General features: G+C 67.7%; 55 protein-coding genes and 1 tRNA gene (1 of these 56 cut by a window edge). 32 read left to right on the forward strand and 24 right to left on the reverse strand.

Annotated elements, in window-relative coordinates; genetic code table 11:
- Positions 1–163: 163 nt before the first annotated feature.
- A complete protein-coding gene (locus MOQ72_RS22525) occupies positions 164–2,125 on the reverse strand; it encodes a UvrD-helicase domain-containing protein (RefSeq protein WP_242186993.1) in 1,962 nt (653 codons plus the stop codon).
- A gap of 203 nt (positions 2,126–2,328) precedes the next feature.
- A complete protein-coding gene (locus MOQ72_RS22530; RefSeq protein ID WP_242186995.1) occupies positions 2,329–3,978 on the reverse strand; it encodes a DUF885 domain-containing protein in 1,650 nt (549 codons plus the stop codon).
- Between the two features lie 90 nt (positions 3,979–4,068).
- Here MOQ72_RS22530 and MOQ72_RS22535 point away from each other — a divergent pair, with 90 nt between their 5' ends.
- From MOQ72_RS22535 to MOQ72_RS22550, 4 genes are all read left to right on the forward strand, one after another.
- Positions 4,069–4,890, forward strand: coding sequence for a GNAT family N-acetyltransferase (locus MOQ72_RS22535; RefSeq protein WP_242186998.1), 822 nt, complete (start codon positions 4,069–4,071; stop codon positions 4,888–4,890).
- 130 nt (positions 4,891–5,020) lie between these two features.
- Complete coding sequence (locus tag MOQ72_RS22540; protein WP_308197937.1) at positions 5,021–6,280, forward strand: MFS transporter; 1,260 nt, start codon at positions 5,021–5,023, stop codon at positions 6,278–6,280.
- A gap of 15 nt (positions 6,281–6,295) precedes the next feature.
- Positions 6,296–6,619 (forward strand): DUF6158 family protein, encoded by a 324-nt coding sequence (locus tag MOQ72_RS22545; protein ID WP_242187000.1) that lies wholly within the window; start codon positions 6,296–6,298, stop codon positions 6,617–6,619.
- On the forward strand, positions 6,612–7,955 hold the full coding sequence (locus tag MOQ72_RS22550) for an NAD(P)/FAD-dependent oxidoreductase (RefSeq protein WP_242187010.1): 1,344 nt from the start codon (positions 6,612–6,614) through the stop codon (positions 7,953–7,955). The genes MOQ72_RS22545 and MOQ72_RS22550 overlap by 8 nt, the downstream gene beginning before the upstream one ends.
- A gap of 6 nt (positions 7,956–7,961) precedes the next feature.
- Here the strand turns inward: MOQ72_RS22550 and MOQ72_RS22555 are convergent, their stop codons facing one another.
- The gene (locus tag MOQ72_RS22555) at positions 7,962–9,302 is read right to left on the reverse strand and encodes a phenylacetate--CoA ligase family protein (RefSeq protein ID WP_242187012.1); all 1,341 of its coding nucleotides are present in this window, start codon (positions 9,300–9,302) and stop codon (positions 7,962–7,964) included.
- Positions 9,303–9,446: 144 nt separating this feature from the next.
- Here MOQ72_RS22555 and MOQ72_RS22560 point away from each other — a divergent pair.
- A tRNA-Ala gene (locus tag MOQ72_RS22560) sits at positions 9,447–9,519 on the forward strand.
- A gap of 68 nt (positions 9,520–9,587) precedes the next feature.
- Here MOQ72_RS22560 and MOQ72_RS22565 read toward each other — a convergent pair.
- A complete protein-coding gene (locus tag MOQ72_RS22565; protein WP_242187014.1) occupies positions 9,588–10,529 on the reverse strand; it encodes a site-specific integrase in 942 nt (313 codons plus the stop codon).
- Positions 10,530–10,739: 210 nt separating this feature from the next.
- A complete protein-coding gene (locus MOQ72_RS45680; RefSeq protein WP_372495509.1) occupies positions 10,740–10,910 on the reverse strand; it encodes a helix-turn-helix domain-containing protein in 171 nt (56 codons plus the stop codon).
- Positions 10,911–11,245: 335 nt separating this feature from the next.
- Between MOQ72_RS45680 and MOQ72_RS22575 the strand changes: the two genes are divergently transcribed.
- A complete protein-coding gene (locus tag MOQ72_RS22575) occupies positions 11,246–11,398 on the forward strand; it encodes a hypothetical protein (protein ID WP_242187042.1) in 153 nt (50 codons plus the stop codon).
- A 183-nt stretch (positions 11,399–11,581) separates the two neighbouring features.
- The gene (locus MOQ72_RS22580) at positions 11,582–12,082 is read left to right on the forward strand and encodes a polyketide cyclase (protein ID WP_242187044.1); all 501 of its coding nucleotides are present in this window, start codon (positions 11,582–11,584) and stop codon (positions 12,080–12,082) included.
- Between the two features lie 216 nt (positions 12,083–12,298).
- On the opposite strand, the gene MOQ72_RS22585 is transcribed toward MOQ72_RS22580, so the two are convergent.
- The 5 genes from MOQ72_RS22585 to MOQ72_RS22605 form a co-directional block, all read right to left on the reverse strand.
- The gene (locus MOQ72_RS22585) at positions 12,299–12,745 is read right to left on the reverse strand and encodes a pentapeptide repeat-containing protein (RefSeq protein WP_242187053.1); all 447 of its coding nucleotides are present in this window, start codon (positions 12,743–12,745) and stop codon (positions 12,299–12,301) included.
- Between the two features lie 434 nt (positions 12,746–13,179).
- Positions 13,180–13,503 carry a LysM peptidoglycan-binding domain-containing protein gene (locus tag MOQ72_RS22590; RefSeq protein ID WP_242187055.1) on the reverse strand — a complete coding sequence of 108 codons (324 nt, stop codon included), beginning with the start codon at positions 13,501–13,503 and terminating at the stop codon, positions 13,180–13,182.
- A gap of 75 nt (positions 13,504–13,578) precedes the next feature.
- The gene (locus MOQ72_RS22595; protein ID WP_242187057.1) at positions 13,579–13,944 is read right to left on the reverse strand and encodes a LysM peptidoglycan-binding domain-containing protein; all 366 of its coding nucleotides are present in this window, start codon (positions 13,942–13,944) and stop codon (positions 13,579–13,581) included.
- A 101-nt stretch (positions 13,945–14,045) separates the two neighbouring features.
- Positions 14,046–14,228: a hypothetical protein gene (locus MOQ72_RS22600; protein WP_242187074.1), complete on the reverse strand. Its 183-nt coding sequence runs from the start codon at positions 14,226–14,228 to the stop codon at positions 14,046–14,048.
- Between the two features lie 458 nt (positions 14,229–14,686).
- Entirely contained in the window at positions 14,687–15,379 is a 693-nt protein-coding gene (locus MOQ72_RS22605) for a haloacid dehalogenase type II (RefSeq protein ID WP_242187076.1), read from the reverse strand.
- A gap of 82 nt (positions 15,380–15,461) precedes the next feature.
- Between MOQ72_RS22605 and MOQ72_RS22610 the strand changes: the two genes are divergently transcribed.
- On the forward strand, positions 15,462–16,031 hold the full coding sequence (locus MOQ72_RS22610; protein WP_242187079.1) for a CGNR zinc finger domain-containing protein: 570 nt from the start codon (positions 15,462–15,464) through the stop codon (positions 16,029–16,031).
- A 7-nt stretch (positions 16,032–16,038) separates the two neighbouring features.
- On the opposite strand, the gene MOQ72_RS22615 is transcribed toward MOQ72_RS22610, so the two are convergent.
- From MOQ72_RS22615 to MOQ72_RS22625, 3 genes are all read right to left on the reverse strand, one after another.
- Positions 16,039–16,833 carry a class I SAM-dependent methyltransferase gene (locus MOQ72_RS22615; protein WP_242187080.1) on the reverse strand — a complete coding sequence of 265 codons (795 nt, stop codon included), beginning with the start codon at positions 16,831–16,833 and terminating at the stop codon, positions 16,039–16,041.
- A 202-nt stretch (positions 16,834–17,035) separates the two neighbouring features.
- The gene (locus MOQ72_RS22620; RefSeq protein WP_242187083.1) at positions 17,036–17,698 is read right to left on the reverse strand and encodes a 3-keto-disaccharide hydrolase; all 663 of its coding nucleotides are present in this window, start codon (positions 17,696–17,698) and stop codon (positions 17,036–17,038) included.
- 24 nt (positions 17,699–17,722) lie between these two features.
- Complete coding sequence (locus MOQ72_RS22625; RefSeq protein ID WP_242187096.1) at positions 17,723–21,376, reverse strand: PQQ-dependent sugar dehydrogenase; 3,654 nt, start codon at positions 21,374–21,376, stop codon at positions 17,723–17,725.
- Between the two features lie 610 nt (positions 21,377–21,986).
- On the opposite strand from MOQ72_RS22625, the gene MOQ72_RS44610 reads away from it, so the two are divergent.
- The 5 genes from MOQ72_RS44610 to MOQ72_RS22645 all read left to right on the forward strand — a co-directional run bounded on the left by MOQ72_RS44610 (position 21,987) and on the right by MOQ72_RS22645 (position 24,447).
- Positions 21,987–22,328, forward strand: a complete 342-nt coding sequence (locus tag MOQ72_RS44610; RefSeq protein ID WP_277954505.1) for an FMN-binding negative transcriptional regulator — start codon at positions 21,987–21,989, stop codon at positions 22,326–22,328.
- The gene (locus tag MOQ72_RS44615; protein ID WP_277954506.1) at positions 22,288–22,599 is read left to right on the forward strand and encodes an FMN-binding negative transcriptional regulator; all 312 of its coding nucleotides are present in this window, start codon (positions 22,288–22,290) and stop codon (positions 22,597–22,599) included. The genes MOQ72_RS44610 and MOQ72_RS44615 overlap by 41 nt, the downstream gene beginning before the upstream one ends.
- 108 nt (positions 22,600–22,707) lie before the next feature.
- On the forward strand, positions 22,708–23,097 hold the full coding sequence (locus tag MOQ72_RS22635; protein WP_242187098.1) for a dihydrodipicolinate synthase family protein: 390 nt from the start codon (positions 22,708–22,710) through the stop codon (positions 23,095–23,097).
- Between the two features lie 200 nt (positions 23,098–23,297).
- Positions 23,298–24,140, forward strand: coding sequence for an alpha/beta fold hydrolase (locus MOQ72_RS22640; RefSeq protein ID WP_242187100.1), 843 nt, complete (start codon positions 23,298–23,300; stop codon positions 24,138–24,140).
- A 97-nt stretch (positions 24,141–24,237) separates the two neighbouring features.
- Positions 24,238–24,447, forward strand: a complete 210-nt coding sequence (locus MOQ72_RS22645; RefSeq protein WP_242187102.1) for a TOBE domain-containing protein — start codon at positions 24,238–24,240, stop codon at positions 24,445–24,447.
- A gap of 3 nt (positions 24,448–24,450) precedes the next feature.
- Here the strand turns inward: MOQ72_RS22645 and MOQ72_RS22650 are convergent, their stop codons facing one another.
- Entirely contained in the window at positions 24,451–24,909 is a 459-nt protein-coding gene (locus tag MOQ72_RS22650; RefSeq protein WP_242187105.1) for a hypothetical protein, read from the reverse strand.
- Complete coding sequence (locus tag MOQ72_RS22655) at positions 24,870–25,103, reverse strand: hypothetical protein (RefSeq protein WP_242187107.1); 234 nt, start codon at positions 25,101–25,103, stop codon at positions 24,870–24,872. The genes MOQ72_RS22650 and MOQ72_RS22655 overlap by 40 nt, the downstream gene beginning before the upstream one ends.
- 106 nt (positions 25,104–25,209) lie before the next feature.
- Between MOQ72_RS22655 and MOQ72_RS22660 the strand changes: the two genes are divergently transcribed.
- Both MOQ72_RS22660 and MOQ72_RS22665 read left to right on the forward strand, forming a co-directional pair.
- A complete protein-coding gene (locus MOQ72_RS22660) occupies positions 25,210–26,037 on the forward strand; it encodes a helix-turn-helix domain-containing protein (RefSeq protein ID WP_242187116.1) in 828 nt (275 codons plus the stop codon).
- Positions 26,038–26,179: 142 nt separating this feature from the next.
- Positions 26,180–26,911 carry an SDR family oxidoreductase gene (locus MOQ72_RS22665; RefSeq protein ID WP_242187118.1) on the forward strand — a complete coding sequence of 244 codons (732 nt, stop codon included), beginning with the start codon at positions 26,180–26,182 and terminating at the stop codon, positions 26,909–26,911.
- 23 nt (positions 26,912–26,934) lie between these two features.
- On the opposite strand, the gene MOQ72_RS22670 is transcribed toward MOQ72_RS22665, so the two are convergent.
- Positions 26,935–27,396 carry a winged helix-turn-helix transcriptional regulator gene (locus MOQ72_RS22670; RefSeq protein ID WP_242187120.1) on the reverse strand — a complete coding sequence of 154 codons (462 nt, stop codon included), beginning with the start codon at positions 27,394–27,396 and terminating at the stop codon, positions 26,935–26,937.
- Between the two features lie 241 nt (positions 27,397–27,637).
- On the opposite strand from MOQ72_RS22670, the gene MOQ72_RS22675 reads away from it, so the two are divergent.
- On the forward strand, positions 27,638–28,333 hold the full coding sequence (locus MOQ72_RS22675) for an SDR family oxidoreductase (RefSeq protein ID WP_242187128.1): 696 nt from the start codon (positions 27,638–27,640) through the stop codon (positions 28,331–28,333).
- Between the two features lie 267 nt (positions 28,334–28,600).
- Here MOQ72_RS22675 and MOQ72_RS22680 read toward each other — a convergent pair whose 3' ends face one another.
- The gene (locus MOQ72_RS22680) at positions 28,601–29,338 is read right to left on the reverse strand and encodes an SDR family NAD(P)-dependent oxidoreductase (RefSeq protein ID WP_242187133.1); all 738 of its coding nucleotides are present in this window, start codon (positions 29,336–29,338) and stop codon (positions 28,601–28,603) included.
- A 147-nt stretch (positions 29,339–29,485) separates the two neighbouring features.
- Here MOQ72_RS22680 and MOQ72_RS22685 point away from each other — a divergent pair, with 147 nt between their 5' ends.
- Both MOQ72_RS22685 and MOQ72_RS22690 read left to right on the forward strand, forming a co-directional pair.
- The gene (locus tag MOQ72_RS22685; RefSeq protein ID WP_242187135.1) at positions 29,486–30,109 is read left to right on the forward strand and encodes a TetR/AcrR family transcriptional regulator; all 624 of its coding nucleotides are present in this window, start codon (positions 29,486–29,488) and stop codon (positions 30,107–30,109) included.
- Positions 30,110–30,161: 52 nt separating this feature from the next.
- Positions 30,162–30,581 (forward strand): hypothetical protein, encoded by a 420-nt coding sequence (locus MOQ72_RS22690; RefSeq protein ID WP_242187136.1) that lies wholly within the window; start codon positions 30,162–30,164, stop codon positions 30,579–30,581.
- Between the two features lie 23 nt (positions 30,582–30,604).
- On the opposite strand, the gene MOQ72_RS22695 is transcribed toward MOQ72_RS22690, so the two are convergent.
- Positions 30,605–31,981: an MFS transporter gene (locus MOQ72_RS22695; protein ID WP_242187138.1), complete on the reverse strand. Its 1,377-nt coding sequence runs from the start codon at positions 31,979–31,981 to the stop codon at positions 30,605–30,607.
- Positions 31,982–32,075: 94 nt separating this feature from the next.
- Between MOQ72_RS22695 and MOQ72_RS22700 the strand changes: the two genes are divergently transcribed.
- A complete protein-coding gene (locus tag MOQ72_RS22700; RefSeq protein ID WP_242187140.1) occupies positions 32,076–32,954 on the forward strand; it encodes a LysR family transcriptional regulator in 879 nt (292 codons plus the stop codon).
- A gap of 75 nt (positions 32,955–33,029) precedes the next feature.
- Here the strand turns inward: MOQ72_RS22700 and MOQ72_RS22705 are convergent, their stop codons facing one another.
- The 4 genes from MOQ72_RS22705 to MOQ72_RS22720 all read right to left on the reverse strand — a co-directional run bounded on the left by MOQ72_RS22705 (position 33,030) and on the right by MOQ72_RS22720 (position 40,810).
- Positions 33,030–35,615, reverse strand: coding sequence for an outer membrane protein assembly factor BamB family protein (locus tag MOQ72_RS22705; RefSeq protein WP_242187149.1), 2,586 nt, complete (start codon positions 35,613–35,615; stop codon positions 33,030–33,032).
- Between the two features lie 144 nt (positions 35,616–35,759).
- Positions 35,760–38,357 carry an outer membrane protein assembly factor BamB family protein gene (locus MOQ72_RS22710; protein WP_242187152.1) on the reverse strand — a complete coding sequence of 866 codons (2,598 nt, stop codon included), beginning with the start codon at positions 38,355–38,357 and terminating at the stop codon, positions 35,760–35,762.
- A gap of 59 nt (positions 38,358–38,416) precedes the next feature.
- Positions 38,417–39,553: a HupE/UreJ family protein gene (locus MOQ72_RS45255; RefSeq protein WP_242187153.1), complete on the reverse strand. Its 1,137-nt coding sequence runs from the start codon at positions 39,551–39,553 to the stop codon at positions 38,417–38,419.
- 147 nt (positions 39,554–39,700) lie between these two features.
- Complete coding sequence (locus MOQ72_RS22720; protein WP_242187155.1) at positions 39,701–40,810, reverse strand: DNA alkylation repair protein; 1,110 nt, start codon at positions 40,808–40,810, stop codon at positions 39,701–39,703.
- A 428-nt stretch (positions 40,811–41,238) separates the two neighbouring features.
- On the opposite strand from MOQ72_RS22720, the gene MOQ72_RS22725 reads away from it, so the two are divergent.
- From MOQ72_RS22725 to MOQ72_RS22745, 5 genes are all read left to right on the forward strand, one after another.
- Entirely contained in the window at positions 41,239–42,432 is a 1,194-nt protein-coding gene (locus MOQ72_RS22725; protein ID WP_242187185.1) for a cytochrome P450, read from the forward strand.
- 95 nt (positions 42,433–42,527) lie between these two features.
- Positions 42,528–42,965: a hypothetical protein gene (locus MOQ72_RS22730; RefSeq protein WP_242187188.1), complete on the forward strand. Its 438-nt coding sequence runs from the start codon at positions 42,528–42,530 to the stop codon at positions 42,963–42,965.
- 262 nt (positions 42,966–43,227) lie between these two features.
- Positions 43,228–43,683 carry a MarR family winged helix-turn-helix transcriptional regulator gene (locus MOQ72_RS22735; protein ID WP_242187190.1) on the forward strand — a complete coding sequence of 152 codons (456 nt, stop codon included), beginning with the start codon at positions 43,228–43,230 and terminating at the stop codon, positions 43,681–43,683.
- 43 nt (positions 43,684–43,726) lie between these two features.
- Entirely contained in the window at positions 43,727–44,440 is a 714-nt protein-coding gene (locus MOQ72_RS22740) for a protein phosphatase 2C domain-containing protein (protein ID WP_242187192.1), read from the forward strand.
- Between the two features lie 115 nt (positions 44,441–44,555).
- On the forward strand, positions 44,556–45,602 hold the full coding sequence (locus MOQ72_RS22745; protein WP_242187194.1) for a hypothetical protein: 1,047 nt from the start codon (positions 44,556–44,558) through the stop codon (positions 45,600–45,602).
- A gap of 35 nt (positions 45,603–45,637) precedes the next feature.
- Here the strand turns inward: MOQ72_RS22745 and MOQ72_RS22750 are convergent, their stop codons facing one another.
- Complete coding sequence (locus tag MOQ72_RS22750) at positions 45,638–46,522, reverse strand: DUF72 domain-containing protein (RefSeq protein WP_242187196.1); 885 nt, start codon at positions 46,520–46,522, stop codon at positions 45,638–45,640.
- A gap of 54 nt (positions 46,523–46,576) precedes the next feature.
- The gene (locus MOQ72_RS22755) at positions 46,577–47,740 is read right to left on the reverse strand and encodes a cytochrome P450 family protein (RefSeq protein ID WP_242187198.1); all 1,164 of its coding nucleotides are present in this window, start codon (positions 47,738–47,740) and stop codon (positions 46,577–46,579) included.
- Between the two features lie 140 nt (positions 47,741–47,880).
- Here MOQ72_RS22755 and MOQ72_RS22760 point away from each other — a divergent pair, with 140 nt between their 5' ends.
- The 8 genes from MOQ72_RS22760 to MOQ72_RS22795 form a co-directional block, all read left to right on the forward strand.
- Positions 47,881–48,819 (forward strand): phosphate/phosphite/phosphonate ABC transporter substrate-binding protein, encoded by a 939-nt coding sequence (locus tag MOQ72_RS22760; protein ID WP_242187199.1) that lies wholly within the window; start codon positions 47,881–47,883, stop codon positions 48,817–48,819.
- A 176-nt stretch (positions 48,820–48,995) separates the two neighbouring features.
- Positions 48,996–49,727, forward strand: a complete 732-nt coding sequence (locus MOQ72_RS22765; RefSeq protein ID WP_242187201.1) for a GntR family transcriptional regulator — start codon at positions 48,996–48,998, stop codon at positions 49,725–49,727.
- Complete coding sequence (locus MOQ72_RS22770; RefSeq protein WP_242187203.1) at positions 49,724–50,140, forward strand: phosphonate C-P lyase system protein PhnG; 417 nt, start codon at positions 49,724–49,726, stop codon at positions 50,138–50,140. The genes MOQ72_RS22765 and MOQ72_RS22770 overlap by 4 nt, the downstream gene beginning before the upstream one ends.
- Positions 50,140–50,673: a phosphonate C-P lyase system protein PhnH gene (gene phnH / locus MOQ72_RS22775; protein WP_242187205.1), complete on the forward strand. Its 534-nt coding sequence runs from the start codon at positions 50,140–50,142 to the stop codon at positions 50,671–50,673. The genes MOQ72_RS22770 and phnH overlap by 1 nt, the downstream gene beginning before the upstream one ends.
- A complete protein-coding gene (locus MOQ72_RS22780; RefSeq protein WP_242187222.1) occupies positions 50,673–51,782 on the forward strand; it encodes a carbon-phosphorus lyase complex subunit PhnI in 1,110 nt (369 codons plus the stop codon). The genes phnH and MOQ72_RS22780 overlap by 1 nt, the downstream gene beginning before the upstream one ends.
- Positions 51,783–51,918: 136 nt before the next feature.
- A complete protein-coding gene (locus MOQ72_RS22785) occupies positions 51,919–53,709 on the forward strand; it encodes an alpha-D-ribose 1-methylphosphonate 5-phosphate C-P-lyase PhnJ (RefSeq protein ID WP_242187224.1) in 1,791 nt (596 codons plus the stop codon).
- Positions 53,710–53,717: 8 nt separating this feature from the next.
- Positions 53,718–54,461, forward strand: coding sequence for an ATP-binding cassette domain-containing protein (locus MOQ72_RS22790; RefSeq protein WP_242187227.1), 744 nt, complete (start codon positions 53,718–53,720; stop codon positions 54,459–54,461).
- 405 nt (positions 54,462–54,866) lie between these two features.
- On the forward strand, positions 54,867–55,876 hold the 5' portion of the coding sequence (locus MOQ72_RS22795) for an alpha-D-ribose 1-methylphosphonate 5-triphosphate diphosphatase (protein ID WP_242187229.1). It continues 154 nt past the right edge of the window; 1,010 of the gene's 1,164 nt are visible here — the first part of the coding sequence; its start codon is at positions 54,867–54,869; the stop codon falls past the right edge of the window.

Raw genomic sequence — 55,876 nt, forward strand, 5'->3', positions numbered from 1 at the left:
ACCGGCCCTCGCGGATCTCGAACACCACAACCCCTGAACAAATCAGGTGTTGCAACCACCCCTAGAACCCAAGCAGTTACTTGGTAAAGGGTGCCCTTCACTCCGGTCCCCGTCACCCTGTGGCGCGACACGGTGCGGTTCGCGCGCTCCCGACCGTTGCAGGTCATCGCGCGATTACCCGTCCGATCCACAGGAAGTCTCGGGCTCGGGTCACCGCCACCAGGCGTTGCCGGTGCAGCGCTTCGCGTTCCTCCCGGTAGCCGCCGGACAGCAGCGGTTCGTCGGGCAGGAACACCGTGCGGAATTCGGTGCCCTTGGCGCGATGCACGGTGCCGACGTGGATCGGACCGGAGATCCGCCCGCTCCACCGCTCCAGCGGCCGCACCGCGAAACCGGCGGTGCGCAGCACGTTCTCCCAATGTTCGGCAGCGCTGTTGGTGCGGGTGAGCACCGCCGCGTCAGAGTCGTCGTCGAGCCGCCGGAGCGCGGAAACCAGCGCCTCCTCCTGGTCGTCGCCCTGCCACTCGACAACTCGCCCGCCGTGCAGCACCGGCAGCGCCGAGCGCAGCGCGACGGTCGGACCGCCGTCGAGGTCGTCGAACCGGTTGATCGCGTCGAACTCACCGGCCTGCTGGATGATCGCGGTCCGATTCCGGTAGTTGCGCCGCAGGATCTCGCCGCGGCCGTGCAACGAGATCCCGGCCTCGGACAGCCGCCAGCCACCGGCGTACACCTGCTGCTGGCCGTCGCCGACCAGCAGCAACTGGTTCGGCTCGTCACCGCTGATCGCGTGCACCAGCCGCAGCCCGATCAAGGTCAGGTCCTGGACTTCGTCGACGACCACCGCGGTGTACTGCCGGGGCAGCGGGCGGCGTTCCAGTTCCGCCAGCGCCCGCATGAGGACGTCGTTGTGGTCGAACGCGCCGCGTTCGGACAACTCGCGTTCGTACTCGCAGTAGAACTGCCAGACGTGCGCCCGGAAATCGGGCGGCAGGTTCGCGCCCCGGCCCTTGCGCGGCACCGCTCGGTAGTTCTCCAGCGACCGGATCCCACGGCCTTTGATCACCCGGTCGATCTCGTCCTTCCAATAGGCGCGCGAGGTCCGGAAGTTCCGCAGCGGCGCGGTCAGCTCGGTGCGCTGCCACACCGCGTCGAAGGCCCGCTCCACCTGCCGCTCGTCGACCTCGGCGGCTCGCCCGCGCCCGGCCAGGAAGTCCCGTGCCCAGGCGTGCAGGTGGGTGAACTCGATGCGCTGCGCGAGCTGCGGGGCCAGCGATCGGAACTGTTCCTCGGCGATCACCGGCAGATTGCGCAGATGCGTTGTGAACAGCAGTTTCCCGGTGGTCCGCCGCGCCAGGTAGGCCAATCGGTGCAGGGCCAGCACGGACTTGCCGGTGCCCGCCGGTCCGGTGATCCGCGCCGGTCCGGAGTAGTTCCGCCGCACCGCGCCCAGCTGGGTGTCGTCCAGGAAGATCCGCCAGTCCCGGAACGGCCGGTCCAGCGCGCGCTCGATCCGGTCCCGGCGCAGGTCGCGGACCTCGAACAGCTCGGCCGCGGCGCCCGTCTGGCCGGGGCTCCGCTGCTGCGGGATGCGCTGCGGATTCCACATGATCGGCGCCAGGTCGAAGGTGCGGCTGTCCAGGTGGCGGGCGATGGCGAGCGCGTCAGCGGGCTCCAGCACCCGGTCGCCGCGCCGCAGGATCCGGTCCAACTCGCCCTCGGTGACCGTGAGGTGCTCACCGCTGTGCCCCTTGCGGCCCCGGTAGTCGGCGGGGTGCACCACGACGGTCCGGGCCACGGCCTCGGTCAGCAGGCCCGCTTCGGTCGCCGCACCGGCCAGCAGTTCGGCGGTCCACACGAACGCCGCGCGCGTGGTCTCCCACTCGGGTTCGGTGTCGCGCAACAGGATCACCAGCACCCCGAGCGGCCCGGTGAGCACCGCGTCCGGGCGGTTCGGCGGGGTGTGCGGCGCGAACTGGTTGAGCAGCGGATACCAGCCGTTGTCGCACTCGACCGCGAACCGCTGCAAAACCCGGTTCTGCCAGGTCGGCAGCAGCCGGTCGCGCAGTTCGGCCTCGGCTTCGCGACGCAGTCGCTCCTGGCGGTGGTGGAAGGTCCCGGTCACGGCGCCTCCGTATCCTCTGGACACCGGCACCGGTCGGCTCGCGCGAAATCGTCCGGTGCCAGGTGCGCAAAACCCGCCCCGGTCGGCGGCACCGCCGCCGCAGGGGTGACCACGGTTCGAACACGCTAGGTGTCGACCCTAATGCGTTCCGTGGCATTTTCGACCGCCGTCGCGGCGGATCACCTGGATGTCGCAGGAGGCGGTCAGTCCAGCTCTTCGGCCACCAGGACGTCCAATGTGGATAGTGGTAGGGCGCCGTGCCGGAGGATCATGTCGTGGAAGCGCCGGATGTCGAAGGCGGCCCCGAGCCGATCCTGGGCCGCGGCCCGGATCCGCTCGATCTCCAGCCGACCCACCAGGTACGAAAGCGCCTGGCCGGGCAGCGCGATGTAGCGGTCGACCTCGGCGGCGGCCTCGACCCGCGACAGCGTGGTGCGGCTGAGCAGGTGGTCCAGCGCGCGCTGTCGGCTCCAACCGAACTGGTGCAGGCCGGTGTCGACCACCAGTCGCGCGGCGCGCAGCAGGTCCTGCACGACCATTCCCAGCCGTGCGAGGTCGTCGGAGTACAGCCCCATCTCGTCGGCCAGCCGCTCGGTGTAGAGGCCCCAGCCCTCGGTGTAGGCGTTGATGCTGATCAACCTGCGCAGCATCGGCAGATCGGTGCGCTGTTGGGCCAGGCTCAGTTGCAGGTGGTGGCCGGGCACCACCTCGTGGAATGCGATCACCTCGGAGGCGTAGCGCGGCCGCTGCGCGGCCTGCCCGGTGTTGGCGAAGTACACGCCGGGCCGCGAGCCGTCCAGCGCGGGCGACATGTAGAAGCCGATCGGCGTGGTGTCCGAGGCCGCTCCGGGGACCGGCCGCACCTCGCAGGGCTGGCTCGGCAGCCGGCCGAACCACTTCGGCGCCGCGGCTTGGGCCCGCGCGATCGCGCTGCGCGCGGAGGCCAGCAGCTCCTCGCCGTCGCGCCAGTACAGCGCCTGATCGGTGCGCAGGCGGTGCAGCACCGCATCCGGATCGCGTTCGCCCCAGATCTTCCCGCCGAGTTCGGCGACCTCGCCGCGCAGCGCGGCGAGGTGCGCGAGCCCGATCTCGTGCAGCTCCCGCGGGGTGTGGTCGGTGGTGATCTGGGCGCGAGCCAGCCGCAGGTAGATCTCGTGCCCACCCGGAAGCCAGCACAGTCCGGGCTGTTCAGCGGCGCGGGCGCGCGGGGCGATCTCGTCGGCGAGCACGTCCCGGTACCGCCGCAACGCCGGATGCACCACGTCGGTCAACAGGCGTTCGCGCGTTCGGTCCAGCGCCGGGTCGTGCAGGTTCGGGATCAGCAACGAGTCGCCTTCCGGTGCCGCGAGATAACCGTCGAGGTGATCGATGGCGTTGTCGACGAGCGGCCGCACCGGCACCCGTCCGGCAGCGACCCCGGCGCGGTGCCGCTGTGCCGCGGCAGTGGTGAACTCGGGAATCCGCCGCAGCCGCCGCAGGAAGTCCTCGGCCTGCAAGGGGTCGGAGATCGGCACCTGCCCGAGGTGGAACAGCAGGCCCGCGACCGGCGCGAACAGGTTCCCGATCACGGTGTACTCGGGCAACCGCGCGTCGCAGCGATCCACCAGCGCCTGCGCCTGGTGCACGACCACTGCGATGGTCAGTCGCTGCTCCAGATCGGCGTGCGCGGTGTCCACCGCCATCGCGCGGATGCGGATGTCCTCGGCGCGCTCGCGCAACGCGTACTCGGCGTCGGCGGTGATGTCCGGCAGCCGGTGGTCGCGGTCCCGGTCACCGTAGAGCGAGGCGCTCACCGGGTCCGCGTCGAACAGGACGGCCAGCAGTTCATCAGCGAGTTGCGCGGGCGTGCTCACAGCGTCCTATCGTGCCCCACCAACACGTCTCCGGGCCTGTTCGCGGTCGGGCTCGAACGTTGCGCCGAATGGGCCAGGGACAATGGGAGCGTGGACCCGCTGCACGATCCCGACGACGAAGCCCTGCTCGACCCGAGGCAGGCCCGCGACCTCGCCGGATTGGTCGAGGCCGCGCGGCTGGCGTCGGCCGTGGTGCGCTACGGGCTGCGCGCTCGGGTCGGCGTGGCGACGGTCGCGCTCAACCAGGACAACCCGCTGCCCACTGCCAATCACGCCTGCGCGCTGTGGGGAACGCTCGCGGAGGTCGCCGGAACCCTGCTGGAGTTGGAGCAGATCTTCGCCGAGGCGGGGCGCTCGGAGGCCGTCGTCTACGCCTCGCCGACCACGGTCGCGGAGATCGAGGGCATCGCCGACGACGCGGGCTGGCGCGCGGTGGACGAGATCGTGGCGATGTTGCACCGGGTGCGCCGGGACTCCCGAGGACAGGCGCGACCAGCCGAGGACGGCGACCTGCCCGCGATCGTCGAGCTGATCGCGGACGACGCCGGGCTCTCCGAAGAAGGTGAACGGCGGCTGCAGCGCAACCTCGGACACCGGATCGACGACCCGCGCTGCGTGCTGCTGGTGATCGACGATCCGGGTGCGGAACGCGTCGCCGGTTTCGCGCAGGGCTTCGTCGAACGCGGCGTCGGCCTGGTCGAGCAGGTGATCGTGCGCCCCGGTCGGCGGCGTCGAGGGGTCGGCCGAGAGCTGGTCGCGGAGACCGTCGACGAGCTGCGCGAGCGCGGAGCGCTGCTGGTCGCGGCGCTCAGCGAAGAGGGCGGGACAGCGCAGCGGTTCGCGGAAGCCTGCGGATTCGAGGTGGCCTACGCGGTGACCTCCTACGCCCGCAACATCGACGACCTGCTGTAACGGCGGTATTGGGCCCGCAGTGGCGATAGCGCGCTGGGTCACGGGCAGCAGCGCTGCGACTCGGTAAGTCGATTGACCACCTCGCGGTCGCATGTTTCGCTTAGTTCGCCTAAATAGTTTGGGAGGACTGGTGTCGAGTGACTCGGCAATGGATGAGACCACCGAGAACTCGGGCATCAACTCCTTACCCCGCGAAATCTGGATCCTGGTCTTCGGCAGCTTCATCGTCGCCATCGGCATGGGCATCGTGGCGCCTGCGCTGCCGACCTTCGCGACGAGCTTCGACGTCGGGGTCACCGCGGCATCCTTCGTGATCAGCGCGTTCGCCCTGATGCGGCTGGCTTTCGCGCCGGTCAGCGGCCGACTGGTGTCGTTGTTCGGCGAGCGGTCGATCTACCTGTGCGGCATCACCATCGTCGGGGTGAGCACCGCCGCCTGCGCGTTCGCCGGTTCCTACTGGCAACTGCTGATCTTCCGCGCCCTCGGCGGCACCGGCTCGACGATGTTCACGGTGTCCGCGGTGGCGCTGCTGGTGCGCCTGGCCCCGCCGCACCTGCGCGGCCGCGCCTCCGGCATGTGGGCGACGAGTTTCCTGCTGGGCAACATCTCCGGGCCGATCATCGGCGGCTTCGTGATCGGGTACTCGCTGCGCCTGCCGTTCATCAGCTACGGCATCGTGCTGTTCGTCGCGGCCTTCATCGGCTGGCTGCTGCTGCGCAAGTCGACGCTGGCCGCGCGGCAGGCGGACCCCAGCGCGCCAGCGATGACGGTGCGCCAAGCGCTGCGGCACCGCGCCTACTGGGCCGCTCTGCTGTCGAACTTCAGCAACGGTTGGGCCGTCAATGGAGTTCGAGTCGCCCTGGTCCCGCTGTTCGTCATCGAGGTGCTGCACGCCGCGCAGTCGATGGCCGGTGCCGCGCTGTCCGTGTTCGCCGTGGGCAATGGCGCAGTGCTGCTGCTGTCCGGTCGAATCGCCGACCGGCGCGGCCGCAAACCGATGGTCCTGATCGGTCTCGCGATCTCCGGCGCGGCCACCGCAGCACTGGGCTTCGCCGACTCCGTCCCGTGGTTCCTCGGTACTTCGCTGGTCGCGGGCATCGGCGCCGGAATCCTCAATCCGGCGCACAACGCGGCGGTCGCCGACATCGTCGGCGCGAGCGGCAAGGGCGGCCCGATGCTGGCGGTGTTCCAGATGTCCGCCGACTTCGGTGCGATCCTCGGCCCGCTGATCGCCGGGGTGCTCGCCGACACGATCTCCTACCGGGCGGCGTTCCTCGTCACCGGATTCACCGCGGCAGTCGGCCTGCTGGCCTGGAGCGGCGCCCCGGAGACCCGCCTGACCAGGGCGGTCAGCGTGCGCCGGACCGAAACCCTCGACGAGGCGGCCTAGCGCGCCATTGGGCAGGTGTCCGCTCGCGTGCGGCGGGGTATCCCGGCACTGACGTCGTGCTGCCACGGCGTCACCGCTGCTGCCGATGTGGAGGACGACATGACCACGACCACCGGTATCCCCGGCAGCGAGCTAACCGACGAACTGCTGCTGCGGGAACTGCACCACCTGCACGAAACCCGCAACGAGACCTTCCTGCACGGCTCGGCGGACGCGCTGCGCGAGCACACGGCACGCACCTTCGAACTGGAGCAGGAGTACCTGCGGCGGTACCCCGAACGCGAGGTGGATCCCCGCCGCACCCGTTCCGGTGCGAGAGGAGGACCGCAACATGCCTGAGCCACGCGTCGTGATCGTCGGCGGCGGACACGTCGGCCTGACCCTCGCACTGCGCCTGCAGTCGAAGTTGCGGCCGGGCGAAGCCAGGGTCACGGTGATCGACACCCAGCCGCACATGACCTACCAGCCGTTCCTGCCGGAGGCCGCGGCCGGTTCGCTGGAACCGCGGCACGTGGTGGTGCCGCTGCGCGAAGCGCTGCGCAAGTGCGAGGTGCTGACCGCGCAGGTGTCCGGCATCGACCACGCCCGGCAGCGGCTGACCGCGACGCTCGGGGACGGCAAGGTCGAGCATTTCGGCTACGACATCCTGGTGGTGGTCCCCGGTTCGATCTCGCGGGCGCTGCCGATCCCCGGCCTGGCCGAGCAGGGCGTCGGGTTCAAGACCATCGGCGAGGCGATCTTCCTGCGCAACCACGTGCTGTCCAGATTGGACATCGCGGCCAGTACCGGCGACGAGAAGCTGCGCCGCAGACTGCTGACGTTCGTGTTCGTCGGTGGCGGGTACGCGGGAATCGAGGCGATGGCCGAGCTGGAGAGCATGGCCCGCGACGCGATCCGCAGCTACCCGCAGGTCGCACCCCAGGACATGCGCTGGGTGCTGGTCGAGGCGATGGGCCGGATCATGCCCGAGGTCAGCCCGCCGATGAGCGAGTACACCAAGCGGCGGTTGGAAGAACGCGGCATCGAGGTGAAGCTGAACACCACCGCGAAATCCTTTGTGGACGGACACGCGGTGCTCTCCGACGGCGACGCGTTCGACACCGATACGGTGGTATGGACAGCCGGGGTCAAACCGCACCCGATGCTGGAGGAAAGCGACCTGCCCAGGGACTCCAAGGGCCGCGTCGAATGCACGGTGAAACTGCAGGTGCGCGGCACCCACAACGTGTTCTCGGCGGGCGACTGCGCCGCGGTCCCGGACCTGACCAGCAGCGACCCGGACGCGCTGTGCAGTCCGTCGGCGCAACACGCGGTGCGCCAGGCCAAGGTGCTGGCCAACAACATCGTCGCGATGCTGCGCGGCGAACAACTCGTCGAGTACCGGCACAAGTACGCCGGATCGGTGGCCGGGCTCGGGCTGTTCCAGGGCGCTGCCGAGGTCTACGGGGTGAAGCTCAAGGGGCTCCCGGCCTGGTTGCTGCACCGCACCTACCACCTCGTGAGGATGCCGACCGCGTCCCACAAGGCCCGCATCCTCGGCGACTGGCTGCTGGAGCTGCCGTTCCGCCGCCAGGTCGTGGCGCTCGGCGAATTGCACGACCCCCGCGCGGAGTTCATCAAAGCGGCCAACACCCGCGGCCTGCCGAGATCCCACCACGGCACCGCCGCTGGCTGACCGCGATCACTCCAGGCCGGGCAGCGGCACGACCCCGTGCTCCCAACGCACCAGCCGTTGCGCCTTGCCCGACTCGGTGCGCGGAATGTGGTCGGGAGGCAGCACCCGGACGATGCAGCCGAGCCCGAGCCGAGCGCGCAGCGCGGCGGTGAGCTCGCGCTCCAGGGCCTCGGCATCGCCGTGCGGATCACGCGGCTCGACGGCGATGCGCAACTCGGGCCGGGAACGATCCCGCAGGTCCTCGACGATCAGGTAGTGCGGCGCCACCCGCGGATCGGCCAACAGCACGGCCTCGATCTCCGAGGGGAACACGTTGATACCGCGGATGATCAGCATGTCGTCGGTCCGCCCGAGCACCCGGCTCATCCGGCGCAGCGTCCGCGCCGAGCCGCGCGCGGGCCCGTGCAGCGACGCCACGTCACCGGTCCGGTAGCGCAACAGCGGAGTGCCGGTCTTGGTCAACGTCGTGAACACGAGTTCGCCGACCTCGCCATCGGGCAGCGGCGTGCCGTCCGGGCCGACCACCTCTGGGTAGAAGTGGTCCTCGGCGATGTTCAACAAGCCCCCGGAGTCCAGCGACTCGCACGCGACACCCGGCCCGATCACCTCGGTGAGCCCGTAGATGTTGAGCGCCCGCAACCCCAACAACGCCTCAACGCTGTGCCGCATCGCCTCGGTCCAGGGCTCAGCGCCGAACAACCCCACGCGCAGCGACAGCTGGTCAGCGGTGATCCCGGTCGAGGCGAACGCCTCACCGAGGTAGATCGCGTACGACGGAGTGCAGCAGAGCGCGTCGGGCCGCAGGTCGAGCAGCAACCGGAGCTGCCGGTCGGTGGCGCCGCTGGACGCTGGCAGCACGGTCGCGCCGAGCCGCATGGCGCCGTGGTGGACGCCGAGCCCACCGGTGAACAGCCCGTAGCCGTAAGCGCAGTGCACGAAACTGCGCCGCGTCACACCAGCACCACCCAGCGCACGAGCCATCACCTGTGCCCAAACGTCGACGTCGTGCGCGGTGTAGGCCACCAGCGTCGGCCGCCCCTTGGTGCCGGAGGAACCGTGCACGCAGACGATGTCGGCCTCGGGCGCGGTGCGCAGTCCGAACGGGTAGTTGTCCCAGAAGTCCTGCTTGGTGACCAACGGCAAGCGGTGCAACTCGTCGAGCCCGACGTCAGCCCCCTGCGAGACGCCGAAGTCCCGCAGCCGAGAGCCCTGCCACCCGTCGGCGGCCAGCAACCGGTCGATGAGCCGGTGCAATCGATGTTCCTGCAGTTCACGGCGTCTCTCGGGGTCGGCCCCCTCGTCCTCGGGAACCACCAGCGAAGGACGCGCCCGCTGTGCTGTCGCCACGCCCCAGGGTGTAGCAGCTCCAGGAGGCTGATGGGTAGATCCAAGAGGGGGGACCCCCGGAGGAAGCCGGGAACAACGCTGTTGTACTGTATCCACACAAGAGATGAGCGGTGCGGAAACAAACCGAACACCTCGGAAGACCAAGGGGCTGTGGCGCAGCTGGTAGCGCACTTGACTGGCAGTCAAGGGGTCACGGGTTCGAATCCCGTCAGCTCCACTCCGCTGACCTGGGCCGATGCAAACTCGCATCGGCCCTGGTTTCGTATTGCCTGTCTATTTGCCTGTCTAACGCTTCGGCTTCGGGTCTTTGAAGACGCCATCCATCACTGATGCTCCCTCGACGATGACTGGTTTGATCTGCTTCCGGTAGACCAGCTCGGTCACCCGCGTTCCTCCGTGGCCGACCAGGCGGGCGATGTCTTCCACCCGAACCCCGGAGGCTGACATCACCGAGACGAAGCTGTGTCGCATCTCGCGTGGTGTCCAGTCCTTCGGGTTCAGTCCTGCGGTCTTGATGACCCTCCGAAAGGAGCGGCGGACGTTGTGCGAGTCCAGCTCAGTCCCGGCCGCCGACGGGAAGACCAACCCTTGTGGATCCCAGACCCGTCCCTGCCTGTTTGCTTGTGCGCGTTGTCGAAGACGGTGCAGGCGAAGGGCTACGACGCAGCGCAAGGGGAGCGCGAGCGTGCGGCGTGACTTCTCCGTCTTTGTGTCGCCATCCTCGCGAACCGAATGCCACACCTCGATTGAGCGGGGCACTGGCGGGTCGGCGCTCGGGTCGCCGTGCAGGTCGACGTGGTCCCAGGTCAGGGGTCGAAGTTCTTCTTGGCGTGCGCCGATGAGCAGAGACAGCGCGATGTAGGCGTGCATCGTAGAGCTTTCAGATGCTTTCAACACGGCTTCTGCTTGGTCGAGGGTGAGCGACTTGGAAGGTCGGCCTTCCAGCCCCGTTGGGACTTCGCACAGGTCCACCACGTTGCGCATGACCTTGTCGCGTGCCTGTGCGTGCCGTATTGCGCGGTTGAGGATCGAATGCAGGAGTCGGAGCGTTCGGGTGCTGAGATGTGTTGCCCGGTCGGCAAGCCACTTCTCAACGTCCTCAGCGGACAGATCGCGCAGCTTCTTTTTGCCCAGGAAGGGGATGATGTGCTTGTCAACGTTGTGCCGGTAGTTCTGCCTTGTCGCATTGGTTCGGCCGTTGAGCCCGAAGGTGAACCAGCTTTCCACTGCATACGCAACGGTGTATGAGCCTGATGTTGCGGCGGGCTGCCCGCTGTCGCGATCGTTGATCAGATCCCGAAGCTTCTCTTTTGCCTCGGTTTGGTGACTCCGCTTGCACTTCGAGTCTTGCGCTTCCCCTGCGTGTCGAATCCGATTGTTACCCAGGCAATCCAGCGTTGCCGTCCCTCGTGCCAGTGCAGACCGCCATCGCCCCGGCTACGCCGCTTCGTCATTGCCGCCCTCCTGTGCTTCTTTCTCCAGTAGTTCGATGTATTCGGCGAGTGCGGATGCGGGGATGAGCCGGGAGACTCCTTGGGTGACCGAACGGAGGCGGCCGGTGCGGAGTTGTTCGTAGATGGTCGATCGGCTCATCGAGAGTAGAACCATGGCTTCCTTGATCGGGTACAAGAGCCGGTTCGGAACCGCATCTGCGGTGAAGTGAGCAGCGGTCAGGCGCCCCCTTGGTGTTGGTGGGTGAGGGGTTGCCGTCCCAGCCGTCCCAAGCGTCCCGATGCTGGTCAGGCTGGTACGGCTTGTGGTGGTGGGACGGCTGTTGCCGTCCCAAACCGGCGAATCGGACGTTTCGGTGGTACGGCTAGAGCTGTCCCGGAGGGTCAAGCCGTCCCGCGCCGACCTGGGCTGGGACGCTTGGGACGGCTGGGACGCCTCCCCCTCAGCGGTCGAGCACTGGGTACCTGGAGATCGTCAGCGCGGAAGTAGAGATGCCTCCCGTCCGACGGGGTAGCCACGGCAAGGGTGTCCGGCCACGGCACACCGTCAGGGCGCTGACCCGCTTCGAGATCGCCAACCGATCCTGCCGTGCCCACCTGGTGGTGACGCACCTCGTCTCCGAGCGCGCAGTGCGGGAGCGGTGAGGCCCGCCTGTCAGTGGCCAGTTCCAATTCCCCACTGACGCCAGTTGGTGGGGAGCTATTTGGCCGTAGCAGGGATACGTTGTGTAACGATGGGGACGAAAATAGTGCGGTCCAATCGTCTTACCCGCCGACGCGCGTGCCAAGCTTCGAACACCTGCGAACGGGAACGTCGGTGGAGGATGGATGATCGGTGACCGGTGGGGTGTGAGCGACAGCGAGATCGTGCGCTCCTACCCGTGCGACGACTTCGTCACCTCGCCCGCGCTGGAGGCATGGCGGGGCGTGAGCGTCCAGGCGCCTTCCGAGGCGGTATGGCCATGGGTCACACAAGTGAGGCTTGCGCCCTACTCGTACGACTGGATCGACAATCTGGGGCGCCGCTCACCTCGCGAGCTGGTAGATCTTCCCGAGCCGCAGGTCGATGACAACTTCACGACCGCCTGCGGGCGCAGGCTGGGCCGCATCGTTTCGGTCGACCCGGGGAAACAGCTGACCGGCACCATCCTAGGCGCCGTCATGTCCTACGTCCTCGTGCCCCAGGACCACGACACGACGCGTCTACTGTTCAAACTTGTCATGCAAACCAGCCGCTGGGTGGCGCTCGGGGTGTCCGTCGGCGATCTGATCATGGCTCGACGGCAGTTGTTGAACCTGAAGATGCTCGCCGAACGACACCAGCACTGAGCTGCGGCGCGGGTTGAGCGGCTTGACGCTGAGAACGCCGAGTTGACCGGTATAGGAACGCCGCCGATGACTCCCCGCAACGGATGGCGGCGTGACAGTCCGTGCAATTGGCCGCGAGCGGGGAACACATCTGGCCGCGATAACTGGCCGTCCACGGGGAATTCATGCTGGCCGCTGACACCCGCCAGTCATGTCTGCGGTGGTCTCAGTTGGGTCTCATTCGTCGTCGTTCACGATCGGTCGAATGCTCTTCGATGTGTTCACCGCAGGTCGTTGACCTACGCCTTTGAGGTATCCGACTGCTGCTGAATAGGTGTTGGTAGACCTGAAAAGGCTGAATCCTGAACAACGTGCATCAAAGACCGGACTCGCCGTCATTGAACTTGGCGCCGTCGAACCGAACGTTGACTCGAGGAACGAAGCCCGGCCATGGAACTTGGCGTCATTGAACCGAGCTCCGCCGTGGAACTCGGCCTCGCCGAACGAAGCGGCCTTTTGGAATTCGGTGCGGCTGAACGAAGCGTCTCGCAACTCGGCGAAGTCGAACCAAACGTCGTGATGGCCAGGATGCCGATCGCGATGAGCAGCACCCACCACCAGCGAAGCGGCGTTACCTGCGGCCGGTCTGATGCACGCCTGCGCCGGGCGAGGCGAGAAACCCATCGCTTCACGCGAGCATGATCGCAGCTGCGATGCCTGCACATGCCCAGAACGACCGATCAGCGCTTGCCTGTCTAACTGCCTGTCAATCGGTGCGGACTCCGGCGTACACCCGTGGACAGGTCGGGACTGATCGAGCTGGCCAGAGCGACACCCGCAGCAGGTAGATCAACCCCCCAAAGTGCCTGGCAGTCAGGGGTCACGGGTTCGAATCCCGTCAGCTCCACCCTTGTGACCTGGGCCGATGCGAGATCGCATCGGCCCAGGTCACATGCGGCGGTCGGTTCGTACCGGCTGGCCAGCCTTTACGAGCGGGTCGATCGTCCCCGGGACGAGGTGCGAGAACGGGCTGTCCTGAATTCGACCTTGGCCCGACTCGACTGCCCCGAATGCGCAGCCACTGCCCGCCCCCGCCAGGATGGCCGTTCTCGTCCTCCTCATGCGGCGCCGGGAATGCAGATTGTCTGATTCGGATGGATGAGATCGGGGTTGGTGATGTGGTTGTAGTGCGCGAGCTTTTGCCAGGGCACGCCGTACCGCTGGCCGATCTGCGACAGTGTGTCACCGGACTTCACCGTGTAGGGCGTACACACGTTGGGATGCGCATTCGGATGCAGGTAGAGAAATTGATCCGGATAGATCTTGTTCGGATTCTGGATACCGTTCATGCTGGCCAGCATGTCCATGTCCACCCCGAACCACTGGGCGATCTCCGAAAGCGTGTCGCCTCGCTGTACCGTGTAGGTTTCACAGTCCGTCATCTTTCTTCTCCTTTAGTTCCTGTGGCACGTGCCCAACCGACTTGTGCGGCCTAGGGAACTCCTTAGAGCCACCTGTCAAGCGAAAGCGGGAACCTTGACGGGAATGCAGATGCGCTGACCCGCCTGGATCACATTCGGGTTGGGGATGTGGTTGAAGTGGGCCAAGTCTTCCCATGATTTCTTGCCGGGGCGGGCGGCCTTGAGGTGGTTCTTCTCGGCGATCTCGGACAGGGTGTCCCCGCTCTTGATCTCGTAATGCTTGATCTCCTGGCCCTTCTTGCCGAAGAAGTTGATCTTCTGGCCGATCTGGATCAGGTTTGGATTCGGGATCTGGTTGTGCTTGGCGAGCTCCTGCACGGTGTAGCCGAACCACTTGCCGATGTTCGTGAGATTGTCGCCTGATTGCACCGTGTACGAGCTGCATGGCTGCGGTATTGGCATCTGACTTCTCCTTCGGTTGGCCACCCTGCGGACCCGTTGCTCTCGAGGAGTGGCGACTGACTCCCAGTCCGGCACAGATGACGTACCCCAGCAATGGGCCTTCAGGGCCATTGAGGATTCTTTTCGGCAGGATCTCCTTGAACCGCTGAGGTCCATTTCTCCCAGGCGGGGAGAACCGGATGATGAGGAGTGTGGGTGACCGCACCGACGACCTGGTTCATCACCGAGGACACAGCAAGTGCGGCCTCATGGAAGGCACGTTTCTCGACGAGCTTGATGAACATCGTCGGCTCGACCTCGGCACCCGCAACGAGGTGCAGATTGCGGAAGTCCTTTGGTGCGGTTCCTAGTGGCCTTACTGGCAAGCGAATTACGCAAGTCAGTTCTTCGCAGGCGTTGCCGATTGGCCGTTGCCGAATTCTTCCGCTCTGTCGGTGTACGAACCGGCTTCGAGGTTCGGCGGCGGTCGGTTCGCGGCCGCGTCAACGACGTTGTGCGACCACGGTTCTGGTTGGACAGCGCGCCGAGCAGAACGCCAAGGTCGTATCGCGATACCACGTCGAGTGACTGCTCAGTCCCCCCGGCCAAGCGTGGCACCGCAGCGACTCCCGCGTCCGAGTCGTGCACCCTCAATCAACTCAACATCCCTTTCCTGGAACGCTGCCGAGGTTCCCACCCGCGATCGGTCGAAGTTGAACTAACGGGCTGATCCGAATGTCGACGCGGCGGGGTGCGGATCGGCCTACCTCGCCGTCAGTGCGGTGACCAGTTCTTCCAGTCCGTTGAACCGCCAGTCGAAGACGTCGGAGCTCGTTGGCGGATCTTCGACCGGTCGGTGGACGTAGGCGGTTCGCATGCCCTTCGCCTGCGCTCCCCGGAGGTCCCAGGCGTGGGCCGCCACCATCAGCACGCGTTCTGGTGGACATCCGGCCGTGTCGATGGCGAGTTGGTAGACCTCCGGCGCTGGTTTGTAGGCCAGGGCGGCTTCGGCGGACAGGGCTTGGTGCCAGCGCAGCCCGGCATGTGCGTTGAGTCGCAGCAGAGCCGTGCGGCTGGCGTTGGAGAGCCCAATCACGGGGAACCGCTGCGCGAGCCGTTCCAGAGCGGCGACGGAGTCGTCCCAGGGAGGCAGGCGCTGACCCGCTGTGGCCAGCCGGGCGATGGTCGCCGGATCGGTGAGTCCGGCGTGGTCGGCCACCAGACCGGCAGCCTCTACGTCGATGATCTCGGTGTTGACGTACGCGCGGTGCCCTTGCCCGATGCGTTGCTGCTCAAGCTCGACATGCCGCTGCCACGAGATGAGCAGCTCTTCGACAGTCGCATCGTCGGACTCGGGCACCGCGTCGCGAATTGCCGCTCGAAGCCCGCTGGATTCGTCGACCAGTGTTCCGAGGACGTCGAAGACGACGACCTCGATGTCGCGGATCTCGGCCATGCGTGCTCCTGTTCGCGCTGGTGTCACTGGTCTAACCGGTGACGATGTTGTCACCAGTCCCGTCACCGGTCAAGATGGTGACGTGGATTTCGCGTTCGTGAGCGGCAACTCGGCCCTCGATCTGGCTGCCACCGTGGGGTCTCGTCGAGACGAGCCCATCGACGTCCTGGCCTCGCCCGCAGACCTCGAACGGTGGGTGGCCGAATGTGACGAGCTTCCCGACCGTGTTACCGCCGACTTCGAAACCTTCGAGTCCGCGCTGTCACTGCGAGAAGCGATCTACCAACTTGCGCTCGATCGCGTGTTTGATCGGCCGTTCGATCGGGGCAGCCTCAAGATCGTCAACAACACGGCCGCCGGGCCGGTGCCCACGATCAAGCTCAGCGACACGGGGCTGCACATGTCGGGAGACCTCCTCGCAGTGCTTTCCCAAATAGCCAGAAGCGGTATCGCAGTGCTCGCCGATCCTCATGCCTGCCTCAAGGAGTGCGGTCGCGCTGGCTGCACTCGCATCTATCTCGACCGCTCGCGCGGCGCCCGGCGTACCTGGTGCGGGATGGACGAGTGCGGCAACCGCGTCAAGGCCGCGGCTTATCGGGCTCGCAAACGAGCTTCGACGGCACCCGAGGGTCGCGGAGGTTTCCGGCATTGACCGTCGGCTAGCTCAATCCGCTCCCGTGGGAAGTCGGGACCCTTGCGGTCAGGATCGGTTGGAAGAAGCCGGTGTCTTCTGGTGCGTGCCACTCGGCGTCCTGGAAGCCCGTGCCGATGACGAAGCCCATGAGCTGGTCTTGGGTCAGCGCCCAGTACGTCGTGCGGCGGACCCGCACCGACCAGGATTCCGCGTGCGGGATGAGCTGGAAGTGCTCGATTTCGTAGTGCTCCGCGTCGTTGTGCCAGTCCCAGAGCTGGAAGGTGATCGTTCGGCCGGTCGGAGTATCGGCGACCTGGGGCGGCGTGGAGCGTGGACGGGTCTTGCGAATCGAGTCGTAGAGGCGAGTCGTGATCAGCAGTAGGCCGCCAGGTCTGAGAAGACGTCGCATGCCGGTAAGTGCACTCTGAAGATCGTCAGGTGTGAGCAGGTGCGGAAGCGCATTGTCAGCGCAGACGATGACATCGAAGGATGCGGAGCGGAACGGCAGGGCGCGCATATCCGCTGCGGCGGCTGGCAGGAGCAGTTGACGTGCGCGTGCTTCGCGGGCCGCGCGGGTGATGGCGACAGGGCTGATGTCGGTGCCGATAACGCGATGCCCAAGCGCGGCAAGACCGAGTGCCTGGGTGCCGATCCCGCAGGCGCAGTCGAGGATGCTCTGCGGTCCTGGGCCGTGTTCGCGGCGGATAAGTCCATCGAGGGCGTGGGCTTGCCGAGCGCTGCTGGTTTCCCAGTCGGGATAGATCCGGTGGTAATCCTCAGCAAGCTCGTCGTAGAAGTGGCGTGCCGAGCCTTCGTCCATGCGGTCACGGTAGGCGGCCCCGACGAGCCGTGTCGGGTTCGCCCGTTCCCTGGGTTTCCAGCGGCCCCGAGCGCACCGTAAGAGGTTGCGCGAATTGGCTTTCGTGGCGGTGCGGGTAGCGGGACCGTCGTGAGTGGTAGTGGTCGCCACAACGGCCATTACCACTCACGACTGAGGAGCGAGCGAGTTCCTGCCGATCGGCTCAGTTGGTGGTTAGCAGTTGGATTCGGATGTCGCGGAATTCGACTCGGCTGTCCGGGTCGTGGTTCTGCAGGCCGACGAAGCCTTCCGGGCCGCGTGCCGGGTCGGTGCTGGTGAAGTCGTTGACCAGCACGTCGTTCAGCCACACCTCGTAGCGTTGGCCGGTTACCCTCAGCCGGTAGGTGTTCCACTCGCCGACCGGGTTGGACGCCTGCCGCAGTGGCGGCTGGAAGTTGTAGATCGTGCCCGTTTTCTGCGGATCTCCACCGGGATTGTCGTTGATCTGCACCTCGTAGCCGTGGTCCACCGCCACCCACGGGTCGTCACCGGGGTCGGGGAAGCGCAGGAACACACCGGAATTGTTGGTCTCGGCGGTGACCCGCCACTGCAACCGCAACTCGTAGTCGGCAAAGCTCCGGTCCGAGTACCACAGCAGGCCCATGCCGCCGTGGCTGACCAGCTTCCGGTCGACGATGTCGAAGCCGCCGGGGCCTGCCTGCGACCACCCGTCCAGACTGCTCCCGTCGAACAACGTGATCGGCGGCCCGCACGGCCGATACGCCGCCGACCCTGCTGAGGGGGCCGCCTGCGAGGCACCGGCCACGCCCGTGGACATCACCGCCAACATCGCCAGCATGGCGAGCAGCGCACTACGAACACGCATCCCTGTCCTCCTTGTCAGTGGAGCTCACAGCGGTCGAACCCGGATGTCGCGGAACCTCAGCTGGTTGTCGGCGTTCTCCAGCCCGATGAACGGCCCTTGGCCGCGACTGGCATCGCCGGTGTACTCGGTGACGACCTGGTCGTTGAGCCGGACCACGTAGGTGTTGCCGCGCACTTCGATGGAGAACCGGTTCCACCCGCCCAGCGGCGGCTTGGCGGCCAGGAACTCGGCGGCCTTGACCCCGCGCAGCGAACCCGTCCGCTGGTCGACGGACTCCACCCGATCCAGGATCGCCACCTCGTAGCCTTCGCGACCCGGCAGCGTGGCATCGCCACCGGGATCACCGAAGCGCAGCATCAGTCCGGAATCCGCGCTGACGTTGAACGTCTCGTACTCGGCCTCCAGCACGAAATCACCGAACTGCTGCTGGGAGTACCACAGCACGCCACGACCCGATGCCGTTGGCTGCAGCATCCCGTCGGCGACGGTGAACCCGCCTTGGCCGACATGGCTGAATCCGGCCAAGGTGCTCCCGTCGAACAACCGCAGCCATCCCTCGGCATCCGGGGCCGGATGCCACAACACCTGGCCCCGCCCGGTCGGCACGTCATCGCGCACGTTCACCGGCACGCCGTCCACCACGACCAAGCGCCCGTCACCGCGGCTGCACGAGTCCTGCAGCGCCGCGCACGCCAACACGACCTCCGAGGCCGCAACCGGACTGCTGTAGGAAAGCCGTGCGAGACCGCCCTGATCGGTGTTGACCACCTGCCGATCGGCCAGCATGAACGGCACACCCGCCGAGTGGCCGGGCGGCAGCCCCGCAGCGGGTGCCCGCCGGTAGACCTCGAAGGTGATCGGCGCTCCGGCGCGGTTCGGCCCGCTCAACGTCGCAGTCACTTCATGCGGCTGTCCGGCGTCCAGTTCCGCAGAACCGGGCGACACCGCCAGCGCACCTCGCACCGGCTCGGTAGCAGTGACCACAGTGGACGCCGATCCGCGTTCGAAGCCCTGCGGATCCACCACCGTCACGGTCGCGGTGTACTCGCCGAGTTCGGTGTAGGTGTGGCCGACCCGCGCTCCGACACCGGTGGTGCCGTCGCCGAAGTCCCACTGGTACTGCGACCCGGCCGGGGCGCTGTCGGCGGTGGCGGACAGCGTCACCTCCAGCGGCGCCGGGCCGCGCGCGAGGTCGCTGGCGGCCGACACGTTGAGCGGACCCGCCGCGCCCAGCCCGGTGAACCGCATCGCGTCGAGCCGGAACAGATCGGATCCCTGGCCACCGAACACCGCGAACAGCTCGTGACTGCCGCCCGGATCAACCACCGGCACCGCAGGAAGATCCACATATCCAGGGACACCTCCGGGTACCGGTGCGGTCGCCACCAGCGGCCCATCCGGAGCGCCTGCCCGCAGCTCGATCGTGCCGCCCGCGCCCGGTGCGGCCACCCGGAACGCTGCGGACTGCACGGATTCCAGGCTCATCGGCCGCCACGACACGGCGTCACCGGGATCGATGTCGCCGATCGCCGCATCGCCCTGGGCCCCATCGTCGGAAACCACCGACGCCCCGTGCAGTGCGGTGGCGTGCTCGGCCTGTTTGTTCTTGGGCTGCAAGCGGATCTCGTGGCTGCCTTCGGCTGGCGGCACGTTCGGCCCACCCCGGTCGGTGTAGGTGGCCCGCAGGACGATGAACAGGTTCGCATCCGAGCCATGCCCGTCGTCCTGCTGGATCTGGATCCGCCCCGAACAGCCCTGGACTTCGGTCTGCGGGTGCGCGTGCTCGTCGTGCCCCAGCGCCACCTGCACCCGCACGTCCGCGCAACTGATGCCCTGTCCGATCACGCCGTCCTCGGTGTCGGAAACCCCGACCCGGTAGGAGATTTCGTCGCCGAAGTCGATCATGGAGCCGTCCGGCGGCAACTCTAGGTTCACCACCGGTTCGTGATTGCCCACCGAGATCGGTACTCGGGCCACCGTGACCCGGCCGGTGGCGTCGGTGAGGATCAACTTCGCGTCGTAAGCGGCATTCTCGGCGTAGGTGTGCTGAACCTGCGGGCCTTCGGTGTCGATGGTCCCGTCTCCGTCGAGATCCCACTGGAACCGCAGCTCGTCCCCGTCCGGGTCCGACGATTCCGACGCGTCGAAGGAGACCTCCAGCGGCGCGTTGCCGGAACGCGGGGTGGCGGTCACCTGGGCGGTCGGCGAACGCTGGCCGTTGGTGTGGTCGATGCGGTACAGCCCCGCGTTCGGGCCCGGGGTGAAGAATCCGCCGCCGTACTCCAGCACGTACAGCGATCCTTCCGGCCCGAACTCCATGTCCATCGGCTGGTCGAAGTCGGCGTTCGGCATGAACGGGGAGATCGACACCAGCTGCCCCTGGCCGTCGCCCCGGACATCCTTGACGAACCCGCGGGAGTACTCGTAGAAGAACGCCGCCCCGTCGTACTCGGCTGGGAACTTCGTCGGCGACGCCAGATCGGGGTCGAACCGGTACACTGGACCGCCCATCGCGGTCCCCCCACCGGGGCAGTCGATCTGCGGGAAGACGTCGAAGCACTCGTACGGGTACCAGATCAACGGAGTTTGTGCTGGCGGCAACTCTGTCAGTCCGGTGTTGTTCGGTGAATCGTTCGTGAGATTCGCGCAGTCGAACGGCGGGCCCGAGACACCGGTGGCGAAATCGTAGTCGCGGTAAGGGATGTTGTCGGCGATGCAGTACGGCCAACCACCATTGCCCGGTCCTTTGACCAGGTCCAGCTCGTCGTACTGCCGCGGCCCCCGCTCCGGGTCGTCCTCACTCGCGTCCGGGCCCACAACGCCCACGTACACCCAGTCGGTCGCGCGGTCCACGCTGAACCGGAACGGGTTGCGCAGCCCCATGAAGTAGATCTCCGGTCGGGTCGACGGCGTGCCCGGCGGGAACAGGTTCCCCTCCGGAATCGTGTAGGAGCCATCCGGCTGCACGGTGATCCGCAACAGCTTGCCGCGCAGATCGTTCGTGTTCGCCGAGGACTTCTGGGCGTCGAACGGGGCTCGCCCCGGCCGCTCGTCGATCGGCGAGTAGCCGTCGGAAGCCCACGAGTTCGTGTTGTCCCCTGTGGACAGCAGCAGGTTGCCCTTCGAGTCGAAGTCGATGTCGCCTCCCACGTGGCAGCACAGGTCGCGCTGCGTGGGTACTTCCAGGATCACCTGCTCTTCGGCCAAGTTCAGCTGAGCGCCGTCGAGCTGAAAACGCGACAACCGGTTCTTCGGCTCCGGGCCTGCGGGGGAGTAGTAGGTGTAAACCCAGCCGTTCTGCGCGAAGTTCGGGTCCAGCGCGATGCCCTGCAACCCGTCTTCTTCCCCGGTGTAGACCGGAATCCGGCCTGCCTCGGTGACGTTGTAGGTGACCGGGTCGAACAACCGCACGACACCACGCCGGTCGGTCATCAGCACCCGTCCGTCCGGTGCCACCGCCAACGCCATCGGCTCCCCGACATCATCGGTGAGCTTGATCTTCTCGAAGTTCTCTTCCGGCGCGCCGCTGACGTTTCCGGCCAGCACCCGCACGGAATCGGTCGGCGGGGGAGGCGGCGCGGGACTGGCGTTGACGGGACCGATCAGCGCGGCGAGCACCGCGAGGACCACGCCGATCACGAGCAACGGACTCCGGACAGCACGAGGTGACACCGACATCGTGGCCTCTTTCGGAAAGCACCAAACCCAGGTAAATAGAAGATAAAGGCAGGCGGTGCGGCTGAGTCGAAATCTGTCCGGTCCTGTCATTGAATTGCGGCACACGACGCAGAATTCACCCGGCGATCGGACGACCGGCCACCGCACAATGCCCGATCAAGACCCAACCTCGATGATCCTTTTCGCAGCGGGGAAAGATCGCGGACCTTTGGCGGTCCTGCGGTGACGGGGCGAGCACGATCGACGAGCGGCATCTGCCAGCACCTTCGATCTCGCGGTGGCAGTTCGGGACAGCGGTCGCGGGAGCAGCAGCAGGGCTCGGCGCCGCGAAGGCGCCAGCTGCCATCGGCAACTGGGTGAGCCTCTTCCCTCGGTATGACGTGGAAATCCTCTCCCAGGTGCTGGGTTTCGCCTGGTTTTGGATCAGCAGCGAGGAGTTCTGATTTCGCTGCGTCACGTCCGTTCCAGGCGTGCGGGTAGCTGTGTTCGCCGGAGCATCGGCCTCGCTGGTTGAATTGGAATTTCGGATTCGAATCGAATTGGACCTTTTGGGGTGCCGCTTTGTGGGGGATTCTTGGGGAGCCGCCTACGACGGATGAGGATCGCCCTGATGTACGTTCCCGCTCACTTCGCACCAGACGACGAAGCGGTGCACGAGCTGCTGACCAACCACGGAGCCGCTGACCTTGTCACCGCCACCCCGGACGGTCTGATCGCGACAATGCTGCCGTTCATCTACGACCGGGAGCGCGGCACTCTGCTGGGCCACCTCGCGCGCAACAACGACCACTGGCGCCAAACGGTGATCGGTGACGCGTTGGTCATCGTGCGCGGCCCTGACTCCTACATCACGCCGTCCTGGTACGCCGGCGAAGGCCGAACACGGACGCGTGGTTCCCACGTGGAACTACATGACCGCCCACGTGTACGGGACCATGACTGTGCACGATGATCCCGACTGGGTGGCGGGCGTCGTCCGCCGACTCACCGATCACCACGAAGCCGGTCGGCCCATGCCGTGGTCGGTCGACGACGCACCGGAGAAGTTCTTCCACGGCCAACTTCGAGCCATCGTGGGCGTGCAGGTGGCCGTCAAGCGGATCGAGGCCAAGTTCAAGCTCAGCCAGAACCGCCCGGCAGCCGATGTCGACGGAGTGATCGACGGGCTCCGGAAGTCCGGCGACGAGGCTAGCGCGAAAGCGGTCGAGAACCACCGCGCCTGAGCAAACCGCAGACGGAGTGCTGACAGTGCTGAGCGCCCGTGATCGCGACCGACCACGGTGAACTGCCGCCCGCGGCTGACCCGCAACACGCTGAAGGGACGTCCCGCCATGTTCACCGGCCTCAGCGCCTTTCCACTGACCCCGACCAGCGAGTCGGGCATCGACGAGCACGCATACGCCCAACTGGTCTCCCGCCTCGCGGCTGCTGGCGTGGACTCGATCGGCGCGCTGGGCTCCACCGGCGGCTACCCCTATTTCTCGCGCCAGCAGCGCGCTCGTGCGGCGCGGATCGCCGTTCAGGCCGCCGAGGGCACCCCGGTCATGGTCGGCATCGGCGCGCTGCGCACCTCGCAGGTCCTCGCGCTGGCCGAGGATGCCCAGGAGGCGGGTGCGGCGGCGGTGCTGCTGGCCGCGATGACGTACCACCCGCTCACCGACCGCGCTGGAAGCCCTGCGACTGGGAACCTCCGCATGAGCACCGCTCGGTCGGGCAACTGACGAGTCAGGCTCGCCGCAGGCCCGGCTGATCCGGATCGCTGACGAACGATGCCACCGTCGATGAGGGCGACGAGGTGGACAGGATCGTTGCCCTGGTGCGATGTGGTTCGGGTGCGCATGACGGGTACCCGCTGCGTGGCAGCTTTCGACCGGGCGGCCGGTCGAGCTTCCGCGAGTCCGGCGGGGTGCAGGGGGATCCGATGGACATCGAACACAATCGCGTTGAGACCAATGGAGTTCGGCTCCACTACGTCACCGCTGGATCCGGACCGGTCGTGCTCTGCCTGCACGGCTGGCCGGAAACGCATCGCGAATACCTGTGCATCATCGAGCGGTTGGGCCGCGGATATCGCTTCATCGCTCCGGATCTGCGGGGATTCGCCGACAGCGAGAAGCCGTTCAGCGGCTACGAGCCGAAGACGATCGCGGCCGACGTGCTGGGCTTGCTCGACGTCGAAGAGGTCGAGCGATTTCACGTCCTGAGCCATGATCTCGGCGGACCGGCTTCGGTTGCGCTCGCTTATCTCGCGACGGGTCGCGCCTTGTCGCTCTCGACGATCGAAACGCCGTTCTTCGGCCTCGATTACCCCGGATACGTAGACCCGCGAGTCGCGTATTGGCACCTCGGGATGCACATGAACATGGACATCACGCGCTTCCTGGTCGAGGGACGAGAAGAGCAGTACCTGCGGCACTTCTTCCGAGACTTCGCCTACGACCCGACCGCGGTGCCAGAATCCGAAATCCAGGCATATGCCATGCAGATGCGCCAGCCGGGCAACCTCCGCGCCAGTCTCAACCTCTACGGCTACATCCCGCAAATGGCCGAGCAGACGAGGGAGTTGACCGCGGAGAAGCTGACCGTGCCGATGATGGCGTGGGGCGGCCGATCGTCCTTCGGATCGCACTGCATCGAAAGCGCGAAGGCCATCGCGACCGAGGCGCAAGGCGGTGTGATCGAGCGGTGCGGTCACTGGGTGTTCCAGGAGAGGACTGACTTCATCTGCGACGAGTTGGACCGCTTCTGGGCCGGAAAGACTTGATCTCCGCACGACGCGCTGCTGGTCGACATGCCGAGCGGGTCCGCTGGGCTCACACTTCGACTGTCCGGTTTGGAGTTCGGCCCACGAGGAGCGAAACGTGCGTTTGTCCACCAGGAACCAGCTTCGGGGAACGGTCGCCGAGGTCGATCGTGGTGACGTGATGACCGTTGTCAAAGTGACATTGGAAGGCGGACAGCAGGTCATCTCCTCGATCACGAAGGATGCTGCTGACGATCTCAACCTCCAGCCAGGGACGTCGGTCACGGTTCTGGTCAAGTCCACCGAAGTCATGCTCGCGGTCGAATGATCGTCATCGGATCGGGATTCTCCTGGGCTGGCGCGGATTCAACGTGGTGAGCAGGTGGCTGGCGGCTTGTTCGCTGGATTTGAGGCTGCCGATCGTGGTCGAGTGGCCGAACAGGTCGCCGCCCGCGAGGTGCACCCTCCGCGATGTCGGTTGGCTCGCAGCGAACGCCGCATCTCGGTACGCGCCGGGGCGACGGATGAGGACGCTCGGCCAGCGGCGGTCGACGTGCACGGCTCGGCAGTTTCGGTCTATTTCTGGGAAAACGCCGAGCTTGCGAATGCCGGAGGCAGTTCTGCCCACGATTGCGTCGTCGGCTTTATCCCACACCGCACGCGATACCGACGCGCGCAGGTACGCCGTCACCAGTCCGCGCCCCGCCGGGACTCGGTGCGGGTGCAGGTTGTGCTGCAACGCCGTTGCTGCTATGTCCGGCAGGTCGCCGCGCCCCGTGTAGAGCACCACCGAGTTCTCCCGCACATCCCGTTACGCCTGGTGGTGAACTCCTTCATCTTCGTTCCGGCGGAGTCGAGCACGGCCGACATGGCGCCGAATGCCTGGATCGCTTTGCGGTCGCGGTCCGACGGGCCCGTCGGTGAGATCAACGTCAGCAGCACGTGCGCCATCTCCAGCGCGTCCGCGTCGACCTCGGGCGACACGTGGTGCGGAGATGTTGAACCTGCGGCGATGTTGAACGCTGCGCGCCCTCGTGCGTTGGCTGGCGGGTCAGGCGTGCCGCACGTTCGGGCGGTTAGTCTGGCCGTCATGCCCGACACATCCACGAACAAGCTCGGGGAGTTCCTCCGAGCCCATCGCGCGCGTGTTGCGCCCGCGGATGTGGGGTTGTCAGGCGGAGGTGACCGCCGGGTCGCGGGACTTCGCCGCGAGGAGGTCGCGGTGCTCGCCGGGGTGAGCATCGACTACTACACCCGCCTCGAACAGGGACGCGAACGCAACCCTTCCGCGCAGGTCCTGGACGCGATCGGGCGGGCGCTGAAACTCAACGCCGATGCCTGCGGCTACCTCTTCCGGCTCGCCGGGCTCAATCCGAACCCGACATCGGGCAGCGCGCGAGACCTGGTCCACCCGGCGCTGCTGCAACTGCTGGACTCCTTTCCGAGTGCGGCCGCGTATGTGCTCAGCCCGGCGTTCGACGTGCTCGCCACCAACACCATCGCCGCCGCGCTGCTTTCGCCCTTCGACGGCATGACCAACATGGTTCGGGTCCTGTTCCAGCACCCGCAGGCGCGCGCCGTGTTCGTCGAATGGCCCACCCTGGTCGAGCAGACCGTCCACGCCCTGCGCCTCAACGCGGGCTACTACCCGGACGACCCGGAGATCCGGGCGCTCGTCAACGAGTTCCTGCGGACCTCGCCCCGGTTCCGGGACCTGTGGCAGGACCAGACCGTGACCGGACTCACCCGGATGTTCAAGGTCTTCGTCCACCCCGCGGTGGGTCGAGTCGAGTTGACCTACCAGACCTTCGACGTCCGCGACGCCCCCGGCCAGCAGTTGCTCGTCGGTACGCCGGAACCCGGTAGCCGCAGCGCCGACGCGATCGCCTACCTGGGCTCCGTGCACGCCAACACCTGAGCGTCGCATCGCGTTGCACCAACCTGCCTTCCTGGGTGCGGCACACCCAGGAAGCCACGACCTTCTCCCGGCGCGGCGGCTGCCGGACGCTTGGTCCTGCGGCGCTTCCTGCCGCAAGCCCAGCGTCTTCGAAGGAGTTCCCATGACCACGGACGGCAAGATCGTTCTGATCACCGGAGCCAGCAGCGGCATCGGTGCGGCGACCGCCCGCCGTTTGGCCGCCGATGGCCACCACGTCGTTCTCGGCGCACGGCGCGTGGACCGGCTAGCGGCACTCGCCGACGAGATCCGCAACGCTGGTGGCCGAGCCGACCACCAGGAGCTCGACGTGGCGAACCTCGACAGCGTGCGCGGTTTCGTCGAGGCCGCCCACGAGCGGCACGGCCGCATCGACGTCTTGGTCAACAACGCGGGCGTGATGCCGCTGTCGCGCGTCGACTCGCTGCGGATCGACGAGTGGAACCAGATGATCGATGTGAACCTGCGCGGCACCCTGCACGGGATCGCGGCGGTGCTACCGCTGATGCGGGCTCGCGGTGGCGGCCACATCGTGAACGTGGCCTCGACGGCGGCGCACCGGGTCGATCCGACGGCGGCCGTCTACTGCGCCACCAAGTACGCGGTTCGGGCCCTGTCTGAAGGATTGCGCCAGGAGAGCCAGGACGTCCGCGTCACCGTCGTGAGTCCGGGCTTCACCCGCACCGAACTCACCGACCGCGGTGGCGATCCGGAAGTGCAGGCCGCCGCGCATGCGGCGATGGAACAGTTCGCCATCCCGGCAGGTGCCGTCGCTGACGCCATCGGTTACGCGGTCGCCCAGCCCGATGACGTCGATGTGAACGAAGTCCTGATCCGTTCGACCAGGCAGGGCTGATCTGTCGTGCCGTTCGCCCGGTTCTAGCGGTCGAGGGTCAGTTCGAAGACGACGTCGGTGTGGGGGATTTCTCGGCCGGTTTCGTTCGATATGAAGCCGACGTGGACCGGCTTTCCGGTGGTGCGTTCTCGCCGCGCCGCTGATGGTCCTGATGGGCGCGGGCAGTGGCGGTCGCCCCACTGCTGGAGTGCTCCGAAGATCACTTGAAGTTCTTGTCCGGCCTCGGTCAAGTGGTAGCTGTCCCGGTGTCGGCTGCCCGGTTCCTGGTACGTGCGCTTGCGCACCACACCCGCGTCGACCAGCGTCTTCAGCCGGGTGCTGAGCAGGTTCGGCGCGATTCCCAGCGACGTCTGGATTTCCGCGAACCGGTGCTTCCCGCGGTTGATCTCGCGCAGGACCAGCAGCGACCAGCGCTCGCCCAACACCAGCAGGCTCCGTTCGATCGAGCAAACCGGATCGTCGGAAGCCGCTCCCGCTCTGGCCATCGCAGCCACCTCCCACTGATCCGCAGCACATCCGCGCAGGCCAGTCTATCTGAGTCTCATTTCAGAATCCACGTGGCGGACTGACTGGCCGCTGGATGGGTCGGACCGTGGCCGTGGTGGCTGTCGTCGGCTGTCCATCGATCGAAGTCTGAGTTGAAAAACTAAAGTCAGAACTCTATGGTTGGGTGCCGTGCTGGTCGGCATCGGCTCGCACTCCTTTGGAGCAGATGGGGAAGCAATCATGGAGATTCGAGGCAAGTCCGCCTTCGTGACCGGCGCCAACCGGGGGATCGGCCGGGAGTTCGCCCGCGCACTCGTCGCCAACGGCGCCAAGGTGTACGCGGCGGCCCGGCGACCGGAGACGATCACCGATCCCGACGTGATCCCCGTTCGCCTGGACGTCACCGAGCCGGACAGCATCGCAAAGGCCGCAGAGCTGGCCGCGGACACCTCGATCCTGATCAACAACGCGGGAGTCGCGTTCAGAACATTGGCGCTGACGGACTCGTTGGACAACGCCCGGCGTGAGATGGAGGTCAACTACTTCGGTACCTGGGCGACGACGCAGGCATTCGCGCCAGTGCTAGCGGCGAACGGCGGCGGAGCCGTGGTCAACATGCTCTCCGCCGGGTCCTGGTTCGCGCTGGAGCAGGTGCCGGGCTACACGGCCAGCAAGTCGGCCCAGTGGTCGTTGTCCAACGCGCTGCGCATGGCGCTGCGCCCACAAGGCACGCTCGTGGTCGGGGTGCACTGCTGGTTCGTCGACACCGACCTGGCCGCGCAGGTCGAAGAGTCCAAGATCAAACCCGAGGAAGTCGCCCGCGCGACGATGGAGGGCCTGCGCGCAGACGAGGAAGAGGTGCTCGTCGACGAGAAGTCCAAGCAGATCAAGTCAGCGCTACCCAACGACCTCAAGCAGTTCTACCCGGCCAAGTGACCGGCGAGCTCGTGGTGGGGGAGACATCGGGTCCCCGCCACGAACCGAGCGCTCGGCGGAAAGGAAGGCGCCCCGCCCCGGAACGTCCGGCGGGGCGCCTTCGCGTGCCGTCAGCTGTCGAGCTGCCCGAATACCACCAGGTAACCGCAACGATCGAAGCGAACACGCCCGACAGTGAGTGGGAATCCCGGTTCTTACCGGCAAAATCACCGCGAGCCGCCCCGTCGGCACGCCAAGACGCGCCGCGTGGCCGACGGCGCGTTGGGGTCAATGCGTCTGGTCGGTCGGGCGGACCAGGATCTCGTTGACCGCCACGTGGTCGGGTTGCGCGATGGCGTAGCAGACCGCTGCGGCGATGTCCTCGGGTTGGAGGGTTCGCATCGCACTGGCCATTTGCTTCGCGGCGGCCTGCATCGTCGGGTCGGTGATGTGGCTGGCCAGTTCGGTGGCGACGAAGCCGGGCTCGATGACGACGACGCGCAAACCGTTCGCGGTTAGCTCCTGGCGCAGCGATTCGGAGAATGCGTTGATGCCGAACTTGGTCGCGGCGTAGACGCCGCCACCGGCGGACGCGGTGCGGCCGGAGGTCGAGGAGATCTGCACCACGGCGCCCTTGCTCTCCAAGAGGTGCGGCAGGGCGGCGTGGACCGTGTACATCGAGCCGAGCAGGTTCGTCTCGACCATCCGCGTCCACTCGGCGGTGTCCGCACCCATGATCGGACCGCTGAGCATGAGCCCGGCGTTGTTCACCAGAACGTCCAACGCGCCGAAGCGCTCGACGGTCGCTTCGATCGCGGCGCGCACCGATTCCTGGTCGGTCACATCGAGTTCGAGGGTCAGCACCTCGCCGGGGGCTTTCTGGGCGAGCGTCGCCAGCCGGTCGGTGCGCCGGGCGCCGACCGCGACATGCGCGCCCTCCTGCGAGAGCGCGAGGGCGGTCGCTTCTCCGATGCCGGACGAGGCTCCGGTGACGAGGACGACTTTTCCATCCAACGTGTTGCTCACGTGCTTCCCTTCGGTGGGTTTTCGGGGCCGCGATCTGCGCGTATGCGCCGTCCGCCACAAGCGGACCGGGCGGTCACCTTAACCGTAGCACGGTACCGGACCGGTCGGTCATGTTAGGCGTAGACTGCGAGTTGCAAGGAGGTGTGCATGACCGGAACGACGCCAGCCTCCCCGTCGCGGGCGGATGCGGTTCGCAATCGGCGGCTGCTGCTGGACGCCGCCGCCGAGGCGTTCGCCGAGGGCGGCATCGACGTGTCGATCGGCGAGATCGCCCAGCGCTCCGGGATCGGCAAGGGGACGGTCTTCCGGCACTTCGCGTCGAAGGCGGAACTGCTGGCGGCGATCATGCTGCGGATGCTCGACGAACTCGTGGACACCGGGAATCGGCTGCTGGAAGCGGATGATCCGGCCGGTGCGGTGCGGGAGTTCATGGCGGCAGGCATCGAGATCCTCGTACGGGATCGGGCGTTCTGCGAGGTCATTGGTCGTCCGTCGCTGCAGCATTCCGATGTGCGCGAAGGAATCGACCGCCTCAGCGACGTCGCGGAAGCCCTCGCGGCCCGCGCGCGGGATCGGCGCGCCATCCGCCCGGACATAACCGGGACGGACATCGTCCTGCTGCTCGCGGGTATCCAGCAGACGGCCGCCCCGCTGATGGCCGCCGAGCCGGAAGCATGGCGCCGCTACCTGGAATTGGCGTTCGACGGCATGCGCACCACCGCAGGACAAGCACTCCCGCACCCGCCCCCGAAACACCTGCGGCTCAACTGATCCATCGGCCAGATCCGCACCGCTATGGGCCGCCGGAAGGGTGGAGCCGAAGATGCCGAACATTCATGATGGATGGTGGACGGGCCGTCCGGGAGAGTTCGGAGATCTCGGCCCCTTCACGTTTGAGCGGACTGAATACTCGATCCGCTCCGAAACGCCTGTCCGCTGCGTCCCGGTGACTCTGCAACGCCGGGTGATCGGCTACCTGTGGGCCTCCGAGACGGAAGACGCCGCTGACTTCTATGCCAAGCGGGGCGCCGGAGTTGCCGGTTACAACGCCGGTGGACGTTGGCGGGCCCGGTTGATGGAAGCACGGAAAGCTGGCTTCACCGCGTGGGAAGCCGTTCAGCTGTGGCTGGGCGAGCCGGAGGATCCGGTCGCCGGAGCTGTGCCCGCCGAGACGTGGGTCCTGCCGAATTCGTGGGCTGTTCGGCAACTTTTGCGGCAACTCTACGAAGAGGAGCAGCGATAGGACGCCACTGCGCGTCGGGATTTTCACTCACGAGGATCCGTTGCTCGGGTTGGGCGGGCGAACCAGGCGCTGGCTGCGAGGCATGCTGCGGCCGAGAGGAGCAGGGCGTACGCCGATCCGATGCCGGTGACGGAGCCCATGGTGGCGACGCCGAGTGTTGCGCCGGTTTGGCGGACGGCGTTGAGCAGGCCACTGGCGGCTCCGGCGGTTCCTTGCGGGGCGGCGTTGATGATGGCCGTCGTCAGGGCGGGCAGGGCGAACGACACCCCGAATCCGGTGAGCAGCAGTCCGAGCGCGAGCCAGCCGTAGTGGGCCTTCGCCCAGGCCGCGCAGCCGAGCGCGATACCTCCCCCGGTGAGCAGCGCCAACCCCGTCACAATGGGTGGGCGGGGGCCGAAACGTGCCACGATTCGGCCGGTTACCGGCGGGTTGAGCACGAACGGCAAGGTGAGCGGCAGGAAAGCCAGGCCGGTGACCACCGCGGTCAGGTGGTGGTCCTGCTGGAGCAGCAGCGGCAGCACGAACAGGTTTCCGTTGAGGGCGAAGTTCACCGCCGCACCGGCTGCCAGCCCAGCCCGCACGCCACCACTGCGCAGCACTGCCCGGTTCAGCACGGGTGTCGCGCTGCGCCGCTCCAACACGGCGAAGACGATCACCACGAGCACCGTGCCGATCCCCGACCCAGCCGCGTGCACCCAGGAACCCGCGCCCGCCGCGACCAGTGCGTCGGTCAGCAGTGCCAGCGCCGCGCAGGCCGCGAGTTGCGCGATCCAGTCGATCCGTCGGTCGCTGCTCGGGCACTGGGCCGCCCGCCCTGCGGTCAGGGCGAGCACCAGTACGGCGATCGGCACGTTGATCAGGAAGATCGCCCGCCAACCCGCCAGATCGACCAAAGCACCGCCGACGATCGGGCCCGCGGCCACCGCTGCGCCGCTGGTGGCGGCCCACGCCGCGACGGCACGGGTGCGCTCGGCCTGGTCCGGGTAGAGCCGCGCGATCATCGCCATCGAAGCGGGTACGCACGCGGCCCCGGCAGCGCCCAGCACCGCTCGGAGCGCGATCAGCAATCCCAGCGCAGGGGCAACGGCGGATAGCAGCGAGCCGAGCCCGAACACCGCGACGCCCAGCCGGAAGACCCGGTGCGCTCCGTACCGATCGGTGACCGCACCGGCGGACAACAGCAACGCGCCGAACACCACCGTGTAGGCCGTGGTCGTCCACTGCAGACCGGAGATCGAGGTGTGCAGCGAAGCGGCCAAATCCGGCTCCGCGATCGAGAGCACGGTCATGTCCAGCAGCACCATGAAGTACCCGAGCGAGATGCCCAGCAGCACGATCCGACGGCTACCGGCCCGCTGACGTGCGCGTGCGCGGGGCGAAGAAGTGGGGGAAGTGGTCACGCTCCCACAGTCGGGGCCGGGCGCGGCCGCTTCCACCGGCAGACCCGGACCCCCATTCGGAATTTCCGAATGCCCGCCGTGGTTGCACACCGGCATGGAACTGCGCCAGCTGCGAACCTTCGAGGCCGTGGTGCGGCACCGGACGGTGACCGAAGCCGCCGTCGCCCTGGAAATGGCCCCCTCCAGCGTCTCCGAGCAGATTCGCACCCTGGAGAAGTCGCTCGGTGTGGCGTTGTTCGACCGGACCAGCAAGGGCATGCGCCTGACCACGGCGGGAGAACGCCTGCTGAGCTGGGCCCGCTGCCTCCTCGACCAGGCTGAACAGGCTCGACGTGACGTGACCGGGCAGCACCTGGCACTGCGGCTCGGTGCGCTGGAGACCATCACCGCGACGTACGTGCCGCGAGTGCTGGGCAGGCTCACCGAACGCCGTCCGGGCGTCCGCGTCGACGTGCGCCCTGCCGCCAGTCGGGACGACCTGCTCGCCGACGTGATCGCCGGGCGGCTGGAGGCCGCATTGCTCCTGGACACCGGTGATGTCCTGGGGGATCTCGGCTTTCAGGCCCCGGCCGAACCAATGGCGTTCGTCGACGTCGACGCGGTCCCGCTCGCCCTGGTCGCGGACCCCGGCCACCGGCTGCGCGGCCGTCCTCGCCTGGATCCTGCCGACTTGTCCGGCGAACGGCTTCTGGTCAACGCGCCGAACTGCTCCTTCTTGATGGTGGCCGACAAGATCATCGGTACTGGTCCGGAACGGGTCCACGCCGGATCGGTCCCGGTGATGCGCGCCTGGGCCGAACAAGGCATGGGGATAGCACTGCTCCCGGAGTTCGCGGTGGCCACCGCGCTCGGGTCGGGGACCCTGGTCAAACTCGACTTCCCCGCACCGGAGCTGAACTTGCGGCTCGTCTGGCGCAGCGACCGGGAGGACCTGCCCGGCCTGCGCGACGTCCTCTACGCCACCAGCGCATAACGCATTTGGGGACGAGTGAAGGGCACCTTTGACCGAGTATGCCGGTCGAAGGTGCCCTTCACTCAGAAAGGGCGGTTACTGCTTCGCGGTGAAGGCGTAGAGGTTGCCGTCCCAGGCACCTGTGATCATCGTGTTGCCCGAGATCGCCGGGGACGATGCGACCCAGGTGCCGATCTCGTAGTTCCACACCGTGGCGCCCGTCAACCGGTCGAGGCCGTAGAGGTGGCCGTCATTGGATCCTATGTAGACGGTGTCACCGCTGACCGCGGGCGACGACAGGACACCGCCGAGGTACGGCTTGCCCGGTAGGCGCACGCTCCACACGACCGCACCGGTCGCCGCGTTGAGCGCGGTGACCCGTCCGTCCGGGAAGCCCATGTACATGGTGTCGCCCACGACTGCGGGGGCCGAGGCGGTGGCGTTGCCGGGCAGCCACGACGCGTCCGGGCTGGTGTAGGACCACAGGTCCGCACCCGTCGTACCGTCCCGGGCGATCACCTTCTTGTTCGATCCGATGAAGACTCGTCCGCCGACCGCGGTGGGTGCCGCGTCCTGCCAGCCGCCGAGCGCGTTGGAGGACTGCCAGAGCTGGCTGCCGGTGTTCGCGTCGTAGGCCACGATCCGGTCCGCGGTCTCGTTGCCGACGTAGACCTTCCCGTCGGCAACGGCGGGCGTGCCGTCGCTCATGGTCGCCCCGGTCATCGGCGATTCCCAAAGCGTGGCACCGGTTTTCGGGTCCAACGCGGCGAGCAGGCCACGGCTGGCCTTGCCGTAACGGGTCTGGTAGGGCCAGAACACCTTGCCCTCGGCGACTGTCGGCGAGTAGTAGGAGTACGAGCGCTGCCTCGGGTCGCTCGGCTCCGGGTCGCGCCGCCAGCGCTCAGCGCCGGTTGCCGTGTCGAAGGCGTGCAGGGTGCCGTGGATCGTCGGGGCGAACACCACGCCGTCGGACACGGCCAGCGAACCGTGCACCGAGGACTCGGTCTTCGTCGACCACAGCAGCTTGCCCGTGGTCATTTCGACCGCGTGCACAGCGCTGTTGCCTTCCCCGTTCTCGTCGCGGGTGCCGACGTACGCGACGCCGCCCACGATGGCGGGTGACCCGGTGAGGATCGAGCCCGGCGTCCGCAGCGTCCAAGCCAGATCCAGGTTGGGGCGCACCAAGTCGCCGGTGGTGCCGCTGTGCTGGGCATCGCCGTGGAACTGCGGCCAGTCAGCACCGGTGCGGACGGCCGTGGGCGCCGAGTCGGTCAGCTGGAACTTCGAGGACTTCTGCCACTCGATGTCCTTGCCCGCCGTGGCGACCACGTCGAGGGTGTGCTCGCCGGGTGCCCGCGACGCGCTCGTCGGATAGCCGTCGAACCAGGTGAAATCGCCGGATTTCGTCATGTCGCGCCATTGGCCGCCGTCGATGCGGTAACGCACCTTGGTGACCTCGTCCGACGTGCGGTAGGCGTTCACCTGTACCTCGCGCAGCCCGTCGGCGGACACCGACGCGCCGGGCGCGGGGCTGGTCACCGACAGCGCTTGGTCCACCCCGTACATCCGGAACGGGTTGTCGAAGCCGTCGCCCCACATGTGCACGTAGCGGAAGCCGCGCGGGCTGTGGTCGATGGTGTAGGAGCTGGAGTTGGTCTGGATGTGCTTGGCACCCTTCACCCACTCCGTGTCGACGTCGTTGGAGTGCTCGTGCCCGACCAGCACCAGTTCGGTCCGGTACTTCGAGAGCAGTTCGGAGAACGAGTCGTAGGTGGACGGCGAGCCGAACGGGACGTTCATCGGCATGTGCATCAGGACGACCACGTGCTTGCCCGGCGCGTTGGCCGCCAGGTCCTGGGCCGCCCACTCGCGCTGCTCCTCCAGCGGTGCGCCGCCGATGTTCTCCAGCACGAGGAAGTGGCGGTCGCCGTAGTCGAACGAGTACCACTCGGGGCCGACGTAGCGCCGGTAGTTGTCGATGCGCTCGGCGTAGGTCGCGCCAGCTCGGTATTCGTGGTTGCCCACCGCGGGCCACACCGGCAGCTTCGAGGCTGCGGTGGACGCGCGGTAGCGCTGGAACTCCGCGTCCGTCGCGTTGTTCGTGAGGTCACCACTGACCTGCACGAACGCGAGGTCCTGCTCGGTGGAGTTGATCTGCCGCAGCTGGTCGGCCAGATCGGGGGTGACGTGCGGGTCGGCGATGTTGGCGAAGGTGAAGTTGCCGCTGTTCACCTTCGGGTTGGGCAGCAGCGCGAAGTCCGCGGTGGCCTGCGCGCCGTCTACCAGCTGCCCGAGCGGCTGGTAGAAGCGCGGCGTCATGGCCTCGTCGGTGGGGACGTCGAAGCCTGCTGGCTTGGTGATGAAGACGATGTCGGTGGCCCTGCGGTTGATGTCGACGGACAGCGCGTAGCGGCCGGAGTCGTCCGTCCGCACCGTTTTCGCGCCATCGGAGACGTTGACCCCGGCGACACCGGGCTCACCGCTGTCTTGCTTGCCGTCGCGGTTCTTGTCCTGGTAGACGACCCCGGAAATGGTCGCCAGCGCCGGATCGAGAGCTGCCGCGACCCTGGGCACCAGGGGGTTTATCAGCACGACGCCAGCCAGGCTGGCCATCGTGATCGTCAGGGCCCGGCGTACCGGCGGCGAAACCGGCCGTGCGCCAAGCCTGTTCGGCGAATCCATTCGTCGTGATCCCTTCTCGGCGAACCCGGAGGGGCCGCCAAAATGTCCACGATGGACATCGATGGATGGGACACCGCCGCCTGCTAGTGCGACGGAGCTGGAAGCACCTGGCGGGACCTGTCCGCCAGGAGCGGAATCGGGCGCCTAGGCCCGGCCGGTGAAGGCGTAGAGGTTGCCGTCCCAAGCGCCCGCCAGAAGCGCGTTGCCGGAGATCGCCGGGCCGGAGGCCACTCGGGTGCCGATCTCGTAGCTGAACCGCTGAGCGCCCGTCGTGCGGTCGAGCCCGTACAGGTGGCCGTCGTTGGCGCCGACGTACACCGTGTTGCCGCTGACCGCAGGCGAGGAGGACACGCCACCGTGGTAGGGGCGTCCGGGCAGGCGGACGCTCCAGACCACTGTGCCGGTGCTGACGTCCAACGCCGTCACGCGGCCGTCCGGAAAGCCCATGTACAGGGTGTTTCCGGCGACGGCCGGGGCTGCCGACGTGGAGTCGCCGAAGCCCGAATCGGGGCTCTGGTAGGTCCACAACCGGGTGCCGGTCGTGGCGTCACGGGCGATCACGGCGTTGCCGTAGCCGATGAACACCCGCCCACCGGCCGCGGCGGGCGCGGCGTCCTGCGAGCCGCCGTCGGGGTTGGTGTCCGATGTCCACAGCCGCGCTCCGGTGGCCGCGTCGTAGGCGATGACCCGGTCGGTGAGCTGTTCGCCGACGTAGATCCGGCCGTCGGCGACGGCCGGGGTGCCGTCGCTCATCCGGTTGCCGGTCATCGGCGTTTCCCAGATCGCCGCACCGGTTTTCGGGTCCAGGGCGGTCAGCAGCCCGGTCGCGGCCTTGCCGTGTCGGGTCTGGTACGCCCAGTAGACCCGGCCGTCGGCGATCGACGGCGAGTAGTAGGAGACCGACCGGCGCTCCAGCGGCGGGTCGGGGCGCTCGGCCTCCCGCTTCCACTTGAGCTGACCGGTGGCGGTGTCGAGTGCGTAGAGGGTGCCCCGCACGGACGGGACGTACACCATGCCGTCGTGGACCGCTGGCGTGCCGTGCACCGAGGAGTCGGTCCCGAAGTGCCAAAGCGTGCGGCCGGTGCCCATTTCGACGGCGTCGATGCCGCTGTTGTCGATGCCGTTCTCGTCCCGGATGCCGATGTAGGCCACGCCGCCGACGACCACGGGCGAGCCGGTGGCGATCGTGCCGGGCGTGCGGTGGGTCCAAGCCAGCGCGAGGTCGGGTTTCAGCTCGTCCGCGGCGACACCGGTGTGCGCGGCGTTGCCGTGGAACTGGGCCCAGTCCGCACCGGGGCGCACCGTCGGTGGTTCGGCATCGGTAACACGGAAGGTGGCCGACTTCGTCCACACCTCGTCGCGGTTGACGCTGGCCTCGACGTCGACGGTGTGGGTACCGATCGAACGAGCCGCATCGGGGATCTTCGGGTCGAACCAGGTGAAATCGCCCGAGCGCCGCATTGGCTTCCACGCCGAACCGTCGATGCGGTACCGAACCTCCCGCACTTCGTCGGACGTGTGATACGCGCTGACCTGCACCTCGCGCAAACCCTTCGCGGAAACCTGGCCGTCCGGTGCCGGACTCGTGATGGTGAGCGCGTGTTGCACGCCGTACATCCGGAACGGGTTGTCGAAGCCCGCGCCGCGCATGTGCACGAAGCGGAAACCCTTGGGGCTGTGGTCGATGGTGTTGGCACCCGAGTTGGTCTGGATGTGCTTTGCACCCGGCAGCCAGTTCGGGTCGACGTCGTTGGAGTGCTCGTGGCCTACCAGGACCAGTTCGGCCCGGTACTGCTCGAACAGCGCCTTGTACCGGTCGTAGGTCGATGAGGACCCGAACGGAACGTTCATCGGCTGGTGGGTGAGCACGACCAGGTGCTTGCCGACCGCGTTTTCCGCCAGATCTCGCGCCGCCCACGCGAACTGCTCGTCGAACGGTGCCGCGCCGTTGTTCTCCAGCACGATGAAGTGGCGGTCGCCGTGGTCGAACGAGTACCACTCGGGGCCGAGGTAACGCCGGTAGTTCTCGATCACCTCGGGATATGTCGTGCCGCCACCCCGGTAGTACTCGTGGTTCCCGACCGCTGGCCAGACCGGCACCGTCGATCTGGCGGTGGCGGCGCGGTAGTAGTCGTACTCGGCGTCCGTGGCATTGTTGGTGAGATCGCCGCTGATCTGCACGAAGGCCAGCCCCTGCGAGGTGGAGTTGATCTCCGCGATCTGGTTGGCCAGGTCGGCGTTTACGTGCGGATCAGCCACGTTGGCGAAGGTGAAGTTGCCGCTGTGCGACTGCGGGTCGGGCAGCAACGCGAAGTCGGCGCGCGCCTGCGCGCCATCGGTCAGTTGTCCCAACTGGCGGTAGAACTGCGGAGTTCTGTACTGGTCGGTCGGGACCGCGAACCCGGCGGGCTTGTTGATGAACACCAGGTCGCTGATCCGACGATCAGCGCCGATCTCGATGGTGTAGCGGCCTGCTTCGTCGGTCCTGGCGACCGAGGTGCCGTCGGACACGCTCACGTCGGCGATGCCCGGTTCGCCGCTGTCCTGCTCGCCGTTGTTGTTCTGGTCCTGGTAGACGACGCCCGCGACCGTCGCGGTGGATGCGGCCAGCGCCTTGGCAACCGCCGGTACCAGGGGGTTGATCAGCACGACGCCGGTCAGACCGGCCATCGTGATCGTCAGGGCGCGGCGTGCGGACGGGGATACCCGCCACGCGCCGAGCCTGTTCGCCGATTCCATCATCAGTGTTCCTTTCCCTCTTGCACGGGAAGGCACGTCCTCCCGAACGGGAGCTGCGGGCGTCACGCCAGGAAGCGTTGGAAGAACCAGACGAGCCCGAAGGCACCGGCCACGGCAGCTGCCGCGGTGTGCCAGTAGGCGGACCATTGGTACCGGCGGATGAACAGCAGTACCGGGAAGAGCACCACGACGATCAGCAACTGGCCGAGCTCGATACCGACGTTGAAGCTCAGCAGCGCGCCGAGCAGTCGACCGCTGAGCCCGTCGGTGAAGCTGAGCGCGCTGGCGAAACCGAGTCCGTGCAGCAGGCCGAAACCGAAGACCACGAAGGTCCGGTGCCGCGATTCACCACCGATGATGTTCTCCACCGCGACGTACACGATGGACAGTGCGATCAACGGCTCGACGATCGCGGAAGGCACCGCGACCCAGCCGAGCGCACCGAGGCCGAGCGTTACGCTGTGCGCGACCGTGAACGCGGACGCCAGTCGCACCACGCTGCGCCAGTCGCGGGCACCGAGCAGCAGGGTGACGAGGAACAGGATGTGGTCGATTCCGGCGAGGATGTGTTCGCCGCCCATGACCGCGAAGCGGGCCACCGCAGAGAAGAAACCGGTCTTGCCCGCCTCGAATTCGTGGTGGGCGGTGTCGAAGACGAACGTTCCGGTGCTGCCGCCGAGTTGGTAATCGGCGACGTTGATCTGGTCGTCGACCACTGCATCGGTTTCGGAGAAGACGCCGTAGCGCACGGTGAACGCGCCGGAAGGCGAGCCGGGGCAGGAGTAGACGAGCGAGCTGTGCGCGTAGCGCAGCCCTTGGCGGTCCTCAACTCCGGTGCCAACCAGCTCAGCCTCGCACTGGACCCCGTCCACCGACACCGTGACGCGCTCGGTCAGGTAGGACGCGAGCCGGTCGTGCTGGCGTTCGAGCAGCCGTTGCAGGCCCTCGGCTGCGTCCGGTGAACCGAGGCCCGCAGCGGCGGCCAGTAGGTCGTACTCCACGCTCAGCTCGTAACGCACCGTCGAGCCGTCCTGCCGGATCTGCGAAGTGCCTTCCGTGGACCGCACGTGCGCGGAGGCGAACGACCCGAGCATGGCGAGCAGCGCCGCCGTGAGCACAGCGACGGTCGCCCCCCAGCGCGCCCACGTCGTTGCCGTTGCGGGCGAGATGCGCTGGTGCGCAAGTAGTTCCTCGGTCACGGGCGGCAATGCTTGGCTCGCAGGGCAACCAGTGCGCAGATTTCCGGTTTTGCTGAGATGAACAGTTCGCGCTGCTCACGGCTTTCGGCGCAAATGTCCGGTCAACTTCCGCGAAGTGCGTTGTTCCGCAACGACTTCCTGCGGGATTCAGCCGGTTGGCAGCAAGGTGAAGTCGGCCCGGCCGGTGGTCGTGCCGTTGAGCTGGAGTTCTATCGCGTGCGCGCCGGGGTAGTAGCGCCGGGTGGTGATCTCGCGGAAGGAGTGTTCTCGGGATATTTGTCGCTTTTCGCCTGGGGCGAGCGTTGTGGTGGTCAGCTTGAAGGTCTTGCCGCGTTGGGAGCCGTTCGCCTTCATGTGGTGGACGATGTAGTCGATCACGAGTGTTGCTGGCACGGCCGCGGTGTTGGTGATCGTCGCGGTGAAGGTGATGGTTCCGCCGAACGGGATCTGCGCCGCGCTGAGGTTCGGTCCGACGACGTCGATGTTCGTGGGGCGGGTGAAGCCCAGCAGTTCGAGCGCTCCGGAGTGGCCTTTCTTGACGAGCGTGCGGAGCCCGTTCTTGACCAGGCGCGCGGTGTTGTCGTCCGGATCGGCCAGCCAGGCCGCCGCGGTCTCGACGACGAGTTCCGGCTGTTGCCTGCTCAGGTCGTTCAGGTGGTTGGCGACGGAGCGGCGGACGTACTCGCTCTCGTCGCGGTACAGGGCGTTGACGACGGGCAGCGTTGCCCTGGGGTTGGCCAGGATCGCGGGAACGCGTTTCGCCCAGGGCAGGAACGGGCGGGTGCCCTCGGATGCCAGTCGGCGGACGTGTTCGTCGGGCGAATCGGTCCAGGTTCGGACCGTGGCGAGGGCGCGGTCCAAATCGCGGTCCAGCAGCGGGCGGATGGCGAACTCGGAGGTGAGGCGGGAGGTGAGCGCGGCGAGCACGTCCATGGCGTCGTCGAAGGCGTCGCTGCCGCCGTCGTCGATCGCCTTCGCCGCGATCGCGCTGGTGACCGGCCAGATCAGCCACCCGCTGAAGGGCAGTTCTCCGTGCTGCGCGGCGCGGATGGTGCGGGCGAAGGTCGCGTAGTCGCCGGGCAGGTCCCGCAGGAGCGCGTCTCGGAGGAGGTCGCTGCGTTCGCGCAGCGACCGGGTTGCCAGCTCGCCGACAGCGCTGTCGAGCGCGGTGAGCGGTGTGCCGGGCACGATCGCGGCGATCGCGTTGATCAGCGCCTTGGCGGCGTCGTCACCGATGAGTTCGTCGGCGAAAGGCATTGGTTCTCCTGGGCATTGCGTCGACATCCGGCTGGTGCCGCCCCAGTCTGACCGCCATGCCTGACAGATCCACGCTTACCTGTTGCTTTGTCGAACCGGTGCCATTTTGAGCCATGATGGGTTGTGTTGGTGCCAATGTGATGCCATCATGGTGTCATGAATCTCGCGTCGTATGTCGGCAGTCGCCGCCAGGAGCTCGCGGTGGCCGCCGAGGTTGGCGGTGAGGATGCTCGGGCGCTTGGACACACGTAAGTCGGGGATCCCGGAGTCGAGAATGCCTCCGAGGTTCCGCAACTCGCACCGCTACGCAAACCAACCAGCGCATTCCTAAAAACAACGGGATTTACCTGGCACGTCGGTGGATGTCGGCGTGGGGCTGGATCCTGCCCGGATTCGCGCTGGAAATCCCATCGGAAAGGGGAAATTCGATGAACGCTCACGTCGATCGCTGGGAGAGCCACCCGCAGCATTTCTGGCTGCGCGGGCAAAAGCCGGAACAGCCGGTGCGATTCGACGAAGAACTCGGCGTGTGGAACGTCTACGGTCACCAGGAGGCGGTCGAGATCCTCAGCGACCCGAAGACCTTCTCCTCCAACGTCGGGCGGTTGCTGCCGATCGAGATCGACGAGTCCTTCGTCGAAGGCGACCTGACCCAGCTCGACCCGCCGGACCACCGCAAGCTGCGCAGGCTGGTCAGCCACGCGTTCACCCCGAAGATCGTGGCCGACCTGGAACCCCGGATCGCCGACCTCACGTACGAACTGCTCGACGCGGTGGCCGACCGGGAACGGTTCGAACTGGTTTCGGACCTCGCCTACCCGCTGCCGGTGATCGTCATCGCCGATCTGCTGGGCGTGCCCAGCAGCGACCGCGAGCTGTTCCGGAAATGGGCGGAGGAACAGCTCAGCGGTGGCCGCCAGCTCTCGGTGGTCGAGCCGGACGAGCAGCAGTGGGGCGAGCTCGACGCCAAGCTGCAGAGCTTCCAGCAGATCGTCGACTACCTGCGCGAACACGCCGCCGAGCGCAGGCGGCGACCCCGGCAGGACCTGCTGACCCAGCTCGTGCAGGCCGAGGTCGACGGCGATCGGCTGACCGACAACGAGGTGGTCAACTTCGCCAACCTCCTGCTGGTCGCCGGGCACATCACCACCACCATGCTGCTGGGCAACACGGTGCTCTGCCTGGACGCCAACCCGGAGCAGGCGGCACGGGTGCGCGCGGATCGCGCGCTGCTGCCGAGTGCGATCGAGGAATCGCTGCGAATGCTGACTCCGTTCGCGCTCACCTACCGGGCCACGACCGCTGAAGCAGAGCTCGACGGTCACCGGGTGCCTGCGGACCAAATCCTTTCGGTGTGGCTGGGGGCGGCGAACCGGGACGGCCGCCAGTTCGCCGATCCGCACGTCTTCGACCCGACCCGCGACCCCAACCCGCACCTCGGATTCGGCCGCGGCATCCACTTCTGCCTGGGCGCGCCGCTGGCCCGGCTCGAAGGCCGCATCGCGTTGAACATCCTGCTGGACCGCTTTCCCCAGCTGCGCACCGATCCGGACAACGCGCCGACGTTCATGCCGGGCACCGACATGATCGGCGCCAGTTCGCTGCCGCTGCTCACCCGGTAACTCCTCCGGTCGCTACCGCTGGAAATTCCGCTGGTGTCCTCCAGTGTCGTGGCAAGATCCGCGTTGGCCGGATTTGCCGATGGCTGGGAGGAATCGTGGCGGCGTGGGAAGACCTGCTCGCTTTTGTCCGGTCCGAGTACCGGCTCGTCGAGGACGGTGACGTCGAGGACGAGGAGATCGAGTACCGGATCATCGAGGACAGCGATGACGAGGTCCGGATCCTCGTGGAGTACGACGACGACCGCAGCCAGATCGTCATCATCTACCACGAAAGGCTCGACGGTCGCGAAGACTGGGTGCAGGTCGTCTCGGTGTGCGGCCGCGTCGCCGACGTCGATCTGCGGCGGCTCCTGGAAGAGCTCGGACAGACCTCGGTGGTGTGCGGCGCGGTGATCATGGGGGAGCACGTCGTGCTCCGCCACTCGTTGCCGTTGCTGAACCTGGACATCAACGAGTTCACCGATCCGCTGAACTTCGTCGCCGAAACCGCGGACCACCTGGAAGAACTCTTCTCCCGCGAAGACGACTACTGAGTGGTCGTGAGTGGTGGTGGCCGCTCCAGCAGCCACCACCACTCACGAGGCTCAGGCGACCGGAGTCGGGACCGGCTCGGTCGGAGCGCGAGGGCGATCAGTGCTACGGGCATGCCCGTAACTCCTCAAGCGGTAGATGCGCGAGTAGATACAAGGCGCTAGCAGTTAGTTGCAGGCGTCGGATAAATAGTTGCACGCGCTGGATACCTATGCAAGCTGCTATAGTTGAGAGCGGTACAGGTCACGTCAGGGGAGGTGCGCGGTGGGGATCGCTGACGACGCCGTCGAGATTCGGGCCCACGGCTGGCGCACGCTCGCGGCCCTGCACGGGACGCTCGACGTGGCACTGGAGAAGGCGCTGCAGGCGGAGCACGGGCTCTCGGTCGTCGAGTACACCGTCCTCGACGCGCTGAACAGGCAGGACGGCTGGCACATGCGGATGCAGCAGCTCAGCCGGGCTACCGCGCTCAGCGGCAGCGCGACGACGCGGCTGGTCAGCCGACTGGAAGATCGCGAGCTGCTGGTGCGAATCCTGTGCAAGGAGGATCGCCGCGGCATCTACACCGAGCTGACCGACGCGGGACGAGCCCTGCTGGAGAAGGCCCGCCCGACCCACGACGAAGCGCTGGAGAAGGCGTTGGCCGAGGCCGAGCGGCTCCCGGAGCTGGCGCCGCTGGTCGAGGCGCTGCACGAGCTGCCACCGCATCCTGGCGGTTGACCGGGTGCAGGTGAGCTGCGCGACGATCGCCACTCCGGGCCGAGTGAACGAGGACTACGCGGTCACCGGACCGGACTGGGCATTCGTCCTGGACGGCGCCACCGCTGCGTCCGGTGTGGACAGTGGCTGCGTGCACGACGTGCGCTGGCTGGTGCGCCGACTGGGCGGCGAGCTCGCGCAGCGGCTGGCCGTGTCGGATGAAACGGCGCCGGATGTGCTTGCCGAAGCGATCCAGGCGACCGGCGCGGCGCATGCGGACACCTGCGACCTGCGGAATCCCTCCAGCCCGTCGACAACGGTGGCGCTGCTCCGGCTGCGCGGCGACGACCTGGAGTACCTGGTGCTGGCCGACAGCCCGATCGTGCTCGACGTGGCGGGCGAGATCAGACCGATCATCGACGACCGGCTGGAGCACCTGCCGAGTTACACCGTCGAGGCCGTGCGCGAACTCCGGAACCGGCCTGGCGGGTTCTGGGTCGCGAGCACGGAACCGGCGGCCGCCTACCAGTCCGTGCGCGATGTGGTTCCGGTCGGTGAGGTGCGCCGAGCGGCGCTGCTCAGCGACGGCGCATCGCGCTACGTCGAAAGGTTCGGACTGGCGGACTGGGCAGGGCTGATGGACCTCGTCGACCAAGCTGGCCCAGCCGAGCTGCTGCGCCGCGTGCGCGCGGCGGAGCAGACGGAGACGCCCGAAGAACGCAGCCGACACCGAGGAAAACCCCACGACGACGCAACAGCGCTGTTCGTCCGGTTCTAGGCCGCGACGCACTGCGCGGTTCTGCTCTGTTCGAGCGGAAAATCCGCTTGACCGGTTCCGTCGCGCCGGACACCCGGTACTGAATGGGGTGAGCCGGTGTGGGGAGGGACGTTCGATGAATCGTGAGCAGCGTGGTGTCGTGCAGGCCGTGTCGGTGATCGCGGCGTTGCTCTGGGTCGGGCTCGGATTGCGGTTCGGCTGGCCGGTCTGGTTGTGCATCGCATTGGTGATCGCGACGATCGTGGCTCCGTGGTTGGTGATCTGGCGATATCGGCGATGGCGGGCACCGAAACGCGTTCCGCCCCAGCCGGTAGAGCCCGCCCAGCGTCCGGAACCACCGCGGACGAACGAGCGGTCCGTATCGGGCGTGTCGCTGCGCAGCGCGCATCCCGATTACCGATTCCTGTTCTCCGGCAAGGTGATCTGGTACGCACAGCCGAACGCGCCGGGGTTGCCGCACGCCGATCCGGGCGGGCTCGCAGTCGATCTGATCCTGGCGCAGGCGGCGCAGTTCGTCGCGGAAGTCGCCCCGGACGAGGGAGAACTCGCGCGGCACCGGTTGACCGCCGCGCTGGGCGCGCAACGCTCGGACCCCGCCGGGCAGATTTCTGCTTGGGCCAGCGAGGTTCGGCTCGAACTGCCCGAAGCCGACGCGGAGCGAATACGGCGGCTGGTGGATGCCCGCAAGGACGCCGAACTCTGGGAGCGGGCCCGCGACCACGAGCGCGAGAAGCGGGCGTACCTGGCCGATGACGTGCTGAAAAACCCCGGTAGCGCGTTGGTTTGGTGGTTGGCGCGAGGGGACGGCGACGTCGACGAGGCGGTTCGGCAGATCGGCAACCTGCGGAGACTGACCGCGGCGGCGCACGACACCCGGATCCCGGACCCGGACTTCAACGCTCCACATTGGATCGGACCGGTGCCCAACGGGATGCATTCGTTCCTGTTGGAGGAGTTCGAGTTCAACGGCAGCGGCATGGGCGCCTCGCAACACGTGTTGGCCGCGATCGAAGGACTGGCCGCCGGAGAGGAACGCGCGGCGCTGAGCCGCCGGTTGGCCGAGGTGCTGGCCGCACACGGCCACCACGAGCTGGCCGAACTGGTCCGGGACCGCTTCGACGCATCCGACCGGCAGCAGCTGCCCGATTCGGAAGCGTCCTGAGCACCCTGTGCAATTCCTCGCGAAATTGCGCGCGTTCACCCGGCGGTGCGTTTGGCGAGGGCTATCGCGTCGTGGGGGGCGTGGGCCTTCACGTCGTTGTCGAAGTAGGCGTAGACGTCGCGGCCCTTGGTCGTCGGGGCTGGTTCGGCCACCGTGTGCTCGGTCTCGGGGCACTCGCCCGCGTGCCAGGCGAGCATCAGTTTCGCCCAGCGGTCCAGGTCCTTCGCCGTGTAGCCGCTGGCGTACAGCTCCTCCGCACCGTGCAGTCGGACGTAGACGAAGTCGCTCGTGACGTCTTCGAGGTGCGGCCAGTCGCCCGCCGCGTCCGCGACGACCAGGCCGATGTCGTGGCTGCGGAGCAGCTCGACCACCTCGGGCGCGGCGAAGTCCGGGTGGCGGACTTCGAGCGCGTGGCGCAGCGGGCGGTCCGCATCGGTCTTGGTGAGCGCACGGCCCGACAAGCGGTCGTCGTGCCGCGAGGCCAGCGCAGCGGCCGCAGCGGTGCTGCGGGGGAGGAGGCGGAAGAACGCCGTCAGGCGTTCGACGTCGACGCCCAGCGACGGCGGGAGCTGCCAGAGCAGCGGCCCGAGCTTGGCGCCGAGGGCGAGGACGCCGGAGGCGAAGAAGTTCGCCAGCGGCGTTTCGACGTCGCGGAGCTTCTTCATGTGGGTGATGTAGCGGCTTCCCTTGACCGCGAACAGGAAATCGTCCGGGGTCTGCTCGGCCCAGCGGCGGTAGTGCTCCGGTCGTTGCAGCGAGTAGAACGATGCGTTGATCTCGGTGGAGCCGAGCCGGTGCGACAGGTATTCGAGCTCACCACCGCGTCGCAGATCGTGCGGGTAGAACGGACCGTGCCAAGGGCCGTACACCCAGCCGGAAGTGCCGATCCGGATCCTGCGCGACGTCGACCGAGCTCGCATGACCCTTCCAACGGTACCCGCCCGCCGAGCTGTCGGTTCGCCGTCGCCGACTCCTCAGCGGAGGGTGACAGGCAGAGTCCGCAGGCCGCGGTTGCGGAACGAGTTCCGCCACTGGAGCTCTTCCTCGGGCACCGCCAGCGCCAGGTGCGGGAACCTGCCCAGCAGGGTGCCGAGGGCGACCTCCGCCTCCATCCGCGCCAGCGAGGCTCCGAGGCAGTAGTGCGGTCCGTGGCCGAAGGCGAGGTGCGGGTTGTCCTCGCGGCCGGGGTCGAGGCGGCTCGGATCGACGTACTGGTCCGGGTCGTGGTGCGCCGAGACCACGGAGAGCAGCACCGTTTCCCCGGCCGGGATGGACACGCCGCCGATCTCGACGTCGGTCACCGGGAAGCGGCGGATCGCCAGCTGCGGGGGCGGGTCGAACCGCAGCAGTTCGTCCACAGTGGTCGTTGAAACTCCTTGGCGCGCCTTTGCGAGCGCCGCTGGCCGGGCCAACAGCGCCGCAAGACCGTTGCCCAGCAGGTTCACCGTGTTCTCGTAGCCCGCGAACAGCACCAGGAAGGTCGCGGAGGTCAACTCGTCCTCGGTCAGCCGATCCTCCTCGTCGCGCAGTTCGATGAGCGCGCTCAGGAAGTCGGTGCCGGGCTTGGCGCGTTTCGCCGCGATCAGGTCGAGCAGGTAGCGGTGCAGCGAGCCGAGCGCCTCGGTCGCCTGCTGCGGGGTTTCGGGCGCGAGCAGGCCGTCCGTCCAGGATCGGAAGTCCGGCCGGTCGGCGGTGTCCACGCCGAGCAGTTCGCAGATCGCCGTGATCGGCAGTGGCGCGCAGTAGGCGGGCAGCAGATCCGCTTCTTCCTGCCCGTCCAGGGCGTCCAGCAGTTCGTCGGCGATCTGCTGGATCCGCGGCCGCAGCGGTTCGATCCGGCGCGGCGCGAACGCCTTGCCGATCAGGCGGCGCAGCCTGGTGTGCTCGGGTGCGTCCATGTTCAGCAGGTTGGCGTCCAGCGCGGGCGGCAGCGAGAAGTCGCGGTAGCCGCCGTTGGAGTGCTTCTTGTCCAGCGACAGCCGCGGGTCGGCCAGCGCCGCGCGCACGTCGGCATAGCGGGTGACCAACCAGATCGACGTGCCGTCCGGGGCGGTGGCGCGGTGCACCGGACCTTGTTCGCGCAGGCGCGCGTAAGTGGCTCGGGGCGCGGTGATGAATGCGGAGTCGATCTCGATCACGACATTGAACCTACGCGAGATGTCAGGGCAGATGCGTTGGAACGTCCCCGAGCGTTCGATTGCGCGTAACCCGGAACCGACGGCCGCTCCATCTGCCTTCCGCACGCTGGCGGCGCACGTTAGCTATGGAAGGACCTGGCATGTTCAACGTATCCCGGCGGTTGCTCACCGTGCTGGCCTGTGTGGCGCTGCCGTTGGGCCTGGCCGCCTGCGGCCCGAGCGCGGCGACCGATCAGAGCAGCACGCGCAACCCCGACGAGCTGGTGTTCGCGTCCATCCCGTCCGAGGAGTCCACCAGCCTGGAGCAGGAGTTCAAGCCGCTCATCGACATGCTGTCGAAGGAGACCGGCAAGAAGATCCGCATCGAGAAGGCCACCGACTACGCGGCGGTCATCGAGGGCCAGCGCACCGGCAAGGTCGATATCGCGATGTACGGACCGCTGTCCTACGTGGTGGCGCGCAACAGCGGGGTCCGGATCACCCCGCTCGGTGCGCAGGTCGAGACCCCGGGCTCCGTACCCGGATACCGGTCGTACGGGCTGGTCAAGGCCGATTCCCCGATCCAGCGTCTGGAGGATTTCCGGGGCAAGCAGGTCTGCTTCGTGGACCCCAACTCGACCTCCGGCTACCTGTACCCGAAGGCGGCGCTGCAGACCGCTGGTATCGACGTCGCACGGGACATCAAGCCGGTGATGGCTGGTGGTCACGACGCATCCGCGCTGGCGATTAACAGCGGCCAGTGCGACGCCGGATTCGCCTACGACACCATGGTCGACAAGCAGCTGCCGGAGAAGGGCAGCCTCAAGCCGGGCGACCTGCGGGTGGTGTGGCGTTCGGACGTGATCCCAGGTTCACCGGCAGCGGTCTCCGACGACCTGGACCCGGCGCTGAAGGGCAAGATCGTCGAGGCGTTCAAGACCAAGGCGAACGCCGACTACCTCAAGGCCAACGGTTTCTGCACCGACAAGTGCGACATCGGCGGCTACTGGGGCTTCGTCCCGGCTGACGACGCGACGTTCAACAGCGTCCGCGACGTATGCAACATCACCCGCGAAAAGCAGTGCACCGAGGGCAGCTGACGCGATTGGGTGATGAGTGAGGGGCACCTGTGACCCAGTTACTTGGTCACGGGTGCCCTTCACTCCGAAAAACCCACACGCGTTGGTGACAAGTGTTCGGGTTGTTCACTTGCGCGGTTCTGGGCGTTGGGGCTTGGGAAGTTGTTCGGACAAGGTCGTCGCGCAGGCTTCCGGACGTGGTCAGAAGCCGGTATGTGGAGATAGCCGACACGCTCGCCGCCGAGCTGGCCGAGCTCCCCGCGGGGAGCCGGATCGCCGGTGAGCACGAGATCGCCGCGCGTTTCCAGGTGGGGCGGGCCGCGGCCCGCGCCGCGATGCAGGAACTGGAACAACGGCTGCTGGTGCGCCGGGTGCGCGGCGCCGGAACGTTCGTGAACCGGCGCATCGACTACGTGATCTCCCAGCGCCGGGTTCCGTCGTGGCACCAGACCGTGCGCGAGGCCGGTGCCGTGCCGCGGTCGGTCGTGCGCGATGTGCGGCGCGTGCCGCTGCCCGCGGCCGAGGCCGCGCGGCTGGAGCGGCCCGCCGGTAACCCGGCGAGCCTGCTGATCCGCCAGTACTACGTCGACGACCTGCTGTACGGCTGGGCCAACGAGTGGATCCCGGTCGACGTGCTGGCCGACATCGACATCGCGGTGCACGCCGTCGAGTCGGTCGACTCGATCCTGCGCCAGATGAGCAAGGTGCAGCCGGTCCGGGCCTGGTGCCGGGTCAGCTACGCGCTGCCGGAACCCGAGGTCGTGGCCGGACTGGAGACCGAGTCCGGCCGACCGGTGTGGCTGGTGGAAAGCGTCAGCCGGGACGCCGCGAGCGGCGTCCCGGTGCTGTGCAGCCGGACGTGGTCGCGCCCAGATTCCGCCCGGATCGTCGTCGAGATGGACGGGCCGTACCAACCGGAGGACGAGTGAACAGGGAACAGCGGGTTGCGCTGCTCGCCGTGGCCGAACCGGCCGAGGTGATCGAGTTGGCCGACGGCTGCCTCGCGGCCGGGCCGCCGCCGACCGTACTGGTGGGACCGGAGATCGGCACCGTGTCGGTGCAGGTGCGGGAACCGATCGTGCGGGACCGGTTCCTGCTCGGCGATGTGCTCGCCTGCCGGGCCGAGGTGGAGTTGGACGGGGCGCGCGGCTGGGCGATGCGGCTGGGCGACGACCGGGCCGCCACGCTCGCCGCCGCGATCCTGGACGCCGCGGTGGAGTCCGGGCGGGCGCGGGCCGAGGTCGACCAGCTCTGCGCGCGGGTCCAAGAGCGGCAGCAGTTGGCCGAGGACACCGAATGGGCCGAGTTGGCACCGACGATCGTCGAGTTCGAGGAATTGTGATGACCGCTTCCCTGTCGCCTGAGAAGGCACAACTGGTCTTCCGCGCGGTGCTGGACGCGCTGGCCAGGCCGGGCGAGGTGCTGCGCTTGCCGGAGAGCCCGGTGCCCGCACCGCTGCTGCCGGTGCTGGCGCTGGCGGATCTGGACACCCCGGTGCACGTCGACGACTGGGCCGATGTCGTCCGCACGCAGACCGCCGCGCCGATCGTCGACCGCTCCGGTGCGCGGCTGGCGGCGCTGCTCAAGCCGTTCGGCGAGTTGTCCGGTTTCCGCGTCGGCAGTGCCGCCGCGCCGGAAGAGGCAGCGTTGGTTTCCGTTGCGGTGCAAGGCTTCGGCGCGGGTCCGGCGCTGCGGCTGAGCGGCCCCGGTGTGCCTGGGCAGCGCGAATTGCGGGTGTCCGGCCTGCCCGCGGACTTCGTCGCGCAGCGGCGGAACCTGATCGCCTTCCCGGCCGGTCCCGACCTGCTGCTGGTCGACCCCGCTGGCGAACTGGTCGGGCTGCCGCGCTCCACCCGAGTCGAGGAAGGTGCCTGATGGGATATTCCGGAGTTCGCGGCGGGATGAGCGCCATCCTGGCCGCCGAGCGGCTGGTGCGCCGGTCGCGGGATCACGCCCCGGCGGGCTGGGCGAGCACCGAGCAGATCGTGCTGCGGTTCCGCCTGGCCGTCGATCGGATCATGGGTGAGGCCGGGCTCTACGACCCGCCGACCGCCGCCGATGCTTTCCGGCAGGCCGAAGGGGATGTGCTGGAGGCGGCGCACTTGGTCCGGGCGCACCGGTCGACGCTGCCGAGGTTGGCGGTCACCGAGCCGGTCGATCCGGACGAGATGGTGGTGCTGCGCCGCATCGTCCCGGCCAACCGCACCCCGGACGGCCCGCAGTTGCTCGGCCGCACCACCGACTACACCGGCCGACTCCTGGAACGCCCGGACGGCGCGCCGGAACCCACCGAGTCCACAGTGGATGAACAGGTCGAGCGCACCGCGGAACAGCGCCACCCACGTCGCTTCTACCAACTGCTCCGCGACCTCGACCTGGTCGTGGAGCACGGCGAGCGGGTCGAGGACCCCGAGCCGTTCGACATCACCCGGCGGGCCGCCCGCCCACCGGCACCGCGCTCGGCGGTGCTGTCCAGCATGGCTCGCGCGGAAACCGGTGCGCTGGTCGGGCTTTGGTACCGGTCCGTCCTCGGCCCGGACGGCGACGTCCACGAGATCACCCTCGGCGACACCCGGCACGGCCGCGTCCCGCTGCGGGTCGTCCACCCGCACACCGGAAAACAGGTGCGGATCGGGCAGATCCGGGTGACCGAGGTGGAGGGCATCGAGGACCTCGACGGCGCCGACGAGGACCGCACCCGTTTCGACGTCGGCTACGGGCTGTGCTTCGGGCACAACGAGCGCAAGGCGATCGCGATGGCGAACCTGGACATCGCCTGGCGCCGGGCCGCACCGGACAGCCCGCTGGAGCAGTTGCTGCTGCTCACCACCGACGGCCTGGACTCCGGGGGTTTCCTGGAGCACCTCAAGCTGCCGCACTACGTGACGTTCCGGTCCATGGTGGACCGCAAGATCGCCCGGCGGAAAGCGCGGAACTCGACCGAGCCGCGCGTGCCAGAGCCGTTCGGGAAGGAGTGCCGATGACGCCCCCTGTGTCAACCTCAGTCGTCCCGAACCGCACCTCAGGGGAACGTGACGCAAACCAGCCACGAGAAACCATGAAACGCCGAGAACGGCTGGGCGCGACCACAACTGTGAAATGCGGAGAGGCGGAACAGCGATGACCACGTCGACCGTGGTGTCCGTTCGGGATCTGGTGGCGGATGTCGAGGACCGCGCCGGCATCCTCGACGAGGGCGCGAAGCGGGAGATCCGCCGCGCCGCGCTGGTCGCGGTGTGCGTGCCGGGCTACCAGGTGCCGTTCGGTTCCCGCGAGATGCCGGTGGCCCGCGGCTGGGGATCCGGCGGGTTGCAGGTGACGTTGGCGGTCATCGGTGCGCAGGACGTCGTGAAGGTGATCGACCAGGGCGACGACGGCGGTGTCAACGCCGTCAACCTGCGCCGCATGATCGCGGACACCACCGGCTGCGCCGCCAGCACCGACACCCGTCGGGCGACGGTCATCCAGACCCGGCACCGGATTCCCGAGGAGAAGTTGGGCAGGCAGCAAGTCCTCGTCTACCAGGTGCCGGTGCCGGAGCCGCTGCGCGGCGTGCAGAAGTCAGTCGTCGAATGCGCCCGGATGCACGCCGAGAACGACTACTCGGCGATGTGGGTCAGCCTGTACGAGGACCTGGTCCGCAACGGGGTGATCACCAAGTCGACCGGCTACCCGGTGCTGGTGAACGGCCGCTACGTGTTGGCGACCAGCCCGGTGCCGCGCTGGGACGTGCCGAAGCTGCACCAGTGCGAGCACCTGAACCTCTACGGCGCGGGCCGCGAGAAGCGGATCTACGCCATCCCACCGCACACCGATGTGCTGCCGTTGACCTTCGACGACATCCCGTTCGAGGTGGAGCAGGTGCCCGGTGCGCGCTGCAAGTACTGCGGCTCGCGGACCAGCTTCCTGGTCGAGGGCGGGGCAGGCGAGTACGTGTGCAGCGACTCCGATTGGTGTTCGCGGGTCGAGGCCGGTGACGCCGACGTGGCGGGGCACCTGTTGCCGATGACGATGTTGCCGGAGGTCGATCGCCGTCCGGTCGAGGTCGTCGAGGCGCCGAGGCCGGTGGGCGGTCCGGAGTGGGCGCTGCGGGTCGAGGGCATCGGCAAGGTGTACGGCTCGGGCGGCGCGGACGCCGTCGCGGGAACCGGCCCCGAGCACGGCACCGCGATAAGTCCCGGAACCGGCGCGGTGGTCGCGGCCTGGGACATCTCCTTCGACGTGGCGCCCGGTGAAGCGCTCGGGATCATCGGCGAATCGGGCTCCGGCAAGTCGACGGCGCTGCGCTGCTTGATCGGCGACGAGGCGGCCACCAGCGGCAGCGTCCATCTCTCCAGTGTGGATGGTGGAAGTACCGACCTGCTGCGGATGGATTCCGCGCGGCGTCGGCGGCTTCGCGTGGACACCATGGCGGTCGTGCACCAGGACCCGGCGGCGGGCCTGGACCTGCGGGTGACCGCCGGTGGCAACGTCGCGGAGCGGTTGACCGCTGCCGGATGGCGCGGCTACCACGCGATCCGCAAGCGCGCGGCCGAACTGCTCGACCGCGTCGAGGTCCCGCTGTCCAGAATGGACGATCCGGTGAGCACCTTCTCCGGCGGGATGCGGCAGCGCGTCCAGATCGCCAAGGCCCTGGCCACCGAGCCACCGGTGCTGCTGCTCGACGAGCCCACCACCGGGCTCGACGCATCCGTCGCGGCGGGCGTGCTCGACCTGTTGCGCGGACTGCTCAGCGAACGCGACATCGCGGCGGTGGTGGTCAGCCACGACTTCGCGGTGATCGAGGCGTTGACCGACCGCAGCGTGGTCATGCAACTCGGCCGGATCGTCGAACGCGGCCTCACCGACCAGCTGTTCGCCGACCCGCACCACCCCTACACCCAGCGGCTCGTGGCCGCCGCCCGAAGGTGAGGTCATCAGTGTCCACAGTGGATGACACGCCCGTGCTGACGGTGCGCGGGCTGCGCAAGACGTTCACCCTGCACACCATCGACGGCCGGACGGTCGTCTCGCTGCGCGGCGTCGACCTCGACGTTTCCGCGGGTGAGCACGTTGCGATCGCCGGGCCGAGCGGCGCTGGCAAATCGAGCCTGCTGCGCTGCACGCAGCGCAGCTACCTGCCGGATTCGGGCTCGGTCGTCCTGCACACCGACGACGGGCCGGTCGATCTGGCCGCGCTGCCGGACCGGGCGCTCGCCCGGCTCCGGGGTCGCCAGCTCGGCTACGTCTCGCAGTTCCTCGCCACGCCGCCGCGCACTGGGCCGCTGGAGGTCGTCGCGGCGGCGGCCCGGCGACGCGGGTTGGACCGCGCCGAGGCGCGGGACGCTGCGGCGGAGTCGTTGCGGCGGCTGGCATTGGACGAGGCGTTGTGGGACGTCGACTGCGGGGTGCTCTCCGGCGGGGAGCGGCAGCGGGTCAACCTCGCGGCCGGGACCGTTCGGCCGCCGCGACTGTTGCTGCTCGACGAGCCAGTTTCGGCGCTGGACCCGGAGAACCGGGAGCGCGCCTTGGCGCTGATCGCGTCGCTGACCAGCCAAGGCGTGGCGGTGCTGGCGGTGTTCCACGACCTCGACGCGATCCGGCGGCTGGCGACGCGGGTGGTCGAGATGGCCGATGGGCGGATCGTCCGGTCAGGCACGGCAGAGGAGGTGCTTGCGGCATGACCAGTCCTGTATCAACCGCAGTCCTCCTCAACTGCACCTCAGGGGACCGTGAAGCAAGCCAGCCACAAGAAACGAGGCAACGCGAGATTGGGCTGGGCGTAACCACCACTGTGAATCGCGGAGAGGCGGACCATGAGTAGTCCTGTATCAACCGCAGTCCTCCTCAACTGCACCTCAGGGGACCGTGAAGCAAGCCAGCCACAAGAAACGAGGCAACGCGAGATTGGGCTGGGCGTAACCACCACTGTGAATCGCGGAGAGGCGGACCATGAGTAGTCCTGTATCAACCGCAGTCCTCCTCAACTGCACCTCAGGGGACCGTGAAGCAAGCCAGCCACAAGAAACGACGCAACGCGAGATTCGACGGGACGCGACCACCACTGCAAATCGCGGAGAGGCGGAACAGTGAGTTGGCCGTTGGCGGCGACGCCGGAGGATTACGTGCTCGGGCACGTGCGGGCCGTGCTGCCGGACCGGGTCACCGACGACAGCCGGATCGTGGTGCGTGCCGGGCGGATCGAGGCGGTCGAGGACCACCCGGCGGGGTCGTCCTGCGACCTCGACGGTGGCGGACTGCTGTGCATTCCGGGTCTGATCGACGTGCACAGCGACGCCCTGGAACGCGAGCGGGCACCGCGGCCGTCGGCCGTGCTGCTGTGGGATTTCGCCCTGTTGTCGCTGGAAGGCAAACTCACCGCGGCGGCCGTCACGACGGTGTTCCACGGCGCGGGGTTCCAGCACAAGACCTCGCACGGCACGCAGCGCACCGTGGGCAACGCGGCGGAGCTGTGCGAAACCGTGCGCGCCAGGGGAGCCGGACCCGTGGATCACCGGGTGCTGCACCGGCTGGACGTGCGGTCCGCCGAGGGAGCCGAGGCCCTGCGCGCGGAACTGGCCACTGTGGACGAAGGTGCGCTGGTTTCGCACGAGGACCACACGCCCGGCATCGGCCAGTACGCCGACCGGCGGCAGATGGAGCGCTACCTCGTCGGCGCGGACCAGATGACACCGGAGCAAGCCGAGCAGCACGTCACCGAGATGATCGCCGAGCGCGGCGAACTGCTCGACGTGCGGGAGGCGAACCTGGCCTGGCTGGGCGATCTCGCGCGGTCCGGCCGGATCCGGCTGCTCGGCCACGACCCGGAGTCGGCGGAGGAGATCGCCGCGCTGTGCACCAGGGGCGGGGCGGTCGCGGAGTTCCCCACCACGATGGCGGCGGCCGTCGCGGCCCGCGAGCACGGGCTACCTATCGTCGCGGGAGCCCCGAACGTCCTGCGCGGCCACTCGCACGCGGGCAACGTGTCGGCCCGAGAGCTCGCGTCGCGCGGGCTGGTCACCGCGCTGGCCTCGGATTACCTGCCGTCCGGTCTGCTGGCCGCGGTGTTCGGGCTCGTCGACGAGATCGGGTTGCCCGC

Source organism: Saccharopolyspora soli (genome assembly GCF_022678645.1).
GTDB classification, from domain to species: domain Bacteria; phylum Actinomycetota; class Actinomycetes; order Mycobacteriales; family Pseudonocardiaceae; genus Saccharopolyspora; species Saccharopolyspora soli.

Excerpts from the sequence above, each read along its gene's own strand:
- MOQ72_RS22550 (WP_242187010.1), top strand. The coding sequence starts at position 6,612 with ATGCCTGAGCCACGCGTCGTGATCGTCGGCGGCGGACACGTCGGCCTG.
- MOQ72_RS45680 (WP_372495509.1), bottom strand. The coding sequence starts at position 10,910 with ATGGTTCTACTCTCGATGAGCCGATCGACCATCTACGAACAACTCCGC.
- MOQ72_RS22575 (WP_242187042.1), top strand. The coding sequence starts at position 11,246 with ATGCCTCCCGTCCGACGGGGTAGCCACGGCAAGGGTGTCCGGCCACGG.
- MOQ72_RS22580 (WP_242187044.1), top strand. The coding sequence starts at position 11,582 with ATGATCGGTGACCGGTGGGGTGTGAGCGACAGCGAGATCGTGCGCTCC.
- MOQ72_RS22585 (WP_242187053.1), bottom strand. The coding sequence starts at position 12,745 with ATGGGTTTCTCGCCTCGCCCGGCGCAGGCGTGCATCAGACCGGCCGCA.
- MOQ72_RS22590 (WP_242187055.1), bottom strand. The coding sequence starts at position 13,503 with ATGACGGACTGTGAAACCTACACGGTACAGCGAGGCGACACGCTTTCG.
- MOQ72_RS22595 (WP_242187057.1), bottom strand. The coding sequence starts at position 13,944 with ATGCCAATACCGCAGCCATGCAGCTCGTACACGGTGCAATCAGGCGAC.
- MOQ72_RS22600 (WP_242187074.1), bottom strand. The coding sequence starts at position 14,228 with ATGTTCATCAAGCTCGTCGAGAAACGTGCCTTCCATGAGGCCGCACTT.
- MOQ72_RS22605 (WP_242187076.1), bottom strand. The coding sequence starts at position 15,379 with ATGGCCGAGATCCGCGACATCGAGGTCGTCGTCTTCGACGTCCTCGGA.
- MOQ72_RS22615 (WP_242187080.1), bottom strand. The coding sequence starts at position 16,833 with ATGGACGAAGGCTCGGCACGCCACTTCTACGACGAGCTTGCTGAGGAT.
- MOQ72_RS22620 (WP_242187083.1), bottom strand. The coding sequence starts at position 17,698 with ATGCGTGTTCGTAGTGCGCTGCTCGCCATGCTGGCGATGTTGGCGGTG.
- MOQ72_RS22625 (WP_242187096.1), bottom strand. The coding sequence starts at position 21,376 with ATGTCGGTGTCACCTCGTGCTGTCCGGAGTCCGTTGCTCGTGATCGGC.
- MOQ72_RS44610 (WP_277954505.1), top strand. The coding sequence starts at position 21,987 with ATGTACGTTCCCGCTCACTTCGCACCAGACGACGAAGCGGTGCACGAG.
- MOQ72_RS44615 (WP_277954506.1), top strand. The coding sequence starts at position 22,288 with ATGACCGCCCACGTGTACGGGACCATGACTGTGCACGATGATCCCGAC.
- MOQ72_RS22635 (WP_242187098.1), top strand. The coding sequence starts at position 22,708 with ATGTTCACCGGCCTCAGCGCCTTTCCACTGACCCCGACCAGCGAGTCG.
- MOQ72_RS22640 (WP_242187100.1), top strand. The coding sequence starts at position 23,298 with ATGGACATCGAACACAATCGCGTTGAGACCAATGGAGTTCGGCTCCAC.
- MOQ72_RS22660 (WP_242187116.1), top strand. The coding sequence starts at position 25,210 with ATGCCCGACACATCCACGAACAAGCTCGGGGAGTTCCTCCGAGCCCAT.
- MOQ72_RS22665 (WP_242187118.1), top strand. The coding sequence starts at position 26,180 with ATGACCACGGACGGCAAGATCGTTCTGATCACCGGAGCCAGCAGCGGC.
- MOQ72_RS22670 (WP_242187120.1), bottom strand. The coding sequence starts at position 27,396 with ATGGCCAGAGCGGGAGCGGCTTCCGACGATCCGGTTTGCTCGATCGAA.
- MOQ72_RS22675 (WP_242187128.1), top strand. The coding sequence starts at position 27,638 with ATGGAGATTCGAGGCAAGTCCGCCTTCGTGACCGGCGCCAACCGGGGG.
- MOQ72_RS22685 (WP_242187135.1), top strand. The coding sequence starts at position 29,486 with ATGACCGGAACGACGCCAGCCTCCCCGTCGCGGGCGGATGCGGTTCGC.
- MOQ72_RS22690 (WP_242187136.1), top strand. The coding sequence starts at position 30,162 with ATGCCGAACATTCATGATGGATGGTGGACGGGCCGTCCGGGAGAGTTC.
- MOQ72_RS22700 (WP_242187140.1), top strand. The coding sequence starts at position 32,076 with ATGGAACTGCGCCAGCTGCGAACCTTCGAGGCCGTGGTGCGGCACCGG.
- MOQ72_RS22705 (WP_242187149.1), bottom strand. The coding sequence starts at position 35,615 with ATGGATTCGCCGAACAGGCTTGGCGCACGGCCGGTTTCGCCGCCGGTA.
- MOQ72_RS22710 (WP_242187152.1), bottom strand. The coding sequence starts at position 38,357 with ATGATGGAATCGGCGAACAGGCTCGGCGCGTGGCGGGTATCCCCGTCC.
- MOQ72_RS22720 (WP_242187155.1), bottom strand. The coding sequence starts at position 40,810 with ATGCCTTTCGCCGACGAACTCATCGGTGACGACGCCGCCAAGGCGCTG.
- MOQ72_RS22725 (WP_242187185.1), top strand. The coding sequence starts at position 41,239 with ATGAACGCTCACGTCGATCGCTGGGAGAGCCACCCGCAGCATTTCTGG.
- MOQ72_RS22745 (WP_242187194.1), top strand. The coding sequence starts at position 44,556 with ATGAATCGTGAGCAGCGTGGTGTCGTGCAGGCCGTGTCGGTGATCGCG.
- MOQ72_RS22750 (WP_242187196.1), bottom strand. The coding sequence starts at position 46,522 with ATGCGAGCTCGGTCGACGTCGCGCAGGATCCGGATCGGCACTTCCGGC.
- MOQ72_RS22760 (WP_242187199.1), top strand. The coding sequence starts at position 47,881 with ATGTTCAACGTATCCCGGCGGTTGCTCACCGTGCTGGCCTGTGTGGCG.
- phnH (WP_242187205.1), top strand. The coding sequence starts at position 50,140 with ATGACCGCTTCCCTGTCGCCTGAGAAGGCACAACTGGTCTTCCGCGCG.
- MOQ72_RS22780 (WP_242187222.1), top strand. The coding sequence starts at position 50,673 with ATGGGATATTCCGGAGTTCGCGGCGGGATGAGCGCCATCCTGGCCGCC.
- MOQ72_RS22785 (WP_242187224.1), top strand. The coding sequence starts at position 51,919 with ATGACCACGTCGACCGTGGTGTCCGTTCGGGATCTGGTGGCGGATGTC.